A 55,981-nucleotide genomic window follows, 5' to 3' on the forward strand; every position below is an offset into this window, starting at 1 on the left:
AACCTTGCCGGCAAGGAAGCCACCTTTGACATCACCGTCAAGGAAGTTGCTGCTCCCGGCGCCGTCGAGATCAACGACGAACTGGCTTCCAAGCTTGGCATCGAATCCGCCGACCGCCTGAAGGAAGTCGTTCGCGGCCAGATCGAAAGCCAGTATTCGTCCGTCGCCCGCCAGAAGGTGAAGCGTCAGATCCTCGACCAGCTCGATGCCGTCTATCAGTTCGAAACCCCCGGCCGTCTGGTTGACGCCGAGTTCGACAACATCTGGCGCCAGATCAACACCGATCTCGCCCAGTCCGGCAAGACCTTCGAAGACGAAGACACGACCGAAGAAAAGGCACGCGAAGAATATCGCAAGCTGGCCGAACGCCGCGTTCGCCTCGGTCTCGTTCTCTCGGAAATCGGCGAAAAGGCCGGCATCCAGGTGAGCGACGAAGAAATGCAGCGCGCTCTCTATGAGCAGCTCCGCCAGTTCCCTGGCCAGGAAAAGGAAATCCTCGACTTCTTCCGCAAGACGCCGGGTGCTTCCGCTTCGCTGCGTGCGCCGCTGTTCGAAGAGAAGGTTGTTGACCACCTGCTCTCCGAAATCGACGTCACCGACAAGAAGGTAACGAAGGAAGAGCTGCTGGCCGACGACGAAGCCGAAGGCGCAGAAAAGGCCGACGAGAAGAAGGCCGCGCCGAAGAAGAAGGCTGCCAAGGCCGAGGCTGCAGAAGGCGAAGAAGCCGCTGCTCCGAAGAAGAAGGCCGCTTCCAAGAAGAAGGCCGACGACAGCGCTGAATAATCGGGTTTGGAGCGCCATCGTTTGGTGGCGTCTCCGTTCCAACGATCAACCCCGCCACTGGCGGGGTTTTTTGTGCGCAAAAGAAAACGGCCGGATCGCAAGATCCGGCCGTCTCTTTATCAACTTTGCGGAATGCTTATTTCTTGACGGCTTCGACGTCGATATCGAGGGTGATGTCCGGGCCGAGGCCGAAATCGGCCATCTTAGTGATGCCAAAATCGACGCCGCTGAACGAGCCGGTAGCGGAGAATCCGGTCTTGATGGTGTTGGCATCCCACGGCAGCGGCGATTCGTTGTGCCAGGTCACGTCCAGCGTCACCGGTTTGGTGGTGCCCAGCAGCGTCAGGTCGCCGGTAACCTTGCCGGTCTTGTCGCCGGTCTTTTCGATGGCCGTGCTCTTGAAGGTGATCTGCGGGAATTCTTCGGCGTTGAGGAAGTCCGGGCTCTTGAGGTGCGTGTCGCGCTTTTCGTCGTTGGTGTCGACGCTGGCGGCATCGATGGTGATCTCGACGCTGCTCTTCGTCACGTCGTCCTTGTCGAAGGAAATGCTGCCGGAGACGGTGTTGAAGGCGCCATGCGCCAACGACCAGCCGGCATGGTTGGTCTTGAAGCCAACCCAGGCATGGGTCGGGTCGATGTCATAAGCATCGGCGGCCAGAGCCGAACCAGCCATGAGAACGCCCGCGAGAGCGGCAAAAAAGCCCGAAAGTTTCATCAGTCTCTCCTATTATATGCCCGTTGGGGCTGTGGTTGCCGGGAAAACCCGGACGAGGGGCGGCCTCATGCCTGGAGCATGGCCGCGATCAGAATGGCGCAAATGGCCGGAATAGCTGTGATGACGCCGGAAGCCAGCGGCCGAAGGAAGCGGGGCTGGCCGACAAAACCGATGCCCCGGGCCTGTAGCGCATAAGCAACGGCCAACGGCAGGGCTGCAAGAATGAGCGCGGCCGGTGCGGCGCTCGGGGCAAAAAGCACTGTCATCGCCAGCGATACTGCCGCCGTCCAGATCGCTGCGAAGGCCGCGATACCGGTAAGAGCGAAGGCATCGTCGGAACCGCGCATGTAAGAGACGTAGCGCACCAGCAGCCAGCCGCCGAAGAGGGCCGCTAGGCCGCCGTTCATCTGGGCCATGCCGATGTAACCGCCGAAAATGGCCGCCAGTGCCGAGGCGATCGCCGTCCACAGGAGTGCTGCCGGAAGAGCGGCAGGAGCGGATTGCCGCGTCTGGCCGTCGCGGTTTGCAGAAAACAGCGCCAGCAGCACTGCCAGGATCACCAGCACAATCGCCAGCGTCGTCGCCTTGGTGGGATTGGCGGCAAGCACGTTGCGGCCAAGCCACCAGGCCGGGATGGCAAGCGAAATAGCGGCAAGGATGATTGCCGACAGCCTGCCCAGGCCTTGCTTCAGCACGAAGGAAAGGATTGCGAAGACGAGGCCGGCGCCGATCAAAAGCAGCGGAAATTTTTGTTTTGCGGCCACGGGCGGCAGCGGCGGCAGGCCTTCTATCGCCATGCTGACGACGGCCGCAGCCACCGGTATAGCAAAGGCCGCGATGGCAAGGCGGGCCGAGGAACTGCCGTTGCCGGCAATCGAAATCAGGACACCGAGAACGAGGGGAAGGACGATGGTCGTCAGAAGTATCTGTTGCAGCATGGTTTTCGTTCGCTCGGCCGGGTTGCTTTGGACCGGACGCTAACGAAGGAGTATGACCGAAACAATCGGCCGCCGATAACATGGCGTAACGAGTGCGTGAGAAGCGCAGTTGACAAACCGTTCAATAAAAGTGAACGGTCAAAACTACTTCGTCAACCTTATTATAAACAACGACACGTGGTTCGTGGCCGTAGAGCCGAGCCGTGCCGGAAAATCCGGCACGGTAAAATGGGAATGGTTCGGCAATCTTTGCAAAAGCCGGGCAAGAACCTGGCCCGGCTAAACCGGTCATTCCTCGTGCTTGATCTCGCCCATGCGGTTCCACGCATCGAGGCCGGCGATCTTGTAGGCCTCGGCCAGCGTCGGATAGTTGAAGGTGTTCTCGACGAAATATTCGACCGTGCCTTTGAGGTTCAGCACAGCCTGGCCGATATGCACCAGCTCCGTCGCACCTTCGCCGACGATATGCACGCCCAGAAGACGGCGGGTCTTGAGCGAGAAGATCAGCTTCAAGAGGCCGGTATCGAGACCCATGATGTGGCCGCGCGAGGTTTCGCGGAAGCGGGCGACGCCGCATTCGTAGCCGATGCCACGCTGCTTGACCTCTTCTTCGGTCAGGCCGCAGGTGGAGATTTCCGGCACGGCATAGATGCCGTAGGGGAAATATTTCTGCGGCTCCTTGGCGATGGCGCCGACGGCGACGCGGGCGGCGATACGGCCCTGTTCCATCGAGGTCGAGGCGAGGCTCGGGAAACCGACGACGTCGCCGGCAGCAAAGATGTGCGGCACGGAGGTCTGGAACGTTTCCGGATTGACGGAAAGGCGTCCGCGGCTGTCGGCTTCCAGGCCGGCGGCTGCGAGGTTCAGCGTATCGGTGGCGCCCATGCGTCCGGCGGCGAAAAGCAGCATGTCGCTGACGATCTTCCGGCCGCTGTCGAGCGTCACCGACACCTTGCCGTCGGGCAGCCGCTCGACCTTTTCGGCTTTCTGGCCGAGATGCAGCTTCATGTTGCGATCGCGCAACTGATAGGCGAAGTCTTCAACGATTTCCTTGTCGATGAAATCGAGCATCGTCGATTTCGGGTCGATCAGCGTCACTTGCGTATCGAGGGCGCTGAAGATCGTCGCATATTCGATGCCGATGACGCCGGCGCCGATGACCACCATCGAGCGTGGCAGTTCTTCGATTTCCAGCAGTTCGTCGCTGTCGAGAACGGTCTTGCCGTCGAACGGCATGTAGTCCGGCCGGAAAGGTTTCGTGCCGACGGCGAGCAGGATGCTCGTGCCGAGGACGTGCACGACTTCGCCATCATCCTTCTCGATCGACAGCGTGTCCGGGGTGACGAACTTGGCCTTGCCGCGGATGCTCTGCACCCGGTTGCGGGCGAACTGGTGCTCCAGCACCTCGACTTCATGATCCAGGGTGATCAGCAGGCGACGGCGCAGGTCTTCGGCGCTGATCTCCTGCTTGACGCGATAGGCGCGGCCGTAAAAGCCGCGTTCGCGCCAGCCGGAAAGGTTGAGTGCGGTTTCACGCAGCGTCTTGGACGGGATCGTGCCGGTGTGGACGGATACGCCGCCAACCCGCTTGCCCTGCTCAACGACAAGCACCTTCTTGCCCAGTTTTGCTGCCTGGATCGCGGCCCGGCGCCCTGCCGGTCCGCTGCCGACGACGATGAGATCGTATTGAATCATGAAAAGCCCCGGAAAAGGAATCATATTGCACTGCACCAAGCGTGCGCCGAACATGCTTAACAGATCAATATAACTGTTTCGTTAGCGACCGTTTCCGGCGTTTGCGGGCAAAAACTTGCAGGCGCCTGCCGCCGGATCAGATCAGCCTCAGCCCCTTGAGGCTGGCATGGCCGTCCTTGCCGATGATGATGTGGTCGTGCACGGTGATGCCGAGCGGCTTGGCCGTCGAGATGATCAACTGGGTCATGTCGATGTCGGCCCGCGAGGGAGTCGGGTCCCCGGAAGGGTGATTGTGCACTAAAATCAAGGCCGTAGCCGAGAGTTCCAGCGCGCGCTTCACCACCTCGCGCGGATAGACCGGCGTGTGGTCGACGGTACCCTTGCCCTGGATTTCATCGGCGATCAGGGTGTTGCGCTTGTCGAGGAACAGGATGCGGAATTGTTCGCGCGGCTCGTGCGCCATCGCCGCGTGGCAATAGTCGATGACCGATGACCAGGAGGACAGCACCTGCCGCCCGCGCAGGTCGCTCTTCAGCGTGCGGTGGGCGACGGCGGAAACGAGCTTCAGGTCGAGCGCCACGGCTTCCCCGACGCCTTTGACTTCCTGCAGCAACGTTGCCGGTGCGCCAAAAACGCCGGCAAGCGTGCCGAACCGGTCGATCAGCGCCTTGGCTATCGGCTTGGTGTCGCGCCGGGGGATGAGCCGGAAGAGCAGGAGTTCGAGCACTTCGTAATCGGCAAGGGCGGTATCGCCCTGTTCGCGGAAACGGGTGCGCAGTCGTTCCCGGTGGCCATGATAGTGGGCCTCCTTGTCGGTATCCGGCAGCTTCGACGCCTTGCCGAGCATCGGCGGCTTGGCCGCCTGCTCTGCGAAGAAGGCACGTTCATCCATGCTGCTGCCGTCGTCGGTCGCGCCTTTGAAAAGGTCGGTGGCAAAAGCGGAGTTTTCTTCTGTCGAACCGGCCGGGCGCTTTGTCATGGGTTTACCGTGGTGGCAGGCCGGGCCGGTCAAGGCCGGCGGGCGACAGGGTGAAGATCTCGCAGCCCGTCGCGGTAACGCCGACAGCGTGTTCGTATTGCGCCGAAAGCGACCGGTCGCGGGTGACCGCCGTCCAGCCGTCCGAAAGCACTTTGACGTGCGGGCGGCCGAGATTTATCATCGGTTCGATGGTGAAGATCATGCCTTCGCGCAATTCCGGGCCTTCGTTGGCGCGGCCGTAATGCAGGATGTTCGGCGAATCGTGAAACAGCCGGCCGATGCCGTGGCCGCAGAAGTCGCGCACCACCGAGCAGCGCTCGGCCTCGGCATAAGCCTGGATCGCCTCGCCGATGGCGCCGGTGCGGGCGCCGGGCCTGACGGCGGCAATGCCGCGCATCAGGCATTCGTGGGTGACTTCGAGCAGGCGCTCGGCCGAACGCTTGATTTCGCCGACCGGATACATGCGGCTGGAATCACCATGCCAGCCATCGACCACGAAGGTGACGTCGATGTTGACGATGTCGCCTTCTTTGAGCGGCTTGTTGTCGGGAATGCCATGACAGACGACATGGTTGATCGAGGTGCAGGAGGATTTCGTGTAACCGCGATAATTCAGCGTCGCGGGCAGGGCGCCATGGTCGAGGCCGAACTGCAGCACGAAGCGATCGATGGCATCGGTCGTCACTCCTGGCCTGACGATATCCACCAGTGCATCGAGGCAACGCGCCGTCAGCTGGCTCGCCTTGCGCATGCCGTCGAAGCCATCCTGCCCGTAGAGGCGGATCGCGCCGGTATTTTTCATCGGCGCGGAAAACGCCTCGATATAGGTTACCATCATACTGCTTTCGGAAATCCTGTTACCCGTCGTTCATAATGCAGCTATGCCGGGTTCGTCTATCGGGATCAATCCGGATGGGCGAATTTCGAAGCGCGTCACCTCGCATCTGACCGCAAAGGCCTCGACGCCACGCTCGACGGCACGGCGGAAGGCAAGCGCATAGACGGGGTCGAGATCGGCGCAGATGCGGAACCGCTCGCAATCCTGTCGCTGCACCAGATAGAGCATCACCGCCCGATGGCCGGCCTCCACCATGTCGCCCAGTTCTTCCAGATGTTTGGTGCCGCGCTTGGTGGCCGTGTCAGGAAATTCGGCAAGTTTTGGCGTGCGGGAAAAATGGACATTCTTGACCTCCACATAGGCCAAAGGGCGTCCTGGCGAAGACAGAAGGAGGTCGATGCGGGAGCCACGGCCATAATTCTTTTCGCGCGCGATCTCGTCATAGCTGCCGAGATCTCCCACCAGGCCGGCGCGGATGGCTTCTTCCGCCAGCCGGTTCGGCAGGCCGGTATTGATGCCGACGGGCACGTCACCGACCTCGATCATCTCGAACATGTGGCGGTATTTGCGTGTCTTGCTCTCGTGCTCCGACATCCAGATCCGCGAGCCGGGCGTCGTCAGCCCGCGCATCGAGCCGGTGTTCGGGCAGGAGCCGGTGATCGCCTCGCCGGTGTCGAGGATGGCGTCGAAGAGAAAACGCTTGTAGCGCTGCACCAGCGTGGCGGGGAGGAGAGGAGGATCGAAGATCATGGGGTGGAACGATCAGGACCGTTCCAGCACGAAAGAGCCGGGCGCGCTTTCGATGGCGTTGAGCGCTGTTCCGCCCGGCTTGCGAGCCGGCACGCGCTTGTCGTTGTGCGCCTCGATCCAGCCGTGCCAGTGTGGCCACCAGGAGCCGGAGGTTTCCTCGGCGTCCTTCGTCCAGTCCTCGTATTCGCCCTTCGGCTTGGCGCCCGTCCAGAACTGGTATTTGTGCTTGTCGGGCGGATTGACGACGCCAGCGATGTGGCCGGAGCCGGACAGCACGAAATCCACCGGCCCGCCGAACAGCTGGCTGCCCAAAAATACCGATTTCGGCGGAGCGATATGGTCCTCGCGGGTGGCGAGGTTGTAGATCGGGATCTTGACGTCCTTCAGCGACAGGGCCTCGCCGTCGAGAACCATCTCGCCCTTGGCGAGCGCATTGTTGAGATAGCAGTTGCGCAGATAGAAAGAGTGGTTTGCGGCCGCCATGCGGGTGGAATCGGAGTTCCAGTAGAGCAGGTCGAAGGGCATCGGCGCCTGGCCCTTGAGATAGTTGTTGACCATGTAGGGCCAGATCAGCTCCGAGGCGCGCAGCATGTTGAAGGCCGTCGCCATCTTCGAGCCCTTGAGATAGCCGGTCGCCTGCATCTGCTCTTCGAGCGCTGCCAACTGTTCCTCGTCGACGAAGACCTTCAGGTCGCCGGCATGGGTAAAATCCACCTGGGTGGTGAACAGCGTCGCCGTCTTGATGCGTTTGTTCTTTTCCTTGGCATGCAAGGCCAGCGTTGCGGCAAGCAGCGTACCGCCGACGCAATAGCCGATGGCGTTGACCTCCTTCTCGCCGGTCGCCTTCTCGATCGTGTCGAGGGCGAAATCGATGCCTTCGCGGGCATAGGACGACCAGTCCTTGTCGCGGTGGCGCTCGTCGGGATTGACCCAGGAAATCACGAACACCGTATGGCCCTGCTCGACGCACCACTTGATGAAGGATTTTTGCGGGTTGAGGTCGAGGATGTAGAACTTGTTGATCCACGGCGGGCAGATCAAAAGCGGCCGCTTCAGCACCGTGTCGGTGGTGGCATCGTACTGGATGATCTGGCAGACATCGTCCTGGGCGATCACCTTGCCCGGCGTCAGCGCCATGTTGGTGCCGACGGCAAATTTCGTCGCGTCGGTCTGGCGCAGCTTCAGGTCGCCGCCGCCGGCCTTGATGTCTTCCGCCAGCATCGCCATGCCCTTGACGAGATTGGCGCCGCTGCTTGCCACGGTTTCACGGTAGAGTTCCGGATTGGTGGCGATGAAATTGGCCGGCGACAGCGCCGCCGTGATCTGTTTCGTATAGAAGGCCGCCTTGTGGCGGGTGTGCGGATCGAGACCCTCGGCCTCCGCCACCATCTTTTCGGCCCAGCCGGCGGTGACGAAATAGGCCTGCCGCAGGAAATCGAAGAAGGGATTGCGCTGCCAGTCCTGGTCGGCGAAGCGTCTTTCCTTCTTGATCGCTTCATCCTCCGGCGGCACGGCCTCGCCATTCATCTTGCTCAGCGTGCGCGACCAGATGCCGAAATAGCTGGAGAGAAGCTGGGTCTGCGCCTCGAATGTCCGGCGCGGGTCGGAAAGCCAGTATTCCGTCACCTTCGACATGGTCTTGACCATGTCGGCCATCGGATCGCTCGCCGGGTCCTGGATCTCGCCGCGTTCGCGCGGCTCAAGCCAGGCGGAGGCGGCCTTGCCGAGGTTTTCCAGCGTCCGGGCGAAATTCAACGCCATCGCCTCGGGATCCTTGACGATGTAGGGTTTTACGGTTTCCGGATCGAAGCCCGCAAAGGCGCCGTTGTCTTTGGACTGCTGGGTGTCGTCGGTCACGCATTTTCCTCCGGCGCACTCTTTATTGTTTTCTTTTGTACATTCTGCATGAAATTCAATACAAGAGCCAGCGAAGCGAATTCATGTGGCTTGCATTGGAGCGGCAGTAAAATTAACTGTCCGCGTCGATGCGGCAGCATTTGGTGATTTTCGAGGCGAGCACATGGTGATTATCCGGCAAACGGCACGAACGGCGATTCTTGGCGCGATCATCGCGGCTGCCGCCACGGCGGCCGGTTGCTCGACACAGCCGCTGCCGCCGACCCAGGCCCAGCCGGTCGTGACCGTCACCGCGGATGGCGCCTCGTTGCAGCGCGAGACCGCCCCGCGCAACACCGGTGTCTATCCGAGCTTTTCCGACCCGCTCACGGCCGCGAATGCGCAGATGAGCGACGACGAGGCGACGAAGATGCAGGGCAGGCTGGCGTCTCTGGCGCATGCACGGCGCTCGGGCGCCATCAGCGAAGCCGAGTACCAGCGCCGCGTTGCCGAAATGCGCAAGCTTGCAGCGGAACACGGTGCCGAGGCACAGGCCGAAATCACCAATTAACGCTTGCCTTTCGGCCGTTTTGGACGCAAAGCCTTTTCGCAAGGGGCGGGTCGGTTTCACCGGTCGATTGGCGGCAGAAAACCGCCGCCAGACGCCAAAGAAATACCGCAACTTCATAGCATTCATGTCTTGCCGGCACACTGGAGTTCGTGGCCGGAGCTTCGTAACAGGATGAACTCGCGCGCAGGGCAAAAACTGCGCTTTCCATGGGGTGAAAGATGGAAGAATTCCATAAAGTCCGGCGTCTGCCGCCATACGTCTTCGAACAGGTCAACCGTTTGAAGGCGAGCGCGCGAGCGGGCGGGGCCGATATCATCGATCTCGGCATGGGTAATCCGGATCTTCCGACCCCCAAGGCGATCGTCGACAAGCTGTGCGAAGTGGTGCAGGATCCGCGCACCCACCGCTATTCGTCCTCCAAGGGCATTCCCGGCCTGCGCCGCGCGCAGGCGGCCTATTATGCCCGTCGTTTCGGCGTAAAGCTCAACCCGGAGACCCAGGTCGTCGCCACGCTCGGCTCGAAGGAAGGTTTCGCCAACATGGCGCAGGCGATCACCGCGCCCGGCGACGTCATCCTCTGCCCGAACCCGACCTATCCGATCCACGCCTTCGGCTTCCTGATGGCGGGCGGCGTCATCCGTTCCATGTCGGTCGAGCCGGACGAGAGCTTCTTCCCGCCGCTCGAACGCGCCGTAAAACACTCGATCCCGAAGCCGCTGGCGCTGATCCTCAACTACCCGTCCAACCCGACGGCCTTCGTGGCCAGTGTGGATTTTTACAAGGACGTCATCGCCTTCGCAAAGAAGCACGACATCATCGTGCTCTCCGACCTTGCTTACTCCGAAATCTATTTCGACGACGACGCGCCGCCGCCGTCGGTGCTGGAAGTGCCTGGAGCCATGGATGTCGCCGTCGAGTTCACCTCGATGTCGAAGACCTTCTCGATGCCGGGCTGGCGCATGGGTTTTGCCGTGGGCAACGAACGGCTGATCGCCGCGCTGACGCGGGTGAAATCCTATCTCGACTACGGCGCCTTCACGCCGATCCAGGTGGCCGCGACCCACGCTCTCAATGGTGACGGTTCCGATATCGCCGAGGTTCGTAGCGTTTATCGCCGCCGCCGCGACGTGCTTGTCGATGCCTTCGGCAAGGCTGGCTTCGACGTGCCGCCGCCGGCTGCGACCATGTTCGCCTGGGCAAAGATCCCGGAAAAATTCCGCCATCTCGGTTCGCTGGAGTTCTCCAAGCTGTTAGTCGAGAAGGCAGACATCGCGGTGGCACCGGGCATCGGCTTCGGCGAGCAGGGCGACGAATATGTTCGGATCGCGCTGGTCGAGAACGAACACCGCATCCGCCAGGCGGCGCGCAATCTCAAGCGCTTCCTCTCGACGGCCGAGAATACGATGCACAACGTCATTTCGCTGAACGCGCATCGTTGACCAAGGCGGCCGCAGGCGCGGCCGCTTCTTCCATCCAAGCAAATCAGGAAAAAATTTATGTCAGATGCCCTTAAAATCGGCATTGCGGGCCTGGGCACCGTTGGTGCTTCTCTGGCGCGCATCCTTCAGGATCGCAGCGAAAAGCTGGCTGTTACCTGCGGCCGGCCGATTACGATCACGGCCGTCAGCGCCCGTGACCGCACGCGGGACCGAGGCATCGATCTGACAGGCATTACCTGGTACGAGGACCCGATCGAACTGGCCGCCAAGGCCGATATCGATGTCTTCGTCGAACTGATGGGCGGCGCCGGCGACCCGGCCGACAGCGCGGTCCGCGCGGCCCTTTCGCGCGGCTTGCACGTGGTGACCGCCAACAAGGCACTGCTTGCCCGCCATGGCGTGGCGCTTGCGAAGATTGCCGAAGAAAAAGGCGCGCTTTTGAATTTCGAAGCGGCCGTCGCCGGTGGCATTCCGGTCATCAAGGCGCTGCGTGAATCGCTGACGGGCAACACCGTCTCGCGCATCTACGGCATCATGAACGGCACCTGCAATTACATCCTCACCAAGATGGAAAAGGAAGGCCTGTCCTTTGCCGATTGCCTCAAGGAAGCGCAGCGCCTGGGGTATGCCGAAGCCGACCCGGCCTTCGATATCGAGGGCAACGACACCGCCCACAAGCTCGCCATCCTGACGACGCTCGCCTTCGGCAACGAGATTGCCGCCGATGACATCTATCTCGAAGGCATCACCAATATCTCCATCGAGGACATCCATGCGGCTGCCGACCTCGGTTACCGCATCAAGCTGCTCGGCGTTGCCCAGCGCACCGAAAGCGGCATCGAGCAGCGTGTCCATCCGACGATGGTACCGCTCGATTCGGTCATCGCCCAGGTCGACGGCGTCACCAATGCGGTGGCGATCGAGGCCGATATCCTCGGCGAACTCTTGATGGTCGGCCCCGGCGCCGGCGGCAATGCCACGGCGTCTGCCGTGCTCGGCGACATCGCCGACATCGCCAAGAGCCGCCCGGGCGCCCAGCAGGTGCCGGCGCTCGGCCGTCCTGCCGCAAAACTCGCGCCTTACCAGCGAGCCCAGATCCAGAGCCACGAAGGCGGCTATTTCATCCGCATGACGGTGGAAGACCGCGCCGGCGTTTTCGCCAGCATCGCCGCCCGCATGGCCGAAAACCGCATCTCGCTGGAATCGATCGTGCAGCGGCCGAAGCACCATGTCGAGGCCGCCGAGCCGAAGACGATCATCCTCGTCACCCATGCGACGATGGAGGATGCGGTCCGCAAGGCCGTCGCCGCCATCAAGGGAGAGGGGTATCTGATCGGCGAACCGCAGGTCATCCGCATCGAGCGGCCGAAGACGGCCTGAATGCCTGCCGGCAAGGACGGTTCATTCGGGTAACGCCTGATGACGGCGGGATGACACCAAACGAGGAGCCATGATGGCCGATCTTTCGCCCGATCCCGTCCCACGCGCCTTTCTCGGCGTCGAACGCTCGGTCTCCGGCCAGCGCTGGGTGTCCCGCCTCGACCAGGCGGGGCAGAACCGGGCGCTGGCGATCGCGCAGGTGCATGGATTGCCGGACCTGACGGCGCGGGTGCTTGCCGGCCGCGGCGTCGGTGTCGATGAGGCCATGGCCTTCCTCGACCCGACCATCCGCACCCTGATGCCCGACCCGATGAAGCTGACGGATTGCGCCAAGGCCGCGGAGCGTTTGGCGCGAGCAGTCAGGTCTGCCGAAAAGGTGGCAATCTTCGGCGATTACGACGTCGACGGGGCGGCCTCATCCGCGCTGATGTGGCGTTTCCTCAGCCATTTCGGCGTCGACGCGACCATCTATATTCCCGACCGAATTTTCGAAGGCTACGGTCCCAATCCCGCCGCCATCGATCACCTGATCGACGAGGGCGCCGAACTGATCGTCACCGTCGATTGCGGTTCCACCAGCAACGAGGCGCTGGCCGCCGCGGCCAGACGCAGCATCGATGTCGTCGTCATCGATCATCACCAGATGGCGCACGACATGCCGGCCTGCCATGCGCTGGTCAATCCGAATCGCGAGGACGATTTGTCCGGGCAGGGACATCTCTGCGCTGCGGGCGTCGTCTTCCTCGTTCTCGTCGCCACCGCGAAGCTTTTGCGCGAAAGCGGCGATCCGCGGGCCCGCACCCTGGACTTGCTCGCCTGGCTCGACCTGGTGGCATTGGCGACCATCTGCGACGTCGTGCCGCTGAAGGAACTGAACCGCGCCTATGTCGTCAAGGGCCTGCTGGCGGCGCGGCATATGGGCAATGCCGGCCTGGCCGCGCTGTTCCGCAAGGCGGGGCTGGGTGGGCCGGTGACGCCGTATCACCTCGGTTTCCTCATTGGCCCGCGCATCAATGCCGGCGGGCGAATCGGCAATGCCGCGCTCGGCAGCCGGTTGCTGACGCTCGACGACAATTCCGAGGCGGAAACCATTGCCGCGCAGCTGGACGAACTCAACCGCGAGCGCCAGGCGATGGAGGCGGCAATGCTGGCAGAGGCGGAAGCCGAAGCCGCTGCCGAATATTGTGACGGTTCCGCCGCCTCGGTCATCGTCACTGCGCGCGAAGGTTGGCATCCCGGTATCGTCGGCCTTTTGGCGGCGCGGCTGAAGGAGAAATTCCGCCGTCCGGCCTTCGCCATCGCCTTCGACCCGTCGGGTAAGGGCACGGGTTCCGGCCGCTCGATCAGCGGATTCGATCTCGGCAAGATGGTGCGCGGGGCGCTGGACGAGGGATTGCTGGTCAAGGGCGGCGGCCACGCCATGGCGGCCGGATTGACGGTCGAGCGCGGCAATCTCGGCCGGCTGCGGACCTATTTCGATGAGCGGGCGCAGAAAGGCGTGGCCTCGCTCGTCTCCAACCAGTCGCTGAAGATCGACGGCGCGCTGGGTGCCTCGGGCGCCACATTGGATTTGATCGACCAGCTGGAAACCGCCGGTCCCTACGGCTCCGGTCACCCGCAGCCGATTTTTGCCGTCCCCATGCACAGGCTGCAGGACGCCCGGATGGTCGGAGCGTCGCATATCAAGGTGACGCTGGAAGCGGCGGATCGGGCACGGCTGGAAGGCATCGCATTCCGGGCAGCGGGAACCGCCCTGGGCGACATGCTCTTAAATTCCCGCGGCCGGCAGATCCATGTTGCCGGTACGCTCAGCGCCGATTTCTGGCAGGGAACGAGACGGGTGCAGATCCGCGTTCTCGATGCCGCGCTCGCCATCTGAGGCCGGCGCAAACGACATCGCAAAACACTTGAAGTGTTCTTTCGAGGGTCTTGTTTTCGAAGGGGAAAGTGGCACGCCCTAGGGGAGTCGAACCCCTCTTTTCAGAATGAAAATCTGACGTCCTAACCGATAGACGAAGGGCGCGTGCTGCTGTGGCGCCCTTATAGTCAGGACCGGGCTGAGCCGCAAGCGGGGTAAACGGAAAAAATGCAAATTCGGCAGATTTTTTCGCAGCTTGTGGATGAAGGCGGAAACGGCCCTTGATCGGCCGGCATGTCCGAAAGCCGGCGTCCGGCAATTGTCGGCTGAAAACGCGATGCCGTTTCTTGCAATGCTTCACGCCCAAAGGGTTTTCCGCTATGTTTTGCGGAATTGCTTGGTTGGGCTTCCGGCGCATTGGAAGCCGTGAGTTTTCGTTTCATTGCAGCTTTTCCATCGTGTAACACTGCGACAACGGCGCGGGGGGGCGTCATGACGCCGGGCGAATCACGAAACCATTTCCTCGGGGTCGGCCTCGACGATGTTGTCGCCGGGCCGGATCATGCCGATTATGACCGGTTGCGGCGGGTGTGGAACGGCATTGCCGATCGCCGGCCGGCGGCGATCGTCCGTGCCAGGAATGCGGACGATGTCGCCCGCACCGTCGCCCTGGCGGCCGAACGCGCGCTGCCGCTGGCGGTGCGTTGTGGCGGTCACAGCCTGCCGGGTCTTTCGACCTGCGATGGCGGAATCGTTCTCGATCTCTCGGGCATGAAGCGGGTCAGTGTAGATCCGGTGCAGTGTATTGCCGAGGTGGACGGTGGCGCCTTGCTGGGCGATCTCGACAGGGCCGGTGCCGATTTCGGGCTGGTGACACCGGCGGGCGTGATTTCGCACACCGGTGTCGGCGGACTGACCTTGGGCGGCGGGATGGGCTGGCTCAGCCGCCGGTTCGGATTGACGATCGACAACCTGCTTTCCGCCGAGATGGTGACGGCCGATTCGCGCCTCGTGCATGCCAACCCGGAGGCCGACCCGGAGCTTTTCTGGGGAATTCGAGGCGGCGGCGGTAATTTCGGCGTGGTGACGAAATTCCGGTTTCGCATGCATTCCCTCGGGGATGTCCTGATCGGGCGGTGGAGTTATCCCTCTTATTCCGCGGCCACCGCCTTGCAAGCCTACAATGAGATTGCCCTCGAAGCGCCGCGCCAGCTGACGGCCACCTTCACCGTGACCGCGGATACGCTTTCGGTCGCGGCCTTGTGGTCCGGTGATGTCGGTGCGGCGGAGCCGGTGCTCCGGCGTTACGGCAGGCTGGCGCGAGCCGAATCGGAAGTGTTCGGCAGTGACACCTATCTCGATCTCCAGAGCCGCAACGACACGCATTTTGCCTGGGGCAGGCGCTACTGCGCCAAAGGCGGATTTCTCGATGCCATCGATGGGGCGGTGATCGACTGCATGCTGGAAGGCGTAGCCTGCGCGCCGACAGCCGATTGCGAATTCTATGTGATGCAGCTCGGCGGCGCGATCGCCGACATTGCCGAAGACGCCACCGCCTATTCCGGGCGAAAGGCAAATTTCTACTGGCTCGTCGAGCCGGTCTGGGATCTGCCCGCCGATGACGAACGGTGCCTGGCGTGGGCGCGGCATTGGGCAAAACGCCTGGCCGCCCTGTCGCAAGAGGGCAATTACGTCAACGAGCAGGGTGATATCGGCCGGCAGGTGTCATTCGATGCCTATGGTGCCGAAAAATACCAGCGTCTTGCCCGTCTGAAGGGGCGAGTCGATCCGGAAAACCTGTTTCGCCTCAACCAGAACATCGAGCCGATTCCCTGACATGCGAAAAGTTCCACGCGAAGGGATCAATCCCGGTGGTCATCGACATTTCAAATGGGGGAGGACAGTGGCACGCCCTAGGGGAGTCGAACCCCTCTTTTCAGAATGAAAATCTGACGTCCTAACCGATAGACGAAGGGCGCGTGCTGTGGCGCCCTTATAGTCAGGACATAAAAAACGCGCAAGCGGGAAAATCGATTTTTTTCAAAAAAATGACAGTCGCGGGCGCATTTGAAAAATCTGTTGATAAAGGCTTAAAAACAAGGGCTTATCCACGGGAGAAATTGACGGGCCGATACATTTTCCGACGGCGATTGCGGGTCGAGATGTGTCGACCCTCGGCAATTGGTACGTGAGGTCTTCATGGCAAAACGGCCCGCTATGTGCAGGCCGTTTTCGGAAAGGGAGTAAGGATTGCCTGCTGGCGTCAGGCTTCCCGCCGGCCGCAGCGCCAGTTCCAGTCGCGGGTCCTGCCAGTGTCGATATGGACGGATGCGGTGTGGCAGTAGGTGCCGACGCCGCCGCGACCGGGCTGCGAGCGCAGGAAGGCGGCAAGATCCCACTTCGACACGCCGTCGATCTGCATGTCGGCGGCATTGCAGCTCAGATGCATGGAGCCTTCCACGCCGCCGACGCGGCGATTGTGGGCGACATCGCGGTAGCCGGAGGTCACCACGGCCTTGCGGCCGAAATGCCGTTCCGCGGCCTTGATGATTCCCACAAGTTCAGGCTTGAAGCAGCCGACCTTGACGCCGGCATTCTGGATCTTCAGCCCGTGGGCCGCCGCACGCGCCAGGCCGGAGAGCGAGGCAAGCTTCATCAGGCCGGCCGGCTTGTCGTCGTTGTCGTCGCCCGGCGTATAAAGATCCTTGGAGGCGTAGAAGCTGGCAGCCATGGACAGCGGCAGGTCGTCGGCGCCGATATAGTCGTTGTTGCGGAAGGCAAGCGCGTTGATCGGCTTGTCGCCGGCAGCCATTTTTTCCTTCTTGCCCTTGTTGCGGGCATCGGAAACCTTGTCCGAGGTTTCGGCCGTCGGCTGCGTATCCGTTTCCGGTGTCGTAGAGCGGCTGTAGACGCTGTTGAAGGCGGGATTCAATCCGGATGTCGGCGCGTAGGCGGGCACGTCAGACATTGTTTCGGTGGTATCTACAGGCTGTGCCGTGCGCGTCGAGAAAATGCTGGAGCGGCTGGCGTTGATTCCCGTCGATTGCATCGTCAGGCCGCCGATATCGGCGGGCGTTTGCGTTGCCTGATCGGCCTGCATGTCCGCGGAGGGCGAATCGAGGGCGACTGCGGCGGCATCGGAATCGATCGGCGGCAGTGCCGTCTCCGTGGTCGCGGTTTCGGTCGGTTGCGTCGTACGCGGCTTCTGCTTTCTCAGCGTCTGCCCGTTTGTCTTGGTGCTGTTGGTGACCAGATCGTCGCTATCGGCCTTCAGCGAGCCGGAGGGAGATGAAACACAGCCCGCCAGCGACAAAGCGAATACGGAGACCATCAGCGCCGGGCCGAAGCCAAGGCGTTTCCGCGGCAATTCCTGCTTCATGCGCAAAAACAAGACATATTTCCTTCGTTCGCGCGGTCGGCCCACAATCATGTGGATGCGACCGTACCGGAATGGCGCAGAAACTTGCCGGCACCCGGTATTGCCAAAATCGAAGGACTTAAAGCATGCGTGACTTGCGCTAAGCTTTCACGCGGCAAGCGGATGCCTGCCGCGTGGATGCTTTTCTTACCAGCTGCCGGTGTTCTGCATCGAAGCCCAGGGCTCCGCCGGCGCCAGGTTCGCGCCCTTCTGCAGGATTTCGATGGAAATGCCGTCCGGCGAGCGGACAAAGGCCATATGGCCATCGCGCGGCGGGCGGTTAATCGTCACGCCATTGTCCATGAGATGCTGGCAGAAACCGTAGATATCGTCGACTTCATAGGCCAGATGACCGAAATTGCGGCCGCCGGTGTAGTCCTCCGTGTCCCAGTTATAGGTGAGTTCGACACAGGGGGCGAGATTGGCGCGGGCGGCTTCCAGATCGTCGCTGGCGGCCAGGAAAACCAGGGTGAATCGGCCCTTTTCGTTCTCGATACGGCGGATTTCCGTAAGGCCGAAGAGCTTGGTATAGAAATGCAGCGAGGCTTCGAGATCTTTCACTCGTACCATCGTGTGAAGGTAGCGCATCCGACTATTCTCCTTTTGTCATTGCGGCCAGATATTTGGCTTGAAATCAGCTTCAAGCAAGCCTTCGCCGCTATAAATCGATTTGGGTAAAATCAAAACTAGGACTTGCGCTGATGCATCGCCACGATGTTAATCTGTTCGTCAAGAATCAGTTAACCGTAACGAAGTGACGCGTGTTCGAGGGGCTGGCAGAATATGGTGGACAAGATTTCGTCGAAAGGCATCGCATTTTTCGAAGAGCTTTCGAGCGAACCTGTTGAGCTGATCGAAGTGACGGGAGTCGTGAAGTGGTTTGACGTTGCCAAAGGGTTTGGCTTCATCATTCCCGACAACGGCATGCAGGACGTTCTCCTGCATGTGACCTGCCTGCGCCGGGACGGTTATCAGACGATTTTGGAGGGTACCCGCATCGTTGCTCTGGTTCAGAAGCGCGACCGCGGTTTCCAGGCATTCCGGATCCTTTCGATGGATCAGTCGACGGCGGTGCATCCGTCGCAGATGCCGCCGGTGCGCACGCATGTGCAGGTAACGCCGACGAGCGGCCTCGAACGGGCGCTGGTGAAGTGGTTCAACCGCACCAAGGGTTTTGGCTTCCTGACGCGCGGCGAGGGCACCGAGGACATTTTCGTCCACATGGAAACCCTGCGTCGTTTTGGCTTGACGGAGCTTCGTCCCGGACAGACGGTTCTTGTGCGGTTCGGCGATGGCGACAAGGGCTTGATGGCGGCGGAAATCCATCCCGATATGCCCAATCCCTCCACGCGCTCGCACTGAAGCCGATGGCCAGTTTTTCCGGATATCTGAAAAGCGCCGCGCTGGCGCTTTTTTTGTTGTTCACCGCCTTCGCCTCGTCTTTTGCCGAGGAGGTCAAGTTTTCGTCGGAACTTCTGACGATTACCTCGACCGGCGGCAGCAAGCATCAGTTCACCGTGGATCTCGCGGTGACGCCGGCCCAGCGTGAGCAGGGCCTGATGTTTCGCAAGAGCATGGGGCGGGATGCCGGCATGCTCTTTGATTTCGGCGAAAGCCGGCCGGTCATGATGTGGATGAAGAACACCGACCTGGCGCTCGATATGCTGTTCATTGGCAAGAACGGCGCAATCCACCGTATCCATCGCAATGCCGTGCCTTATTCGGAGGACATCATCTCCTCCAACGGTTCCGTGATGTATGTGCTGGAGTTGAACGGCGGCACTGCTGCTGCACTGGGCATCCACGAAGGAGACCGGGTCTCCAGCCGCCAGATTGGCAACGTCAACTGATTGATCGCTTGGGGAGTGGCGACCCCTGCAGGACTCGAACCTGCGACAACCTGCTTAGAAGGCAGGTGCTCTATCCAGCTGAGCTAAGGGGCCGAATCGGCTTTCGGCAGTCTGATCGTAGTCGCGGAGGATGACCAAAACATCATCTTCCGCGTTGTGCGTCGGCGGCCTCAGTGAGTCCAGGGCTGCGTGCGGTTGAACTTGAAGTTGTCCGAGTAGGAAACGGCCTTGCGCGTTGCGTCCTTGGGGAGGATCACGCGATATTCAATGCCGTTGCGCTGGGCATAGGCTTCCGCCTGTTCCTGCGATTCGAATGTCAGCTTCACCTGCTGGCGCATGTCGCCGGAAGAGGTGTAGCCCATGATCGGATCGATCTTCCGCGGCTGGTCCTGATCGAATTCCAGCACCCAGAGATGCGTCTTGGCCTTGCCGGACTGCATTGCAGTTTTTGCAGGACGATAAATCTTTGCAGGCATTGGCACCATGCTCCACAGTCAGGTCAATGTAATTCCGCTTACGAGCGACCGTTGGCGCAAGCCAAACATTGCCGAAGCGGGGAGATTCTCAATTCCGGCCGTGCAGCCCCAAGTCGAATCCCAAGGGCACAATTAACGGCGTCAACGGAGTTTAGCAATCCACCATCGCCGGAACAAGTTAAGAACGCCTCAAGATTTCCCGGACTGTTTCCGGGCGATGGCCCGCGCGCGCCGTGTCATTGTTCGCCGGTCGCGTCCTGCAGCGTTTTTATCGCGTCGTCACCGGCAACGAAGGCGCTTGCACCTGCGTCCCAGTGATAGGTCGTGGATACCTTATTATCGAATGGTTCCGGTACCGGCTGGTCGTCGCACGGTTCGCCGGTCGTTTCCCGTCGGTCGTCGATGGTCACGACAATCGCGTAGTAGGGTGTTGCCTGTTTCTCCGCTGTGCCGGCAAAGGAGACTGTCTGCGAAGTTCGCGTGGCGCAAAGCTGCAACCCGTAGGTAGAGACAGCATCGACCAGCCGCAGCTTGCCCTCGTGGAGGAAGGTGAGTGCCGTGGCGCCGAAGACCTCGCCAGCGTTGAAATGCTCGCTGTAGATGGCTAGTGCCTCGCTGTTATCGCCGATGCCGAGCTTCGGCACCTGTGCGAAACCGGTGAAGCGGTCCATGCCGACATCCACGGCATCGAGGAATTTAGGCGTCTCGCTCATGTCGAAAACGGCCAGCATCGCCGGTTGCTCCGCCACGCCTTCGGCTTGGCCGACCCCGGCCATGATTGCAAGCAGCGGTTTGCCTTCGGCCCGAAACGGCAGCGCCTGCACGCCCGACAGGACGACGGCATCGCCGAGCACGCCTCCAAACCCTTCGATGAGATGCCGGAGCGGGGCCTTGAGGTGTCCCTTCGTCTCCTTGTCCTGGCTGGCAAGATCGGGAATGACTTGCCGCAACAGGTCGGCATAGGACAGGTCGGCATGACCGGAGACCGGATCGCCCAATTCGACCGACTGCACGACCTCGTTGGCGGCCATCGCCGGCGCGGCCAACAACAGCGTCAAAAGACTGAAGACGGCTGCATGGACCCTAGTCGAGACACCCATGTTGGATATTCCTGCTTCTTAAGAAAACTGAGATGATCGTTACATTCTCAGATCGGCTGATGAGGAAAGTCAAGAATTCGTTGCCAATCTCACATCGAAGGACGGCCGTCTAACCGGAGAAATTCTTGAATTTTCTGATTGTGTAAGTAAAAAACTCGGTTTCAACACATAGATCTATATATCTACCGTCTTCCGCATTTTTCATCGAGCACCCGTCCGCGCATTGGAGGCGGAAGGCTGTTTCATTCATCTATAGAAAATTGAATTTGGAAAATTAGTAAGTCTCTCAATGTATTGTGAGTGTTCATGGCTATGAATTGGAATTATTCGTAGGAAATTGTTCACGCGCTATCGCTATATTGAAAAATATTGGAATTTCCACTACGATAAAGGCAGGATTTATATCGTCATGACGACTGTTCAGGGTGCTTATGTTGCATTGCTTGGCCGCCCCGCTGACCCGGAAGGCTTGGCGTATTTTAACGAACTCACCAATAACGGCACTGACCTTTCCGGTCTGGCATCTCTGACCAGCAGCGAAGAATATCAGAGCCGCTTTGCCGGCATGAGCAACGAGGAAATCGTCTCTTCGATCTACGAAAGCTTGCTTGGTCGTGTGCCTGACGCCGAAGGGCTGGAATACTGGGTCGATCAGTTGGAATCCGGTACTCTGGATATCAGCACCATTGCGCTGAACATCCAGGATGGCGCCCAGGGCGCAGATCAAGCCGTCGTCGCTGCCAAGGTCGCCGCTGCCGATCTGTTCACCGGACAACTCGATACGCCGGAAGAAATTGCAGCCTACGCCGGGGATCTCGCTGCACTGTTTGGTCGCGCGTTCCAGTCGAGTATGCAGTCGAATTCAGGCATACAGCCGGAAATGCGGATAGACGTTGACCCTACCGAGGTGCCAAACCCGCAGCGCGACCTGGATTCGATCATAGCCAGCCTTCAGAAGAGCGTTGAACGCCTGCTGGAGGGTTTGGATGCAGAGTGGGACAACGAGCCATCTGAAATATGGGCAAGCTACAAGAGTAAGATCATCGATGCGATCAAGGAGCATTATCCGGATATCGAGATAACGGGCGCTCAAACCTCGACGGTTGACTTTCTCATCGCCTAAAACCTGCCATGTGCCGTCATCGTCCGTGCTGATGGCGCATGTCCTGTTTCCGCAAGCCGATTCCCTCGAGGATGTCGAGTTCACGCAATTCTGTGGTTAAACGCTCGCGCATAGCCGCTTTCCATCGTGCCGGCTCTCAGATGGACAGTTTGCCCGATTTTTTTGAAATTGTTTCAACCCCGGAACGGGAAACAAGCAGTTTTCCATCAAGGGAAAATCGCGAAGATTCTGAATCGGTGATTTTATTGCCCTATCAACCACTTAAAGTGGTCGGAGTGGAGAGATTCGAACTCCCGACCCTCTGGTCCCAAACCAGATGCGCTACCAGACTGCGCTACACTCCGTACCGGCAATAACGGGGGGAATACACGGTTCCCCCCGGCATCGCAACTGCTAAAATCATGTTTGCGCACCCCTTTGTCACATCCTGCCCGGATATATCGAGGGGGCTTCGGTTGCCTAGTGCAGGATCTGGCTCAGGAAGAGCTTGGTGCGCTCGTGCTGCGGGTTGTCGAAGAATTCGGCCGGCGAATTCTGTTCGACGATCTGGCCCTGGTCCATGAAGATGACCCGGTTGGCGACCTGGCGGGCAAAACCCATTTCGTGCGTGACGCACAGCATGGTCATGCCTTCTTCGGCGAGGCTCACCATGGTGTCGAGCACTTCCTTGACCATTTCCGGGTCGAGCGCCGAGGTCGGCTCGTCGAAAAGCATGATCTTCGGCTTCATGCACAGCGAACGGGCGATCGCCACGCGCTGCTGCTGGCCGCCGGACAGCTGGCCCGGATACTTGTTGGCCTGTTCCGGGATCTTGACGCGCTTCAGATAGTGCATCGCCACCTCTTCGGCTTCCTTCTTCGGCATCTTGCGAACCCAGATCGGCGCCAGCGTGCAGTTTTCCAGGATCGTCAGGTGCGGGAAGAGGTTGAAGTGCTGGAAAACCATGCCGACTTCGCGGCGGACTTCGTCGATCTTCTTCAGGTCGTTGGTGAGTTCGATGCCGTCGACGACGATGTTGCCGGACTGGTGCTCCTCCAGGCGGTTGATGCAGCGGATCATCGTCGACTTGCCCGAGCCGGACGGGCCGGCGATGACGATGCGTTCGCCTTTCATGACCTTGAGGTCGATATCGCGCAGCACGTGGAAATCGCCGTACCACTTGTTCATGTTGCTGATCTGGACAGCGACGTCAGTCGCGGAAACCGTCAGTTTTTTGGTGAGTGCCTCAGCCATTAAATCTGTACCCCTTGAGAATTTCTTATCGTTTGTGACTGGTGTCGAGACGTCGTTCCACGAAACTTGAATAGCGGGACATTCCGAAGCAGAAAAGCCAGAAAACGAAGCCTGCGAAAACAAGTCCGGTCATCGGCGTCACGGAGGAGGCCCATGTGGGGTCCGAGAAGCTTTTGCGAACGTTGCCAAGAAGATCGTACATGCTGATGATCGACACAAGGGACGTGTCCTTGAACATGCCGATGAAAGTGTTGACGATACCCGGGATGACCAGCTTGATCGCCTGCGGCATCACCACCAGCCGCATCTTCTGCCAATAGCTGAGGCCGAGCGAATCGGCGCCTTCGTATTGCCCCTTGGGAACGGCTTGCAGACCGCCGCGGATGACTTCCGCCATGTAGGCGGAGGCGAAGATCGACACGCCGACCAGGGCGCGCAAAAGCTTGTCCACCGTCCAGCCGGCCGGCAGGAACAGCGGCAGCATGACGCTGGCCATGAACAGCACCGTGATCAGCGGCACGCCGCGGATCAGCTCGATGAAGGCGATGCAGAGCATCTTGATGACCGGCATCTGCGATCTGCGCCCGAGTGCCAGAAGGATGCCGAGCGGCAACGACACGCCGATGCCGACGAAGGAGATGATCAGCGTTACCATGAGCCCGCCCCAGCTGGCGGTCTCGACATGCTCCAGCCCGAAGACGCCGCCGAGCAGAAGCACGGCCGCGACGATCGGGAAGATCACGAACAGCGCCAGCGCGTTCCAGCCCTTGTGGGGAACCCTGGGGATGAGCAGCGGCGTCAGCAGTGCGACGAAGAGAATGCCCACCAGCGTCGGCCGCCAGCGCAGGTCGATGGGGTAGGTGCCGAACATGAACTGCTTGAAGTAGGCGCCGACATAGGCCCAGCAGGCGCCGCTCCATTCGTCGGGCTGTATACCGCCCTGTGCCAGCGTGGCGCAGACGGAGCGATCGCTGCCCAGCCAGACGGCGTTGACGAACAGCCAGTCGATAATCGGCGGAACCAGCAGCACCAGAATGATGACGCCGAAAGCCGTGAGGATGGTGTCGGTGACCGAACCGAACAGATTGCGGCGAAGCCAGCCGATGATGCCTGTCGTCTTCAGCGGTGCGCGTTCGGGACCGAGCATCTGGCCGCGGACGAAGGTGGAATGGGTGGTGAATGTGTCTGCCATCGGCTCAGCGCTCCACAAGTGCCATTCTGGCGTTGAACCAGTTCATGAAGACCGACGTCAGCAGGCTGATCGTCACGTAGACGACCATCCAGATGGCGACGATTTCGATCGAATGGCCGGTCTGGTTCAGGATCGTTCCGCCAACGGCGACCAGATCCGCATAACCGATGGCGACGGCCAGCGACGAGTTCTTGATGAGGTTGAGGTACTGGCTCGTCAGCGGTGGAATGATGATTCGAAGCGCTTGCGGCAGGATGATCAGCCGTGTCGTCAGGCCCGGACGAACGCCGAGCGCATGCGCCGCCTCGCTTTGTCCGTGGGCGACGCCCTTGATGCCGGCGCGGACGATTTCGGCGATGAAGGAGGCCGTGTAGAAAGACAAGGCCAGAAGCAGCGACATGAATTCCGGGCCGATCGTCCCGCCGCCGGTCAGGTTGAATTTACCGGCGGTCGGTACGTCGAAGCTGAGCGGCCGGCCCTGCAGGTCGAAGGCGACCAGCGGCAGCAATATCAGCAGGACCAGCACGACGGGAAGAACTGGAAAACGCTTGCCTGTGGCCATCTGCCGGGCGGAAACCCAGCGGGCGTGCATCACGGACAACACGATCGCCACGACGAGCGCCAGAACGACAAGCAGGAAGCCATCGCCGAAGATGGGCTTGGGGAAGAAGATCCCGCGGTTGTTCAGGAAGACATCGAACGGCAGTTCGATCGAGGCGCGAACCTGCGGCAGGATGTTGATGACGCCGACATACCAGAAGAAGATCACCAGGAGTGGCGGTATGTTGCGAAACAGTTCGACATAGACCGTACACAGCTTGGCGATCAGCCAGTTGCTGGAAAGGCGGCCGATGCCGACGATCAACCCGACCACGGTTGCGAGGATGATGCCGACGAAAGCGACCAGAAGCGTGTTGAGAAATCCGACCTCCAGCGCCCGCAGGTAGCTGTGATCGCTGGAATATTCGATCAGCGACTGACCGAGGTCGAAGCCGGCGCGCCCTTGCAGGAAGCCGAAGCCCGACGAGATGTTGGCACGCCTGAGATTGTCGACCGTATTGCTGTAGATGACGTAGAAAAAGGCTACGAGGCCGATGACTGTCAGTGCCTGATAGAAGACACCGCGCACTTTCGGGTCGTAGAGAGGTGAAGCCGCCGGCGCTCGCGAATGCGCGAGCTTGTCCTGCATCATTGCCATGTTTTCCCCTGGTGCTGTTTTCGCCCTTGTTTTTGGGCGTTTTCTTTTATCAGCGGAGGGGAGGCGGCGAACCGCCTCCCCGAGGTCGAGGAATTAGCGGATCGGCGGCGAGTACTGCAGGCCGTCCTTGGTCCAAAGCGCATTGAGACCACGTTCGATCTTCAGCGGGCTGCCGGCACCGACATTGCGCTCGAAGGATTCGCCGTAGTTACCGACCTGTTTGACGATGTTGTAGGCCCAGGCGTTGTCCAGACCGAGGTCCTTGCCGATCGTCGAGCCTTCTTCCTGGCCGAGGAAGCGCTTGATGTCGGGGTTTTCAGAGGCCTTCATCTCGTCGACATTTGCCTGGGTGATGCCGAATTCTTCGGCGCTCACCATCGCATAGTGAGCCCAGCTGACGATGTCGAACCACTGGTCGTCACCCTGGCGAACGGCCGGGCCGAGCGGCTCCTTGGAGATGATTTCCGGCAGGATCATGTGATCGTCCGGCTTCGACAGCGTCAGGCGGATTGCATAGAGGCCGGACTGGTCGGTGGTGTAGACGTCGCACTTGCCGGCGTCATAGGCCTGGTCGACTTCTTCCTGCTTTTCGAAGACGGTCAGCTTGTATTCCATCTTGTTGGCTTTGAAGTAGTCGGCAAGGTTGAGTTCGGTGGTCGTACCGCTTTGGACGCAGACCGATGCGCCGGAAAGCTCGAGCGCCGATTTCACGCCGAGTTCCTTGCGGGCCATGAAGCCCTGGCCGTCATAGTAGTTGACGGTGCGGAAGTTGAAGCCGAGCTGCGTATCGCGGCTGATCGTCCAGGTGGTGTTGCGGGCGAGAAGGTCGATTTCGCCGGACTGCAGGGCCGGGAAGCGATCCTTGGCCGAGAGGGGCGTGTACTTAACCTTGGTCGCATCACCGAAAACAGCGGCCGCCACGGCCTTGCAGTAGTCGATATCGAGGCCCGACCAGTTGCCGCTGCTATCCTGCGACGCAAAGCCGAGAAGACCGGCGCCGTTCACGCCGCACTGGACGAATCCCTTCGCCTTGACGTCATCGAGTTTGGCTGCGGACGCGCCCGAAGCGCTTAGAGCCACCACCGCTGCGCCAATTGCCGCCGACAGAAGCTTGTAATTCATTTTTCCCAACCTTTTTTCTGTTGTTTTTGTCATCGTGAAAGCATGCGCGGACGAGCCGACTTTCGATGCCTCACATTTCTCGCTGACCTCCCGGTGCGAGTGCTGCTATCACAGTCGTAAATAGCCCTAGGGTCAAGTCTCGCGTTCGAAATTCAATTTTGAAACCTCATTTTTACCGATAAGGGCCGGAAAAACAGGCAAACGCGCCCAATTCGAGCAGCCGGCTGCATAAATTTCTACCGTTGCGGCTGGCGCAACAACCATGGTGTCCGGAATGAAACGGTGGCGATTGTGGGTTGACCATCGTCGCCGGCTTGGCGAAGACTGGCGGCTTCATTCCGTATCACAAGCAGATTCATCCATGACACGACACGATAATTCCAAAGACGAAGCCGGCATGAACACGCGGCTTGCCCATCTCGGCCCGTCGCCGCACGATTACCACGGTTTCGTCAATCCTCCCGTCGTCCACGCTTCCACAGTGCTGTTCCCGAACGCCCGTACGATGGAAACGCGGAGCCAGAAGTACACCTATGGCACCCGCGGCACGCCGACCACCGACGCGCTTTGCGATGCGATCAACGAGCTGGAGGGTTCTGCGGGAACGATACTCGTGCCGTCCGGGCTGACGGCCGTCACCGTGCCGTTCCTTGCCTTCCTGTCTGCCGGGGATCACGCGCTGATCGTCGATTCGGTGTATTTTCCGACGCGGCATTTCTGCGATACCATGCTGAAACGCCTAGGGGTTTCCGTCGACTATTACGATCCGGCGATCGGCGCGAACATCGAGACGCTGATCAAGCCGAACACCAAACTGGTGCATACAGAAGCCCCCGGCTCGAACACGTTCGAGATGCAGGATATTGCCGCGATCTCGGCGGTGGCGCACCGGCACGGCGCGGTCGTGACGATGGACAATACCTGGGCAACGCCGATCTATTTCAAGCCGCTGGATTTCGGCGTCGACGTCTCCATCCATGCCGCGACGAAATATCCGGCCGGCCATTCCGATGTCCTGCTCGGAACCGTGTCGGCCAATGCCGCCACCTGGCCGCAACTTCTGGAAACGCACGGCACGTTGGGCATCTGCGGATCGCCGGATGATTCCTACCAGGTGCTGCGCGGCTTGCGGACGATGGGCGTCCGGCTTGCCCGGCATCAGGAAAGCGCGCTTTCGGTGGCATCGTGGCTTGAGGGCAGGGAGGATGTCGCCCGCGTGCTGCATCCGGCCTTGCCGAGTTTTCCGGGGCACGATCTCTGGAAACGCGATTTCAAGGGTTCCAGCGGCATTTTTTCCTTCGTGCTGGCAGCGGATAACCCGGAAAAATTCAAGCCGAAGGCGCATGCCTTTCTCGATGCGTTGCGTTATTTCGGCCTCGGTTATTCCTGGGGCGGATATGAAAGCCTTGCCGTGCATGTCGGCCTTGGCGATCGCCGCATCTGCAAGGCGCCGGCGGAAGGTCCGGTTCTGCGGTTGCAGATCGGCCTCGAAGACGTCGCCGATCTCAAGAAGGATCTCGAAGCCGGTTTTGCCGCAGCCGCGGCTGTCTGATCAATCTTCGGCGCGATAGCCGTAGATCCAGTCCAGATCCGCCGCAAGCGCTTGCGGCGGCCGCATGCCGAGCACGATGTCGCGAGCGAGCCGCACCGGACCGCGCGCATGGTAGGCGAACTTGTTGAAGGCGCCGCGCCTGCGCACCTGCTCCACGCGCTGGCGGCGGTGGGCTTCGAAATCCGCAAGGGCTGCGCCCAACGGCATCCGGGCCACACGTCCCACCAGTTCGAAAGCATCCTCGATCGCCATCGCCGCACCCTGGGCCGCAAACGGCATCATCGCATGGGCGGCGTCGCCGATCAGCACGGTCCTGGCGCCGTCCTGCCAGCTGCCGGATCCGACTTCGTAGAGCGGCCAGAATGTCGGCGCCGGGGCTTGGGCGAGAAGGCGTTCGATGGAGGGATGCCAGCGGCGGAAAGCATCCCTCAACGCGCGCTCGTCACCCACGGAAACCGGATCAGCCTTGGAGGCGATAGCGACGAGGTTGATGCAGCCGGCATCCCGCAAAGGATAGCAGACGAGATGCGAGGAGGGGCCGAGGAAGGCGGTGACGTTTTTTCGGTCGATGAAATCCGGCGCCTGTGCGTCCGGAACGGTGATGCGCCAGGCGACGTTGCCGGAGAATCGTGCCTGCGGCGCTCCGGGCACCAGAGCACGGACAACGGAGCGCACGCCATCTGCGCCGACGACAAGATCCGGTTCCATGCCGGCGATGTTCGTTATTGCCTGCCTGTCGGCGACATCCAGCCTCTGTCCGAGCACGAGGCGGCAGAGAGGATGAACCTGCGTGGCCGAAAGCAGCGCCTGTTGCAGGCTCGATCGATGCAGCACGCCGTAAGGTGCGTCCCAGCGTTGCCGCGCGCTCCGGCCGCTGGGAACGGCTGTCAGCCGGCGCAGGCTGGTGCCGGACCGCAATTCGATGGATTCGGGCTCCATCCAGATCGCTTCGAGGGAAGCGAGCACGCCCAGTTCGGCAAGAATCCGCGAAGCATTCGGCGACACTTGCAGGCCGGCGCCGACTTCCGTCAGTTCCGCTGCCTGCTCGATCACGGTCGAGGAAATGCCCTTGCGGGCGAAACACAGAGCCGCCGTCAAGCCGGCGATGCCGGCCCCGACGATTGCGACGCTACGGACGGGCATGATTGCCGGCCGTCACGCGGCCTTGACGTGGAAGGTGCATCCCGGCGGGTTGGTTTCGCTCGCCTTCAGCGACGGATTGTAGCGAAAAAGCGTCGAGCAGTAGGAACAGACCTTTTCCGTCTCGTCGCCCATGTCGATGAAGATGTGCGGGTGATCGTAGGGAATGGAAGCGCCCGTGCACATGAATTCCTTGACGCCGATCTCGATCATCCGATGTCCGCCGTCGTTCTGAAAATGCGGGATTGAGTGTCCGGCTGCCATGTCATTCTCCAATGCGTCTGTTTGCGGCGGACATTATATGCCTTCGTTTCAAATGTGTAGATGCGAAGTGTCGCGGAAAACACAGAAGTTTCGGCAAGGCAGGGTTCACCACGGCGCGCCGATCTCTTATGGTCGCGGCAAAAAGGACCTGTCGATGAATCTCGATCCCCCGGATTTTTCCTATTTCATGCATGACGGCTTGCGGCTGGCCTATTTCGATGAGGGCGATGCCGCCGGCGAACCGGTGCTGCTGATCCATGGTTTTGCTTCCAGCGCCAGCGTCAACTGGGTCTATCCGGGCTGGCTCAAGACGCTGGGAGACGCCGGATTCCGGGTGATCGCCATTGATAATCGCGGCCACGGCACGAGCGACAAACCGCATGATCCGGCGGCCTATCATGTGCCGCTGATGGCTGGAGACGCGGCGGCGCTGCTCGATCATCTCGGCCTGCCGGACGCCCATGTCATGGGATATTCGATGGGCGCGCGGATTTCGGCTTTCCTGGCGCTGGGGCATCCGCATCGCGTCCGCTCGCTGATCTTCGGCGGACTGGGCATCGGCATGATCGACGGCGTCGGTGACTGGGATCCGATCGCAGACGCCCTCCTGGCCACGTCCATAGACGACGTCACGCATGAGCGCGGAAAAATGTTCCGCGCCTTTGCCGACCAGACAAAAAGCGACCGTCTGGCACTGGCCGCCTGCATCCGCACCTCGCGGGACGCGATCACCGCCGAGGAGATCGGCCGCATCGATGTTCCGGCCCTGATTGCCGTCGGCACCAAGGACGATATCGCCGGCTCGCCGCAGGAACTGGCGGCGCTGATGCGCGATGCGCGGGCCCTGGACATCCCCAATCGCGATCACATGCTGGCGGTCGGCGACCGGGTGTTCAAGAAGGCGGCGCTGGATTTTTATGCTGAAATCGCGGCTGCCTGAGGCAGTGGATTTCTTCCGTGGACAGCCATCTGGTTTTGTTTGCCATTTGTCGTATATAATGGCGAACGACGGGTAATGAGGAGACCGAATATGGTCGCGAAAACTGACGTTCGCCTGAGCGAACACGTCAAGACGATGGATCCCATCTGGGACAGCCTGCGCCAGGAAGCGCGCAGCGCCGCCGAACAGGATCCGATCCTTGCCGCTTTCTTCTATTCGACCGTATTGAACCATCGCTCGCTCGAAGACTGTGTCATCTATCGCATCTGCGAGCGCCTCGGCAATTCCGAGGTCCAGGCGAGCCTTCTGCGCCAGGCTTTCGAAGAGATGCTGGCCGACTGGCCGGAATGGGGCAACATCCTGCGCGTCGATATCCAGGCGGTCTACGACCGTGACCCCGCCTGCCTGCGCTTCATGGAGCCGGTCCTCTATTTCAAGGGTTTTCATGCCATCCAGACGCATCGGCTGGCGCATTGGCTGGTGAACCACGGCCGGCGTGACTTTGCGCTCTACCTGCAGAGCCGGTCCTCCAGCGTCTTCCAGACGGATATCAATCCGGCAGCGCGTATCGGCAAGGGTATCTTCCTCGACCATGCGACCGGCCTGGTGGTCGGCGAGACGGCCGTGATCGGCGACAACGTGTCGATTCTTCACGGCGTCACGCTCGGCGGCACCGGCAAGGAAGGCAGCGACCGCCATCCGAAGATCGCCAACGGCGTGCTGATCGGCGCCGGCGCCAAGATTCTTGGCAACATCGAGATCGGCCATTGCTCGCGGGTCGCGGCCGGTTCGGTGGTGTTGAAAGCCGTTCCGCCGAAGACCACGGTCGCCGGCGTGCCGGCGCGTGTCGTCGGGGAGGCGGGGTGTTCCGAGCCGTCCCGCGCCATGGACCAGTTGATCAGCGCGATCGACTGATCGCTGCCCGCCAATGGTCTCCGTTGGGTGACAGGCATGCTACGGAACGGGCGTGGTATAATCCCGTTTAAGATCGACTGAGCATTGTTGCCGGGCCTTTACACTGCGTCTTTTCCCATGCAACAAGCGGCGCAACCCGATAAACGCTGACGGAGACAATTGTGAAGCCGGACGAAATCAAGAAACTCGACGCTTATTTCAAGCGCACGCTCAACCCCGCCATCGTCGTCAAGGCGCGGCCGCGCAAGAACGATTCCGCTGAGGTCTATATCGGCGACGAGTTTCTCGGCGTGATCTTCCGTGACGATGAGGACGGCGATCTCTCCTACAGCTTCTCGATGGCTATTCTCGAAGACGATCTTTGAGTGACGAAATCCAAGCCGGCGGGCCTTGCCACGCCGGCTTTGCCGTCTATTCCGGCTACACGCTTAGGACTAGACTGCGGTCGGCCAACCTTCGGCCCGCCATCAACCGCCCGTTTGCGGAAGCCACGCGAAAGTGGCCAGACTTCTCTTCGTAAAACGTTGAAAACCATCGCGATAGGATCGCACCGTTCGTCGCTGCGAGTGCGAGATAAAGCAGCATCTAGTGCACTGGAATCGTTTACCTGCGGTTGTGTATCGGGCTCGGCGCGAATTGGGAAAATTCGGGTTTTCCGCGATGACTTATTTTGCCAAATGACAAGAATGTTTCCCTGTCGATAGGAAATTGAGCGTTTTTTGGCGCAGAATTCTTTTAAATTTAAAAAATGGAAGCGCAATTTTTTAAAAACATCGAGAAACGCTTCGGGGAACGAAAAAACCTTCCATCGGCTCCTTCATCGGTTCGTTACAATCTATGATTTCCTTGCGGCGCACAAAATTCTTGACTTACCTTGTGCGCTGCACGTATGTTTTGCGAACCAACCAACCAAAAGGGACGGGCTATGTTCAACTTTGATGAAGCCAGCAAGAAGAGCAAGGAAGCCGCAGACACCGTGCTGAAGGGCTATTCGGAAGTTGCAAAGGGTTTCCAGGCAATCGCTGCGGAATCCGCCGAATACACCAAGAAGTCGTTCCAGGACACCGTTGCCCACGTCGAGGCCTTGGCCGGCGTAAAGAGCATCGAGGCCGCCTTCGAGCTGCAGACCAACTTCGTCAAGGCCGCTTACGAAGGTTTTGTTGCCGAAGCCACCAAGCTCAACGAAATGTATGTCGACCTCGCCAAGACCGCCTACAAGCCTTACGAGGCGCCGCTTTCGCGCGTTTCGACTGCGTTGACGCCGGCTGCCTGATAAGACCGGGCTGGACAATCGAGATCAATGGGCCGGTCGCCTGAAAGGGCGGCCGGCCTTTTTCGTCGCGAAAGCCCGGCACCCGTTTGGCATGTCAGAAATATGAAGATTACTGCGAGGGGGAAGGCGAATTCCCGTTGCAGTGTTGGACAGGGGGCTTAAAATCCCCAAACAAAGACCTAAATTATGGTCACGGATGTTTGGCTTGCCGCTGCCCCAGAAGCGTGAGCCGCCACGTTTTGGGAATGATGAAAGATGATCGCTAAGCCGATCCGGATGCAACAGGATTCAGACAAGGACGGGGATAACGCAAACCGCGGCACCTCCGTTATTACGCGTACCAAACCGAAAACGAAGAAACCGAACCTGTACCGCGTTCTACTTCTGAACGACGATTACACGCCCATGGAATTTGTCATTCATATCCTTGAGCGTTTTTTTCAGAAAGACCTGGAAGCCGCGACCCGCATCATGCTTCATGTTCATAACCACGGCGTGGGCGAATGTGGCGTCTTTACCTACGAAGTGGCTGAAACGAAGGTGAGCCAGGTTATGGACTTCGCCCGACAGCATCAGCATCCGCTGCAATGTGTTATGGAAAAGAAGTGAGGATCTGATCGTGCCAACATTTTCGCCTAGTCTTGAGAAGGCGCTGCACCAGGCACTGACTTATGCCAACGAGCGGCATCACGAATATGCAACGCTCGAGCACCTGCTCCTGGCGCTGATCGACGACGGTGATGCCGCCGCGGTCATGGGTGCGTGCAATGTCAATCTCGATACGCTTCGCAAGACCGTCACCGACTACGTCGACAATGAGTTGTCGAACCTGGTGACCGGTTACGACGAAGATTCCAAGCCGACCTCCGGCTTCCAGCGGGTCATCCAGCGCGCGGTGATCCATGTGCAATCCTCCGGACGCGAGGAAGTGACCGGCGCCAACGTGCTGGTCGCCATCTTCGCCGAACGGGAAAGCCATGCCGCCTATTTCCTGCAGGAGCAGGAAATGACGCGCTACGACGCCGTCAATTTCATCTCCCATGGAATTGGCAAGCGCCCCGGCGCCAGCCAGCCGCGTGCCCCGCGTGGGGTCGAGGAAGGCGAGGCCGAAAGCAAGCAGACCCGCGGCGAGCAGGAGGATGGCAGCCCCAAGAAGCAGCAGGATGCCTTGAAGGCCTACTGCGTCAACCTCAACGAGAAGGCCAAGAACGGCAAGATCGATCCGCTGATCGGACGTCACGCCGAGGTCAACCGCACCATCCAGGTGCTGTGCCGCCGCTCGAAGAACAATCCGCTCTATGTCGGCGACCCCGGCGTCGGCAAGACGGCCATCGCCGAAGGCCTCGCCAAGCGCATCGTCGAGAAGAAGGTGCCGGAAGCGTTGCAGGACGCGACGATCTTCTCGCTCGACATGGGCACGCTGCTCGCCGGCACCCGCTATCGCGGTGATTTCGAAGAGCGCCTGAAACAGGTCGTCAAGGAGCTGGAGGAATATCCCGGCGCCGTTCTGTTCATCGACGAAATCCACACCGTCATCGGTGCGGGTGCTACGTCGGGCGGCGCCATGGATGCCTCGAACCTCTTGAAGCCTGCCCTGTCGTCCGGTGCGATCCGTTGCATCGGTTCAACCACCTACAAGGAATACCGGCAGTTCTTCGAAAAGGACCGGGCTCTCGTCCGCCGCTTCCAGAAGATCGACGTCAACGAGCCGACGGTCGAGGATGCCATCGAGATCATGAAGGGCCTGAAACCCTATTTCGAGGAATACCACAAGCTGCGATACTCGAACGAGGCGATCAAGTCGGCCGTCGAGCTCTCGGCCCGCTACATCTCCGACCGCAAGCTGCCGGACAAGGCGATCGACGTGATCGACGAGACCGGTGCGGCGCAGATGCTGCTGCCGATCTCCAAGCGCCGCAAGCTGATCACCGAGAAGGAAATCGAGGCGACCATCGCGACGATGGCGCGCATTCCGCCGAAAACTGTGTCCAAGGACGACGAGATGGTTCTCGCCAACCTGGAGAAGGACCTGCGCTCGGTGGTCTACGGCCAGGATGCCGCCATCGAGGCGCTTGCGACCTCGATCAAGCTCGCCCGTGCCGGTTTGCGCGAACCGAACAAGCCGATCGGCTGCTACGTCTTCTCCGGCCCCACGGGCGTCGGCAAGACGGAAGTCGCCAAGCAGCTTGCCGCTTCGCTCGGCGTTGAACTGCAGCGCTTCGACATGTCGGAATACATGGAACGCCATACCGTCTCGCGGCTACTCGGCGCACCTCCCGGCTATGTCGGCTTTGACCAGGGCGGCCTGTTGACGGACGGCGTCGACCAGCATCCGCACAGCGTCGTGCTGCTCGACGAAATCGAGAAGGCGCATCCGGATATCTTCAACATCCTGCTGCAGGTCATGGACCACGGCTCCTTGACCGACCACAACGGCAAGAAGATCGACTTCCGTAACGTCATCCTGATCATGACGACCAATGCCGGCGCGTCCGAAATGGCCAAGGCCGCCATCGGCTTCGGTTCTTCGAAGCGGACGGGTGAGGACACCGAGGCGCTGAACAAGCTGTTCACGCCGGAGTTCCGCAACCGTCTCGATGCGACCATTGCTTTTGCGCCGCTGCCGACCAAGGTCATCCACCAGGTCGTGCAGAAGTTCATCATGCAGCTGGAATCGCAGCTTTCCGAACGTAACGTCACCTTCGACGTGCACGAGGATGCGATTTCCTGGCTTGCCGAACGCGGTTACGACGAGAGGATGGGAGCACGGCCTTTGGCCCGCGTCATCCAGGAGCATATCAAAAAGCCGCTCGCCAATGAGATCCTGTTCGGCAAGCTGCGCAAGGGTGGCGTCGTCAAGGTGACCATCGGCACGCTGGAGGATGGCAAGACGGGCCTGGTGCTCGACTCCATTCCCGACAGCCAGCCGGTCAAGCCGAAGCCGGAAGCCGAAGTGCTCGAGACCGATGGTGATGAAGCGGAGGCGCCGAAGGCGAAGGTTTCCAAGCCCCGGACGAAGGGCGGCGGGCCTGCTGCAACGGCGGTTGCCAAATCGGCCGACGTCACGTCCGATGCGGTCGCCGAACTGGAGCGTGAACCGAGGGAAGAAAGCCGCCGCAAGGGCAGCACGGTTCCGAAGGTTCCCAAGAAGAAGTAAGCTGCCCCTCTGGCAGCCACGATGCCGGGCCGAACACGCGCCCGGCATTTTTTTGTTTTCAGGGCATTTCCGCTTTTCCTCGAATCGCCAAAACGCTCTATCCCTTTGTTTTCGCAATTCCGGGCGCAGAAGCTCCGAGAAGCTTTGCTGGAATTGCTTTATCGGTCGCGCACATGGTGTCAGATAAATCGCGGACGCGTCTTTACTGGTTTCTCGCCGGCATGCGCGGCCTTTTCTCCCTTCCGTCGCTCATTCTCATGACCTCCTTCGTAGGCTTCAGCGCCTTTGCGGTGGAATCGGGTATTCCGCGCGGCGAGGCGGTTTTCATGACCTTCATGGTCTGGGCGCTGCCGGCGAAAATGATTCTCATCGGCATGATGACCGGCGGCGCCAGCCTTGCCGCCTGCTTTCTGGCGGTGACATTGTCTTCGGTGCGGATGATGCCGATGGTCGCCTCGATCATTCCCGAAATGCGCAGCAAGGGCACGCCGGTCTGGCTGCTGCTGCTGGTCTCGCATTTCATCGCCATCACGGCATGGGTTTTCACCAACCAGAATATCCACCAGGTGCCACGCCCGGCGCGGGTAGCCTATTTCGCCGGCTTCGGCATGACGCTGGCGCTGGTCAACACGCTGATCGTCTTCGTTTCCTACGGCGCGGTTTCCGCCTTTCCGCCGCTGGTCGCGGGTGTGCTGTTCTTCTTGACGCCGGTCTATTTCATCGCCTCGATCTGGGCGACGGCGCGGCATTCCGTGGTGCGTATCGCCTTTGTCGTCGGCATCGTCGGCGGACCCTTGTGTGCGCTGATCGAACCGGAATTCGATATTCTCTACGCCGGGATCGGCGGCGGCACGCTGGCCTATCTCTTCGACCGTTATGTCGTGAGGCGCAAGCGTAACGCGCAAGCAGAAGAGAGCAAAGCGTGATGCAGGATCTCTGGCCGTTTGTTTTCATCGCCATTGCCGGCTGGCTTGCCACCGACCTGTGGCGCTGGCTCGGCGTGCTGGCGGGTAACCGCCTGCGTGAGGATTCCGAAGCCTTTTATTGGGTGCGCGCCGTGGCGACGGCGCTGGTCATGGCGGTGACCGCCAAGCTGGTCGTCTTCCCCACCGGTGCGCTGGAGGCGTCGCCGTTGTGGATGCGGCTCGGCGCCGCCGGTCTTGGCTTTGCGGCCTTCCTCGTATCCGGGCAGCGGGTGGCGGTCGGTGTCGCCGTTTCGCTGATTCTTCTGGCCGCCGGGCTTTACGCGATCGGCATTTGATAGCCGATCGCCTCTTCCAGCCGGACTTTAATCACAAAGCCTGACGGATCTTCTCTGCATTGGCCGCCAGCACGGCCGGATCTTCCATTTTGCCGGAATGCGGCTTCAGCGGGCTGCTTTCGTGCCGGGGAATGACATGGAAATGCAGATGGAAAACCGTCTGGCCGGCTGCCGGCTCGTTGAACTGCGCAACGTAGACGCCATCGGCCGCGAACGCCTCTTTCACCGCAACCGCAATTTTCTGCACCACCGGGATGGTTTTGGCGAGGACCGTCGGATCGGCGTCGAGAATATTGCGCGAGCCGGCTTTCGGGATGACCAGCACGTGGCCCGGCGCCTGCGGCATGACATCCATGAAGGCAACCGTATCGTCATCCTCGTAGACCCGCGTCGACGGAATTTCGCCGCGCAGGATTTTTGCGAAGATATTGTTGGTGTCGTAAGCGCTCATGAAATCCTCTCCTTGAATTTTTCTCTGTCTCAATCCTGCTGCCGTTCGCCTTTGCGGAAGGGGGCGTGTTCCGACAGCATGTCGCCGATTGCCTCGACCTCGCGGCGTTCCCGCTGCAGAAAATCGTCGATTGCCCGGCGTAGGCCCGGATGGGCAATGTGATGCATGGAATGCGTCGTCACCGGCAGGTAGCCGCGGGCGAGCTTATGCTCGCCCTGCGCGCCGGCCTCGACGCGGGCCAGCTTCTTCTCCAGCGCAAAATCGATGGCCTGGTGATAACAGACCTCGAAATGCAGGAAGGGATGGTCCTCGATGCATCCCCAGTGGCGACCATAGAGCGTGTCGGCGCCGATGAAATTGATGGCGCCGGCGATGTATTTGCCATTGCGTTTGGCCATCACCAGCAGGATGTCGTCTGCCATCCGCTCGCCGATCAGCGAATAGAACAGCCGGTTGAGATAGGGCCGGCCCCATTTGCGGCTGCCGGTATCCATGTAGAAGGCAAAGAACTGGTCCCAGATGTCTTCCGTCAGATCCTTCCCGGTCAGCCAGTCGATGGAGATGCCGCCGTCGAGCGCCGCGCGCCGCTCCTTGCGCAGGTCCTTGCGCTTGCGGGAGGATAGCGTTTCCAGGAAGGCTTCGTGATTGGCATAACCGTCATTGATGAAGTGAAACTGCTGGTCGGTGCGGTGCAGGTAGCCTTCGTCTTCGAAGAAGGGAAGGTCCGCTTCGGCCACGAAGGTGACATGGGCGGAAGAGACGCCGAGCTGCCGCGTCACTTCTTTCAGTCCGCCGGCAAGGCCCGCCTTGATCATTGCCTCATCCTCGCCGCCGGCGACCAGCAGGCGCGGCCCGGTGGCGGGGGTGAAAGGGATGGAGGCCTGGAGTTTTGGATAATAATTGCCACCGGCCCGTTCGAAGGCATCGGCCCAGCCGTGGTCGAAGACATATTCGCCCTGGCTGTGGTTTTTCAGATAACAGGGCACCGCGCCGATCAGCGCGCCGTCTTCGCTTTCCAGCAGAAGATGGTGCCCCATCCAGCCGCTCTTGGCGTTGGCGGAGCCGGATTCTTCCAGCGAAGACAGGAAGGCGTGCGACAGAAACGGATTGTACGACCTGTCCGCCGAAAGCGTGCCGGAGAGCCTGGACCAGCGCTCCGGCAGGATGGATTTGAACGAGTTTTCGATACGGATCGTATAGGCGGTCTTCATGCGGTCAGGGCAGGGCTCTCGCGTGGGTCGAAGCCTTCGAAGGTCATCTGGTCGGCGTAGCGGAAGGTGCGTTTTACGGCATCCTCGTCACGCACCGTCCAGGTGATGACCGGAATACCACGCTGCCTTTGCGCCGTAATGAAGGCATTCGGCAGATGGTCGTGCGCATAAGAGATGAAATCAAGCCCGAGATGCATCGCTTCTTCGTGAACGAAGAATTGTTCCGGGTCGTTGCCCCAGGCGGTCAGGCCGATGGGGTAGGGGCATTTCAGCGCCTTCAGCTCCTTCAGGAACCAATGGTCGAAGCTCATCAGCGCCACCTTGCCCTGGTAACCTTCGAGAATCTCCAGCACGCTTTCGGCAAAACCCTCGTCGTCGCCCTCGCGGCCCTTGAGCTCGATGATCAGCGGAACCTTGCCCTGGCAGAGGTCGAGCAGTTTCTGCAGCGTCGGGATCCGGTCCTTGGTGCCGCCGACGGTCATCAGGCCGAGCTCGCCGCTGGTGCGGGCACGGACGTCGCCCTTGATGTTGCAGAGGCGTTCCATATCGTCGTCATGGAAGACCACCGGAACGCCGTCGGAGACATATTGCAGGTCGCATTCGATGGCAAAACCTGCCTCGATGGCGCGGGAAAAGGCCGAAAGCGTATTTTCCCATACCTTATGGTTCATGTCGTGATAGCCGCGGTGGGCCACCGGTCGTTCGGTGATCCAGGAAGCCTTGCTCATGGTGCGATCTCGATGACGGCGTCGATCTCGACGGCGGCATTCAGCGGCAGGGCCGCCATGCCGACGGCGGCGCGGGCATGCTTGCCGGCATCGCCGAGTACGTTGGCAAGCAGGTTCGATGCGCCGTTGATGACGAGGTGCTGTTCGGTGAAGGTCGGCACGGAGGCGACGAAGCCGTTGAGCTTGAGGATGCGGACGATACGGCCGAGGTCGCCGCCGAGCGCTGCCTTGGCCTGCGACAGAATATTGATGGCGCAGAGTTCCGCGGCGCGGCTGCCGGCGGCGACATCGACATCCTGCCCCAACAGGCCGGTGACGGCGATCTTGCCACCCTCGATCGGCAGCTGGCCAGACAGATACAGCAGGTTGCCGCTGATCGTGTAAGGCACGTAGTTGGCGGCGGGCGCGGCGGCTTGCGGCAGGGTGATGCCGAGTTCCTTCAGGCGGCTTTCAATGGCGTCCGACAATTTCATCTCCCGTTTTGTTGTAAAATCGCTAAAAATCCTGCATGCAAGGCTGGAATGCCTCGTTTCGGTCGAAAGCGTTCTTATATCATCGCTGCCGAGTCCAACAGGAGATAATGTATGTTCCGGACGAGCTTTGCCGCTGTCGCCATCGCCGCTTTCGGCACCCTGGGCGCAACGGCCGCCAGCGCAGAGGCCGCCGCCGGCAGCCTTATCCCGCATCGCGCCGTCTACGACCTGCAGCTCAAGGACGCGTCGGAGCGATCTGGAATTTCCGGCATGTATGGCCGCATGGTCTACGAATTCCTCGGCTCGGAATGCGCCGGCTACACCACGAATTTCCGCTTCGTGACCTCGATCGACACAGGCGACGCCACCCGGCTTACCGACCAGCAGACGACGACCTTCGAGGACCTGAAGGGCGGAAAGTTCCGGTTCGAAACCAAGACCTATACCGACGAACAACTCGACAAGCAGGTCAGCGGCGCGGCCGAAGATGAAAACGACAAGCTCAAGGTTGAACTGAACCAGCCGGACAAGCGAGAAGTCGAACTGGCCGACGGCCGCTTCCCGACCGCCCACATGCTGGACGTGATCGAAAACGCCAAGAAAGGCCCGGCCTTCTTCGAGGCCCGCGTCTTCGATGGCAGCGATAATGGCGACAAGACGCTGCTGACGACCACGGTGGTCGGCAAGCAGGGGACACCGAAGGCCGACGATGCCGATGCCGACCAGGCCGGCGAATTCGCCAAGTCGCCTTTCTGGCCGGTGACCATTGCCTATTTCAACGATACCAGCGCCGGCGACGCCCTGCCGATCTACCGTATGTCCTTCAAGCTTTACGAGAATGGCATTACCCGAGACCTCACCATGGATTATGGTGATTTCGTCCTGACCGGACGGCTGTCGAAGCTGGAGCTGCTCGGTCCGGCGGAGTGCCACTAGGCCTGCTGGGACTGTGGTCCCTGACATAGAGAGAAGTCTCTCCTTGCACATGGTTTTTTACGCATAACCCTTGCATTTCACCGGAATCGCCTGTAAGGGCACCCGCATTCCACACGTGGGGCATGGGATCGTCCGGGAGAAATCCGGGCTTTTCCGCCGGTGGCTTCTTCGAAGAAGAGGCTGTTCGCCCCGCGGAGGTTCAACCGGAAAAGGAGAAAAAGGCATGGCATTGCCTGATTTCAGCATGCGCCAGCTTCTGGAAGCTGGTGTTCACTTCGGCCACCAGACTCATCGCTGGAACCCGAAGATGAAGCCGTACATCTTCGGCGATCGTAACAACATCCACATCATCGACCTGGCTCAGACCGTCCCGATGCTGTCGCGCGCCCTGCAGGTCGTCAGCGACACCGTTGCCCGTGGCGGCCGCGTCCTGTTCGTCGGCACCAAGCGCCAGGCATCCGAGATCATCGCCGATGCTGCCAAGCGTTCGGCCCAGTACTACGTCAACTCCCGCTGGCTCGGCGGCATGATGACCAACTGGAAGACCATCTCGAACTCGATCGCCCGTCTGCGCAAGCTCGACGAGATCCTGAACACGGAAGGCTCCGGCTATTCCAAGAAGGAGCGCCTGACGCTCGAGCGCGAACGCGAGAAGCTTGAAAAGGCTCTCGGCGGTATCCGCGACATGGGCGGCGTTCCGGACCTGATGTTCATCATCGACACCAACAAGGAAAAGATCGCCATCGACGAAGCCAAGCGTCTTGGCATTCCGGTCGTTGCGATCATCGACTCGAACTGCGATCCGGACCTGATCGACTACGCAATCCCGGGCAACGACGACGCTTCGCGCGCCATTGCTCTGTACTGCGACCTGATCTCCCGCGCTGCGATCGACGGCATTGCCCGTCAGCAGGGCGCATCCGGTCGTGACATCGGCGCTGGCGCCGAGGCTCCGATCGAGCCGACGCTGGAAGAAGAAGCCGGCGCCTGATCAGGCGGGAAGGCGAGGCCGCAAGGCGTCGCCCCTTCCGGGAACATATCAGGACAAGGCCGTTTGTGACCGATGGTACGAGCGGCCTTGCCCGTTTTCCGGGCATGGAATTTTCGCCTTCGAATGGCGATCCGACCCCCGGGACTGCCCGTGATGCGTATTCATCACGCTGTCATAGTTCCGGGTACATTTCGTTTCCCAAACCGGGTGCTGCTTCCTTTGATTCAAAATGAATGCGGCGTCCGAACGAACCGACAAAGAGGCTAAGAATGAGCAACGTAACTGCAGCAATGGTGAAGGACCTGCGCGAAAAGACCGGCGCAGGCATGATGGACTGCAAGAAGGCGCTGGCTGAAACCAATGGCGACATCGAAGCCGCCATCGACTGGCTGCGCGCCAAGGGCATTGCCAAGGCCGACAAGAAGTCCGGCCGCACCGCAGCCGAAGGTCTGGTCAGCATTGCCGGCAACGGCACCAAGGCCGTCGTCGTCGAAGTCAACTCCGAAACCGACTTCGTTGCCCGCAACGATGCCTTCCAGGACCTCGTCCGTGGCGTCGCCCAGGTTGCGCTCACCACCGACGGTACCGTCGAAGCCGTTTCCGCTGCCACCTATCCGGCCAGCGGCAAGTCGGTTTCTGACACGATCAAGGATGCTGTTGCCACCATCGGTGAAAACATGGCTCTCCGCCGTTCGGTCGCCCTGTCGGTCGAAGACGGCGTCGTCGCCACCTACATCCACAACTCGGTTGCCGACGGCCTCGGCAAGCTCGGCGTTCTCGTCGCGCTGAAGTCGACCGGCGACAAGGAAGCCCTGAACGCCATCGGCCGCCAGGTTGCCATGCACATCGCTGCGACCAACCCGCTCGCCCTGCGTCCGGAAGATGTCGATGCGGCTGTTGCCGAGCGCGAGCGCAACGTCTTCATCGAGCAGTCCCGCGCTTCGGGCAAGCCGGACAACATCATCGAGAAGATGGTTGACGGCCGTATGCGCAAGTTCTTCGAAGAAGTCGCCCTTCTGTCGCAGTCCTTCGTCATCAACCCCGACCTGACGGTTGCTGCTGCCGTCAAGGAAGCCGAGAAGGCTGTCGGCGCGCCGATCGAAGTCACCGGCATGGCTCGCCTGCTGCTCGGCGAAGGCGTCGAGAAGGAAGAAACCGACTTCGCCGCCGAAGTGGCTGCTGCAGCCAAGGGCTGATATCGCTTCCTTATTCGATGAAAAGCTTGGGGCATCGCGTGACAACGCGGTGCCCTTCGTGTATCCGGCATCAGAAATAGACAAAATGCCTTTCGAGGAGCCCAAGATGACACCCCAGCCGTTGTACAAGCGCGTTCTTCTCAAAGCGTCGGGTGAGGCCCTCATGGGAAGCCAGGGCTTCGGTATCGATGTCGCCGTGGCGGATCGTATTGCCGGTGACATCGCCGCAGCCCGCGAGATGGGCGTCGAGGTCGGTGTCGTTGTCGGCGGCGGCAACATCTTTCGCGGCGTCGCTGTGGCGTCGAAGGGCGGCGATCGCGTCACCGGCGACCACATGGGCATGCTGGCAACCGTCATCAACGCGCTGGCGCTGGCGACCTCGCTGCGCAAGCTGAACATCGATACCGTGGTGCTGTCGGCCATCGCCATGCCGGAAATCTGCGAAAGTTTTTCCCAGCGTGCCACGCTGCATCACCTCGGCCTCGGCCGCGTGGTGATTTTTGCCGGCGGCACGGGCAATCCCTTCTTCACCACCGATTCCGCCGCAGCGCTGCGTGCAGCGGAAATGGGCGCGGAAGCCATCTTCAAGGGAACGCAGGTGGACGGCATCTATTCGGCCGATCCCAAGAAGGACCCGACCGCGACGCGATTCGACCACCTGACCCATAGCGAAGTGCTTTCGCGAGGCCTTGCGGTCATGGATGTGGCTGCGGTGGCGCTGGCGCGGGAAAATTCCATTCCGATCATCGTGTTCTCCATCCATGAAAAGGGTGGGTTCGCGGAAATCTTGACTGGCGGCGGTCGCAAGACCATCGTCAAGGACAATTGAGAGAGCCGGGGCCGGCCTTTTTTGCCGGCGGCCAGGACTGAAGACGGGAGTTAGAAAATGAGTGCAGGTGTTGACCTCAAGGAACTGAAGCGTCGCATGGACGGCGCAATCGCCGCGTTCAAGAGCGATATTGCGTCGTTGCGCACGGGCCGGGCTTCCGCCAACGTCCTCGATCCGGTGACGGTGGAAGCCTATGGTTCGCGGGTGCCGCTGAACCAGGTCGCCAACATTACCGTTCCGGAACCGCGTATGCTCGGCGTTTCCATCTGGGACAAGTCGATGGTCGGTGCCGTCGACCGGGCGATTCGTGAAGCCAACCTCGGCCTCAACCCGATCATCGACGGCCAGAACCTGCGTATTCCGCTGCCGGAACTCAACGAAGAGCGTCGCCGCTCGCTGGTGAAGGTTGCCCACGACTATGCCGAAAAGGCCAAGGTCGCGATTCGCAATGTGCGTCGCGACGGCATGGACACCTTGAAAAAGTCGGAAAAGGACGGCGTGATCGGCCAGGACGAAAGCAGGTCGCTTTCCGAAAAGGTGCAGAAAATGACCGACGAGACGATTTCCGAAGTCGACCGCTTGCTCGCCGACAAGGAAAAGGAAATCATGCAGGTCTAAGTCTGCCTGCCTGCTCCTACCGTTGCGAGAAACCGGACCATCGATGTCAGATCATCACCTTTCGGCCGTGCCCGAACACGTTGCTATCATTATGGACGGGAACGGCCGCTGGGCGAAGAAACGCGGCTTGCCGCGGACCATGGGACACCGCAAGGGCGTCGAATCGGTTCGCGATATCGTTCGGGCGGCAGGCGACGTGCAGATCAAGTATCTGACGCTGTTTGCTTTCTCGTCCGAAAACTGGCGTCGCCCGGAAAGCGAGATCACCGACCTGATGGGGCTTTTGCGCACCTTCATCCGTCGGGACCTCGCCGATCTCCATCGCGAGAACGTGCGCATCCGCATCATCGGCGACCGGGAAAACCTGCGCGGCGATCTCTTGCCGCTGCTGCTGGAGGCGGAGGAGACGACGCGCGGTAACACGGCCCTGACGCTGGTCATTGCCTTCAACTACGGCTCCCGCGACGAGATCGCCCGCGTTGCCGCCAGGCTGGCCGCCGAAGTGGCGGCGGGACGAATGCGTCCGGAAGATATTGACGCGGACGCGATCAACACCCGCCTGGATACGGCCGGCATTCCTGATCCCGACCTGATCATCCGCACCAGCGGCGAGGAGCGGCTGTCGAACTTCCTTTTGTGGCAGGCGGCCTATTCGGAGCTGATGTTCGTTCCTGAATACTGGCCTGATTTCAACCGCGACCTGTTCTTCAAGGCTTTGGAAAAATACGCCGCCCGTGACCGGCGATTCGGTGGGCTGTCGAAGACCCTCGTGGCAGGTTCCTGATGAGCCGGGAACTGCGACTGCGCATTATTTCCGGTATCGTTCTCGCCATCGTCGTCCTTGCCGCCACCTGGTACGGCGGGCTGGCGTTTCGCGCGCTTTCGGCACTGATCGCGCTGTTGATCTATTCGGAATGGTCGACGATCACCCGCCTGCCGTCGCAGGATTTTCGCGGAAACGCCTTCGGTTGGCTGGCCGTCGCTTCGATTGCCGCCAACATCCTGTTTGGCGCTGAAGATTACGCGATTCCCTTGCTCGGCGGCTTTACCATCACCGCTATGCTGTTCGCCGGGCCGCGCAAGGTCGGCACCTGGTGGTTGCCAGGGGGCGTGTTTTACGCCGGGCTTTCCGGTATTTCTCTTGCCGCCATCCGCGCTGACGATGCCGTCGGCCTGGTGGCGATGCTGTTTGTCTTCGCCGTCGTCTGGGCGACGGATATCCTCGCCTATTTTGTCGGCCGCGCCCTCAAGGGGCCGAAGCTGGCGCCACGCATCTCCCCCGGCAAGACCTGGTCCGGTGCCATTGGCGGCACGGTGTCGGGCGTCGCAGCCGGCACTGCGGTCGCTTTCGCGCATTTTCCGGGCACCGGCCTCTGGATCGTGCTTGTGGCGTTTCTTCTCTCGGTCTCGAGCCAGATCGGCGATCTGTTCGAATCCTTCATCAAGCGTCGATTCGGCGTGAAGGACTCAGGCAAGATCATCCCCGGCCATGGCGGTGTTATGGATCGGGTGGATGGACTTGTTTTCGCTTGTTTTGCCGCGTTTCTGCTGGCCGTATGGCATTCGATGCTCAACAATGGCATCCTGACATCGGTGGGCGCCTTTCTTTTGGGATTGGAACTGTGAAGCGCTGGCCGGATCGGAAGGAAATTGAATGACGGGATTTTTTGCGTTCCTGATCGTCTACATCGTGCCGTTCATCCTCGTTTTGTCGCTTCTCGTCTTCGTGCATGAGATGGGCCACTATCTCGTCGGCCGCTGGTCCGGGATCGGCGTGGTTGCCTTTTCCGTCGGCTTCGGTCCGGAATTGCTGGGCTTTACTGATTCCCGCGGCACCCGCTGGAAGATTTCCGCGATTCCCCTCGGTGGCTACGTCAAGTTTTTCGGCGACGAGGATGCGTCAAGCAAACCCGACCTGCAGCGTCTGGCGATGATGAGCGAAGTCGATCGCGCTCGAGCCTTTCCCGCCGCCAAGCTGTGGAAGCGGGCGGCGACGGTTGCGGCCGGACCGATCGCAAACTTCCTTCTGGCAATCGCCATTTTCGCCGTTCTCTTCAGTGTTTATGGTAAGCAGGTCGCCGATCCGGTCGTTGCCGAGGTCAAGGAAAAGAGTGCTGCCGCGGAAGCCGGCGTTCAGCCGGGCGACCTTCTCGTCGCCATCGACGGCACGCACGTGACCACGTTCGATGACGTGCGCCGTTATGTCGGCGTGCGGCCGGAAACCCCGATCGTCGTCACCGTCGAACGCGCCGGCACGCGTCTCGATCTTCCCATGACGCCGAAGCGCACGGAAATCACCGACCAGTTCGGCAACAAGATCGAGCTCGGAATCATCGGCATCGTCACCAATCAGGAGACGGGCAATTTCCGCACCCAGACCTTCACGCCGCTGGAGGCGGTGGGCGAGGGCGCGCTGCAAAGCTGGCATATTGTCACGGGAACGTTCGATTATCTCGGTAATCTGTTGACGGGGCGCATGAATGCCGATCAGCTCGGCGGTCCGATCCGTGTGGCGCAAGCTTCCGGCCAGATGGCGACGATAGGTTTTTCTGCGGTCCTTCAGTTGGCGGCGGTTCTGTCCGTTTCTATTGGACTGTTGAATTTGATGCCGGTTCCGGTACTTGATGGCGGCCATCTGATGTTTTATGCGGTAGAGGCGGTGAGGGGAAAACCGGTCGGTGCGATGGCCCAGGAGATTGCCTTCCGCATTGGTCTGGCCATGGTTCTGACACTGATGGTCTTCGCCACTTGGAATGATATTAGCAATTTGATTGGTTAATGTTGTTCTGGACAACTATGGGAATTTACTGACTGTTTACGCTGTTTGCAGGCAACAGTGGCGATTGGGCCACGCTTCCAAATGAAGTAAATAGAAATTAACGCCCTCCCTTGCTTGTATGGGAAAAGCGGGTAAAACGACACACGTGGCCGGAGTCGGGTTAAACCGGTGAGGGACAACGGAAAAAGGGTAAGATGTGAAATGAAGGCTGGTTCAAGATTTTTGAACGCAGTGTCGGCGGTTGCGCTGTCTGCTGGTATGGTTGCGACGGGTACGGGCGTTCTGACCCTGGCTTCTGCAACGTCTGCCCACGCCGCTGTCGTTCAGCGTATCGATGTTCGTGGTGCGAGCCGTGTCGGTACCGACGCCGTTCGTTCCAACCTGACGATCCAGCCGGGTCAGAGTTTCTCGAATGCGGATATCGACGCATCGGTGAAGCAGCTTTACGGCACGGGTTATTTCTCCGACGTACGCATCAGCGTTTCCGGAGGTACCCTGGTCGTCAACGTTTCTGAAAACCAGCTGATCAACCAGGTGGTTTTCAACGGCAACCGCAAGCTCAAGGATGACAAGCTCGCGACGCTCGTCCAGACCCGCTCGCAGGGTCCGTACAGCGAAGGTCTCGTTGAGGCTGACATTCAGCAGATCAAGGCTGCCTATGCCGGTATCGGTCGTAGCGATATCGACGTCACGACCCAGGTGGTTCCGGTCGGTGATGGTCGCGTCAACCTTGCTTTCGTGATCAACGAAGGTGAGCGCACCAAGATTTCCGCCATCAATTTTGTCGGCAACCAGGCCTATAGCAATGGCCGTCTGGCTGCCGTCATCAACACCAAGCGTTCGAACTTCCTGTCGTTCCTGACGCGCAAGGACGTTTACAACGAGGACAAGCTGCGCGCCGACGAAGAGGCGCTGCGCCAGTTCTATTTCAACCACGGCTACGCCGACTTCCGCGTCATCTCTTCGGATGCGACGCTGGATGAGCAGACCAACGAATATGTGCTGACCTTCACGGTCGAAGAGGGTGCGCGCTACGACTTCGGTTCGGTCAGCGTCGAATCGACCGTCGATGGCGTCAACGGCGAAGACCTTCAGGGTCTGGTCGAATCGCGGAGCGGCGACACCTACAACGCGCGTGACGTCCAGAAGACGATGGAAGCGATTTCCAAGCGTGTTGCCAATGCCGGTTATCCGTTTGCCCGCGTCACGCCGCGCGGCAACCGCAATTTCGAAAACAACACGATCGGCGTCGATTATCTCGTCGACCAGGGCGAGCGCGCCTATGTCGAGCGTATCGAGATCCGCGGCAACACCCGCACGCGCGATTACGTTATCCGCCGCGAATTCGACATGAGCGAAGGCGACGCCTTCAACCAGGAAATGGTGTCTCGCGCCAAGCGTCGTCTCGATGCCCTGGGCTATTTCTCCGCCGTCAACATCTCGACGGCGCCGGGCAGCGCTTCCGACCGCGTCGTCATCATCGTTGACGTGCAGGACCAGCCGACGGGTGCCTTCGGCATCGGTGCCGGTTACGCAACCGGCAACGACGGCGGCTTCGTGCTCGAAGCGTCGGTGGAAGAAAAGAACTTCCTCGGCCGTGGCCAGTACATCCGCGTGGCGGCCGGTGGCGGCCAGGACGATGCACGTAACTACAGCGTTGCCTTCACCGAGCCCTACTTCCTCGGTTACCGCCTCGCTGCCGGTTTCGACATCTTCCGGAACTCCTCGTCGAGCGAAGATTATTACGACTACGCCGAAACGGGCTTCACGCTGCGCGTGACTGCGCCGATCACCGAAGACCTGTCGACGACCCTGCGCTACAACTACAAGCGCTTCGAGTATGACGGCGAAGGCGATTGGAACGTCGGCGACAACCTTTCCGCTCCGTACGAAGCGCTGATCAACGGCAGCCCGTGGACCCGCTCGTCGATCTCGCAGTCGCTGACCTACAACACGCTCGACGACATGACCCTTCCGCGCGAAGGTTTCTATGCGACGTTGACGCATGAATTTGCAGGTCTCGGCGGCGACTCCGAGTTCTACAAGATCTACGGTAAGGTTCGTTATTACACGACGCTCTCCGACGAAGCCGATGTCATCGGTTCGTTGTCCGTCGGCGGCGGTCACGTCATTGCAACGGGCGACAACCTGAACATCTTCGACCAGTTCATGCTGGGTGGTCGTGATGTCCGCGGCTTCGACAGCAGCGGTATCGGCCCGCGCATGGCCAACGGCGATCCGCTCGGCGGCACGACCTATTTCACGGCTTCGGCCGAAGCAAGCTTCCCGATGCCGGGTATCCCGCAGGATATCGGCGTTCGCGGTGCCTTCTTCGCAGACGCCGGCACGCTGTACGGCAACAAGGTCAATACGCTTGGCGAAGGCGTTGCCGGTACGGACTCGTCGCTGCGTGCATCGGTCGGCGCCAGCATCGTCTGGGCTTCGCCCTTCGGTCCGCTGCGCTTCGATTACGCCGTTCCTGTCCTCAAGGAAGACTACGACGAGGAACAGCGCTTCCGGTTTGGCATCTCCAACCAGTTCTGATATCAGCAGTCCAGAACTGCGAACAGAAACGTTCTGGAGCCTCGGCTGATGGAATTGAATGAATTTTTCCCGCCCCGGGAAGGCGTTACGCTTGCTGCGTTGGCCGAGTATCTTGGGGCGGAACTTACCGACGAGAGCGCGGGGAAACGGCTGATCCATGCCGTAGCCCCGGTTTCTCGTGCCCGCGAAGGCGAGTTGTGTTATATATTGTCCCGCAAGACCCGCGCCGAACTGGAGACGTGTAACGCGTCGGCCATTTTGTGCGACAAGGCTTTGCAATCGATCATTCCCGCTCATATTCCTGTTCTCCTGTCCTCGCGGTCGCATACGGCCTTCGCGATGGCGGGTGCGTTGCTGCATCCGTCCGCGATGCGGCCGCTGGCGACAGTGAGCGCCGAGCCCGATATCTCTCCCGCTGCTTTTGTTGATCCCTCGGCCCATCTTGAGCCTGGCGTTATCGTCGAGCCGATGGCCGTCGTCGGCGCCAATGCCTCGATCGGCACGGGCACGCGCATCGGCGCCGGCGCGATCATCGGACCCGGCGTCAAGATCGGTCGCAACTGTTCGATTGCCGCGGGCGCCAGCGTTCTCTGCGCCTATCTCGGCAACGAGGTGATCATCCACAACGGCGCGCGCATCGGCCAGGACGGTTTCGGTTATGCGCCGGGTCCGCGCGGCATGCTGAAGATCGTTCAGATCGGCCGCGTCATCATCCAGGATCACGTCGAGATCGGTGCCAACACGACCGTCGACCGTGGCACCATGGACGACACGGTCATCGGCGAGGGCACCAAGATCGACAATCTCGTGCAGATCGGACACAACGTCCGCATCGGGCGCCATTGCGGCATCGTCAGCCAGGTCGGCATCGCCGGCAGCACCCGCATCGGCGATGGTGTCATGATCGGCGGTGCGTCCGGCATCAATGGCCATGTTAACATCGGCAGTGGCGCGCAGATCGCGGCAATGAGCGGCGTCGTCGGCGATGTTCCGGCAGGCGAACGTTATGGTGGCGTGCCGGCACGGCCAATGAAAGACTTCCTGCGCGATATCGCTGAAATGACCGCACGCGCCAACAGCCGTTCGAAAAAGACTGGAGACACACAGTGACCGAGGAGAGCAAGGCGTCCCTTTCCAGCGCCGACATTCTTGAAATCATGGCTCTTTTGCCGCATCGCTACCCGTTTCTGCTGGTCGACCGGATCATCGAGATCAACGGTGACGATTCGGCGATCGGCATCAAGAACGTGACGGTCAACGAACCGCATTTCACGGGCCACTTCCCCGGTCAGCCGATCATGCCCGGCGTTCTCTTGATCGAAGGCATGGCCCAGACGGCCGGCGCCATCTGCGCTCGCAAGCAGGGCCAGGCCGGCAACCTCGTCTATTTCATGACCATCGACAACGCCCGCTTCCGCAAGCCGGTCGTGCCCGGTGACCGCGTCGAATTCCATGTGACCAAGCAGAAGCAGCGTGGCAACATCTGGAAGTTCCATTGCGATGCCAAGGTGGATGGAGCCCTCGTCGCCGAAGCGGATATCGGCGCCATGATGCGTAGGGATGCCGAATGAGCAAGATTGCCGCAAGCGCACGCGTTCATCCGCTTGCCGTAGTGGAAGACGGCGCCATCGTCGGCGAAAATGCCGTGATCGGCCCCTTCTGCCATGTCGGCCCCCATGTGATACTGGGTGACGATGTTGAACTGCTCAACAATGTTGTCGTTGCCGGCCGCACCACGATCGGCAAGGGGACCCGCATCTTTCCGTTTGCGGCAATCGGTGGCGATCCGCAGAGCGTGCATCATGGCGGCGAAGAGACGACGCTGTCGGTCGGCGAGCGCTGCACCATCCGCGAAGGCGTGACGATGAACACCGGTACATCCGGTGGCGGTGGCAAGACGGTTGTCGGCAACGACAATCTGTTTCTCGCCAATTCGCACGTGGCGCATGATTGCCAGCTCGGCAACAATATCATCCTGTCCAACAACGTCATGCTGGCCGGCCATGTGCACGTTGCGGACCGCGCCATTCTCGGCGGCGGCTGCGCCGTCCACCAGTTCACCCGCATCGGCCGCCAGGCCTTTATCGGTGGCCTGTCCGCTGTCAGCTACGACGTCATTCCTTATGGCATGCTGAACGGCAATCCCGGTATTCTCGGCGGCCTGAATGTCGTGGGCATGTCGCGGGCTGGCATCGAACGTTCGGTCATCCACACGGTGCGGCGCGCCTATAAACAGATCTTCGAGGGCGAAGGTTCTGTCCGGGCGAACGCTGCGGCCATCCGTGACGAATACGTCGATTGCCCGGAAGCCATGGAAATCCTCGATTTTATCGGCGCCGAAAGCGACCGTGCGCTGTCTTCGCCGAACAGGGGAAGCAAGGGCTGATCGGTGGCAAACGACAGCCGAAAGCCGAAGGGGCGCCTGGCCATCATCGCCGGCAGCGGAACGCTGCCGCTGCATGTGGCCGGCGCGGCGCGGCTTGCCGGCGAAGATCCGCTGATCATTCCCATCAAGAACGAATCCGATCTCGATTTTGAAGGTTTCGACCGCGCCGTCATCGGCGTGGGCGACATGAAAGGGCTGGACGCCGCAATGCGCAGCCACGGCGTCGATCGTGTCGTGCTTTCCGGCGCCATCTCCCGGCGGCCGGAATGGCGGGAAATCACGCCGACCTGGAAACATCTGCTCAAGGTGCCGTCCGTCATCCGGACATTGCTGTCGGGTGGCGACGATACGGTGCTGCAGATGGTCATCGGGCTGATCGAGACCGATGGACGCCATGTGATCGGTGCGCATGAAATCGCGCCTGACCTTCTGGCGCAGACCGGGCCTCTCGGCCAGCACCTGCCGGGTGAAGACGACTTGAAGGATATCGACAAGGCCGCCAGCGCCGCCATGGCGCTTGGCGCGCTGGACGTCGGCCAGGGGGCCGTCAGTGTCGGCGGGCGGGTCGTGGCTCTGGAAGGTGTCGAAGGCACGGATCGCATGCTGGAGCGTGTGGCGGCATTGCGGGCGGAAGGAAGAATTTCCTCCCGGCGCAAAGGTGTTTTGGTCAAGCTTTGCAAACCGCAACAGGACGTCCGTGCTGACTTGCCGTCGGTCGGCGTGTCCACGGTGGAAAACGCCCGCAAGGCCGGATTGGCCGGAATTGCGGTGGAAGCCGGGCGGGCGCTGGTGCTCGATCGCAAGGCGATGATCGCGGCGGCCGATGCGTCCGGCCTCTTCGTCTGCGGCATCGACCGCGGACTAACCGACGGATGGATGTGACATGGTCTTGAAGGTGGCTGTGATTGCGGGAGAAGTGTCCGGCGATCTTCTTGGTGGCGATCTGCTGGCTGCCTTGAAAAAGCTGACGCCCGAGGCGATCGAGATCGTCGGTGTCGGTGGCGATGCGATGGAAGCCCAAGGCCTGGAGTCGCTTTTCGATTTTTCCGAATTGTCGATCATGGGCCTGACCCAGGTCCTGGTGCGTCTGCCAAACCTCGTGCGCCGCATCGGGGAAACCGCCGAGGCCATCATCGAAGCCAAACCCGATGTGCTCATCATCATCGACAGTCCCGACTTCACCCATCGGGTTGCCCGGAAGGTGAGGCGCGCCTTGCCCGATCTGCCCGTCGTCAACTACGTCTGTCCGAGTGTCTGGGCGTGGAAGGAATATCGGGCAACGAAGATGCTGGCCTATGTCGATCACGTGCTGGCGCTGCTGCCGTTCGAACCGGATGTGATGAAACGGCTGGGTGGGCCGGCGACAAGTTTTGTCGGGCATCGTCTGACTGCCGATCCGGACCTGCTGCGCGTCCGGCAGGCAAGGGCCGTGCGGGCCGTTCCATCCGCTGGTGAAGGTCGGACCGTCCTGCTTCTGCCGGGATCGCGCAGCGGTGAAATACGCAGCCTGCTGCCGGTGTTCAAGCAGACCGTCGAGCTTTTGGCGGAGCGCAACAACGACCTGCATTTCCTGCTGCCCACCGTGCCACGCCAGGAGCTACTGGTTCGCGAGTTGACGGTGGAGTGGCCGGTGCAGCCGGAAATTCTCGTGGGGGCGGCGGACAAGTGGCGCGCCTTCAGCGTTGCCGATGCGGCGCTTGCGGCTTCCGGTACGGTGATACTCGAACTCGGCCTTGCCGGCGTTCCCGTCGTTTCCGTCTACAAGCTGGATTGGTTGATGCGCTTGATGACGCGTCGGATCAAGACCTGGAGTGCGGCGCTGCCCAATCTTGTCGCCGATTATCCGGTCGTGCCGGAATATGTCGATCACACCATCCGTCATGGCCGGCTGGCTCGCTGGATCGAGCGGCTCTCGACACCGACCCCCGAGCGGCAGGCCATGAGCCAGGGTTTCGAACGCGTCTGGAACAGGTTGCACACGCAGCGCTCCCCCGGCGAAGAAAGCGCCCGCATCGTCCTGCGGCTGCTCGAGGAGAAAGGGCGCGCCTGACCGCTTCCTGCCAGCGCCGGAAACGCTACGTCCAATGAAAAACCCCCGGACTTGCGTTCGGGGGGTTTGTCTGTCTGGGCGCGGTTTTACGCCGCAATCAGCGCTTGGAAACCGGGATGTAGTCGCGCTTCGGCTCGCCGATGTAGAGCTGGCGCGGACGGCCGATGCGCTGCTGCGGATCTTCGATCATTTCGTTCCACTGGGCAATCCAGCCGACGGTGCGCGCCAGCGCGAACAGCACGGTGAACATGGTGGTGGGGAAGCCCAGCGCCTTCAGCGTGATGCCGGAGTAGAAGTCGATGTTCGGGTAAAGCTTCTTCTCGACGAAGTAGCTGTCCGTCAGCGCGATCCGTTCCAGTTCCATCGCCACTTCGAGCAGCGGATCGTCCTTGATGCCGAGTTCGCCCAGCACTTCATGCGTCGTCTTCTGCATGATCTTGGCACGCGGGTCGTAGTTCTTGTAGACGCGGTGACCAAAGCCCATCAGGCGGAACGGGTCGTTCTTGTCCTTGGCGCGGGCGATGTATTCCGGAATACGGTCGACGGTGCCGATTTCGGTCAGCATGTTCAGCGCCGCTTCGTTGGCGCCGCCATGCGCCGGGCCCCAGAGGCAGGCGATACCGGCAGCGATGCAGGCGAAGGGATTGGCGCCGGAGGAGCCGGCAAGGCGAACGGTCGAGGTCGAGGCGTTCTGCTCGTGGTCGGCATGCAGGATGAAGATGCGGTCCATGGCGCGTGCCAGAACCGGGTTCACCACATAGTCTTCACACGGCACGGCAAAGCACATGCGCAGGAAGTTCGACGCGTAGTCGAGGTCGTTCTTCGGGTAAACGAAGGGCTGACCGATATGGTACTTGTAGGCCATCGCGGCGAGCGTCGGCATCTTGGCGATCATGCGCAGCGAAGCAACCATGCGCTGGTGCGGATCGGTGATGTCGGTGGAGTCGTGATAGAAGGCGGAGAGAGCGCCGACGCAGCCGCACATCACGGCCATCGGGTGCGCGTCGCGGCGGAAACCGGTGAAGAAGCGCGACATCTGCTCGTGCACCATGGTGTGGTGCGTGACGCGATGATCGAAGTCCTTCTTCTGGGCTGCGGTCGGCAAATCACCGTAAAGCAGCAGATAGCAGGCTTCCAGGAAGTCGCCATGTTCTGCAAGCTGTTCGATGGGGTAGCCGCGGTGCAGCAGGATGCCTTCGTCGCCGTCGATGTAGGTGATCTTCGATTCACAGGACGCGGTCGAGGTGAAGCCTGGGTCGTAGGTGAACGAGCCGGTGTTCTTGTAAAGCGCACCGATGTCGAGAACGCTTGGCCCGATGGTTCCGGTCTTGACCGGTAGTTCCACCGATTTTTCCCCGAGCGTCAATGCAGCGTTTTTATCCGTCATGCTGGTCCTCCGAACTGGCGGTGTGGCGCCTCAAAAGCGTCACATGTTTTAACGTCCATCACTGTAGCTATATGATACGGAAGTTAATGCCAAGCTATCCGATAGGCAATTTGTGCGCCGCATGATCAACTTTTGGGCGTTGCAGCATCGACTTTTTTTCAGCCCGCCGAAGGCGCTGGCGCGGTCTGCTCGCAACGCGATAAATTAATACGTTAAGCTTATTATCTGGGTTGCAAAAACCTATCTTCGGTTGCATGATGCCCGCCACCGAAACACCAGTTCTGGCAGTTCAATGCCACGCGCCGAATATGAAGACGGTGATTCTCTAAGGCAGGAGCGGCTTCGTGGGCCGGTGGTGGAATCCGCTGATTTTCCGGCGGTTTTCCGGGAAAATCGGAAGGAACGT

General features: G+C 60.6%; 54 protein-coding genes and 4 tRNA genes (1 of these 58 running past the window's edge). 32 read left to right on the top strand and 26 right to left on the bottom strand.

The genetic code is table 11. From position 1 onward, the window contains the following. Positions 1-783, top strand: the 3' portion of a protein-coding gene (gene tig / locus ACSQ3I_RS12910) for a trigger factor (RefSeq protein WP_435999421.1). 696 nt of this gene lie to the left of the window's left edge; only the last 783 of its 1,479 coding nucleotides appear in the window; the start codon falls outside the window, past its left edge; its stop codon occupies positions 781-783. A 136-nt stretch (positions 784-919) separates the two neighbouring features. On the opposite strand, the gene ACSQ3I_RS12915 is transcribed toward tig, so the two are convergent. The 7 genes from ACSQ3I_RS12915 to ACSQ3I_RS12945 all read right to left on the bottom strand — a co-directional run bounded on the left by ACSQ3I_RS12915 (position 920) and on the right by ACSQ3I_RS12945 (position 8,555). Next, a complete protein-coding gene (locus tag ACSQ3I_RS12915; protein ID WP_435999423.1) occupies positions 920-1,498 on the bottom strand; it encodes a YceI family protein in 579 nt (192 codons plus the stop codon). Positions 1,499-1,563: 65 nt separating this feature from the next. Continuing rightward, the gene (locus ACSQ3I_RS12920; protein WP_435999425.1) at positions 1,564-2,436 is read right to left on the bottom strand and encodes a hypothetical protein; all 873 of its coding nucleotides are present in this window, start codon (positions 2,434-2,436) and stop codon (positions 1,564-1,566) included. A gap of 288 nt (positions 2,437-2,724) precedes the next feature. Next, a complete protein-coding gene (gene sthA / locus ACSQ3I_RS12925; RefSeq protein WP_435999427.1) occupies positions 2,725-4,131 on the bottom strand; it encodes a Si-specific NAD(P)(+) transhydrogenase in 1,407 nt (468 codons plus the stop codon). 136 nt (positions 4,132-4,267) lie between these two features. Continuing rightward, positions 4,268-5,110: a RadC family protein gene (radC, locus tag ACSQ3I_RS12930; RefSeq protein ID WP_435999429.1), complete on the bottom strand. Its 843-nt coding sequence runs from the start codon at positions 5,108-5,110 to the stop codon at positions 4,268-4,270. Positions 5,111-5,114: 4 nt separating this feature from the next. After that, entirely contained in the window at positions 5,115-5,945 is an 831-nt protein-coding gene (gene map, locus ACSQ3I_RS12935) for a type I methionyl aminopeptidase (protein ID WP_435999670.1), read from the bottom strand. A 33-nt stretch (positions 5,946-5,978) separates the two neighbouring features. Further along, on the bottom strand, positions 5,979-6,698 hold the full coding sequence (gene sfsA, locus ACSQ3I_RS12940; protein WP_435999431.1) for a DNA/RNA nuclease SfsA: 720 nt from the start codon (positions 6,696-6,698) through the stop codon (positions 5,979-5,981). Positions 6,699-6,710: 12 nt separating this feature from the next. Continuing rightward, positions 6,711-8,555 carry a PHA/PHB synthase family protein gene (locus ACSQ3I_RS12945; protein WP_435999433.1) on the bottom strand — a complete coding sequence of 615 codons (1,845 nt, stop codon included), beginning with the start codon at positions 8,553-8,555 and terminating at the stop codon, positions 6,711-6,713. A gap of 163 nt (positions 8,556-8,718) precedes the next feature. Here ACSQ3I_RS12945 and ACSQ3I_RS12950 point away from each other — a divergent pair, with 163 nt between their 5' ends. From ACSQ3I_RS12950 to recJ, 4 genes are all read left to right on the top strand, one after another. After that, positions 8,719-9,105, top strand: a complete 387-nt coding sequence (locus ACSQ3I_RS12950) for a hypothetical protein (protein WP_435999435.1) — start codon at positions 8,719-8,721, stop codon at positions 9,103-9,105. A gap of 218 nt (positions 9,106-9,323) precedes the next feature. After that, positions 9,324-10,544, top strand: a complete 1,221-nt coding sequence (locus tag ACSQ3I_RS12955) for an LL-diaminopimelate aminotransferase (RefSeq protein WP_435999437.1) — start codon at positions 9,324-9,326, stop codon at positions 10,542-10,544. A gap of 57 nt (positions 10,545-10,601) precedes the next feature. Further along, on the top strand, positions 10,602-11,924 hold the full coding sequence (locus tag ACSQ3I_RS12960; RefSeq protein ID WP_435999439.1) for a homoserine dehydrogenase: 1,323 nt from the start codon (positions 10,602-10,604) through the stop codon (positions 11,922-11,924). Between the two features lie 73 nt (positions 11,925-11,997). Next, on the top strand, positions 11,998-13,803 hold the full coding sequence (gene recJ / locus ACSQ3I_RS12965; protein WP_435999672.1) for a single-stranded-DNA-specific exonuclease RecJ: 1,806 nt from the start codon (positions 11,998-12,000) through the stop codon (positions 13,801-13,803). 69 nt (positions 13,804-13,872) lie between these two features. Here the strand turns inward: recJ and ACSQ3I_RS12970 are convergent. After that, positions 13,873-13,947: transfer RNA gene (locus ACSQ3I_RS12970), tRNA-Glu, on the bottom strand. 327 nt (positions 13,948-14,274) lie between these two features. Between ACSQ3I_RS12970 and ACSQ3I_RS12975 the strand changes: the two genes are divergently transcribed. After that, positions 14,275-15,618, top strand: coding sequence for an FAD-binding oxidoreductase (locus ACSQ3I_RS12975; protein WP_435999441.1), 1,344 nt, complete (start codon positions 14,275-14,277; stop codon positions 15,616-15,618). Positions 15,619-15,686: 68 nt separating this feature from the next. Here ACSQ3I_RS12975 and ACSQ3I_RS12980 read toward each other — a convergent pair. From ACSQ3I_RS12980 to ACSQ3I_RS12990, 3 genes are all read right to left on the bottom strand, one after another. Then, positions 15,687-15,761: transfer RNA gene (locus ACSQ3I_RS12980), tRNA-Glu, on the bottom strand. A 284-nt stretch (positions 15,762-16,045) separates the two neighbouring features. After that, positions 16,046-17,173, bottom strand: a complete 1,128-nt coding sequence (locus ACSQ3I_RS12985; RefSeq protein WP_435999443.1) for a YcbK family protein — start codon at positions 17,171-17,173, stop codon at positions 16,046-16,048. A 174-nt stretch (positions 17,174-17,347) separates the two neighbouring features. Next, positions 17,348-17,788, bottom strand: coding sequence for a VOC family protein (locus ACSQ3I_RS12990; RefSeq protein WP_435999445.1), 441 nt, complete (start codon positions 17,786-17,788; stop codon positions 17,348-17,350). Positions 17,789-17,983: 195 nt separating this feature from the next. On the opposite strand from ACSQ3I_RS12990, the gene ACSQ3I_RS12995 reads away from it, so the two are divergent. Further along, entirely contained in the window at positions 17,984-18,562 is a 579-nt protein-coding gene (locus tag ACSQ3I_RS12995; protein WP_435999447.1) for a cold-shock protein, read from the top strand. A 5-nt stretch (positions 18,563-18,567) separates the two neighbouring features. Further along, complete coding sequence (locus ACSQ3I_RS13000; RefSeq protein ID WP_435999449.1) at positions 18,568-19,050, top strand: DUF192 domain-containing protein; 483 nt, start codon at positions 18,568-18,570, stop codon at positions 19,048-19,050. Positions 19,051-19,066: 16 nt separating this feature from the next. Here ACSQ3I_RS13000 and ACSQ3I_RS13005 read toward each other — a convergent pair. The 3 genes from ACSQ3I_RS13005 to ACSQ3I_RS13015 form a co-directional block, all read right to left on the bottom strand. After that, positions 19,067-19,143, bottom strand: a tRNA-Arg gene (locus ACSQ3I_RS13005). A 77-nt stretch (positions 19,144-19,220) separates the two neighbouring features. Beyond that, entirely contained in the window at positions 19,221-19,526 is a 306-nt protein-coding gene (locus tag ACSQ3I_RS13010) for an ETC complex I subunit (protein WP_435999451.1), read from the bottom strand. Positions 19,527-19,762: 236 nt separating this feature from the next. Then, a complete protein-coding gene (locus ACSQ3I_RS13015) occupies positions 19,763-20,626 on the bottom strand; it encodes a hypothetical protein (protein WP_435999453.1) in 864 nt (287 codons plus the stop codon). A 337-nt stretch (positions 20,627-20,963) separates the two neighbouring features. Between ACSQ3I_RS13015 and ACSQ3I_RS13020 the strand changes: the two genes are divergently transcribed. Further along, entirely contained in the window at positions 20,964-21,749 is a 786-nt protein-coding gene (locus ACSQ3I_RS13020; protein WP_435999455.1) for a DUF4214 domain-containing protein, read from the top strand. 267 nt (positions 21,750-22,016) lie between these two features. Here the strand turns inward: ACSQ3I_RS13020 and ACSQ3I_RS13025 are convergent. From ACSQ3I_RS13025 to ACSQ3I_RS13045, 5 genes are all read right to left on the bottom strand, one after another. After that, positions 22,017-22,093 (bottom strand) — tRNA-Pro (locus ACSQ3I_RS13025). A 115-nt stretch (positions 22,094-22,208) separates the two neighbouring features. Then, the gene (locus ACSQ3I_RS13030; RefSeq protein WP_109459079.1) at positions 22,209-22,982 is read right to left on the bottom strand and encodes an amino acid ABC transporter ATP-binding protein; all 774 of its coding nucleotides are present in this window, start codon (positions 22,980-22,982) and stop codon (positions 22,209-22,211) included. 25 nt (positions 22,983-23,007) lie between these two features. Continuing rightward, positions 23,008-24,174, bottom strand: a complete 1,167-nt coding sequence (locus ACSQ3I_RS13035) for an amino acid ABC transporter permease (RefSeq protein WP_435999457.1) — start codon at positions 24,172-24,174, stop codon at positions 23,008-23,010. A gap of 4 nt (positions 24,175-24,178) precedes the next feature. Continuing rightward, complete coding sequence (locus ACSQ3I_RS13040; protein ID WP_435999459.1) at positions 24,179-25,372, bottom strand: amino acid ABC transporter permease; 1,194 nt, start codon at positions 25,370-25,372, stop codon at positions 24,179-24,181. Between the two features lie 93 nt (positions 25,373-25,465). Beyond that, the gene (locus tag ACSQ3I_RS13045) at positions 25,466-26,494 is read right to left on the bottom strand and encodes an amino acid ABC transporter substrate-binding protein (RefSeq protein WP_435999462.1); all 1,029 of its coding nucleotides are present in this window, start codon (positions 26,492-26,494) and stop codon (positions 25,466-25,468) included. A gap of 361 nt (positions 26,495-26,855) precedes the next feature. Between ACSQ3I_RS13045 and ACSQ3I_RS13050 the strand changes: the two genes are divergently transcribed. Beyond that, positions 26,856-28,046, top strand: a complete 1,191-nt coding sequence (locus tag ACSQ3I_RS13050; protein ID WP_435999464.1) for a cystathionine beta-lyase — start codon at positions 26,856-26,858, stop codon at positions 28,044-28,046. On the opposite strand, the gene ACSQ3I_RS13055 is transcribed toward ACSQ3I_RS13050, so the two are convergent. Beyond that, a complete protein-coding gene (locus tag ACSQ3I_RS13055) occupies positions 28,047-29,189 on the bottom strand; it encodes an FAD-dependent oxidoreductase (protein ID WP_435999466.1) in 1,143 nt (380 codons plus the stop codon). Positions 29,190-29,201: 12 nt separating this feature from the next. Then, positions 29,202-29,450, bottom strand: coding sequence for a zinc-finger domain-containing protein (locus ACSQ3I_RS13060; RefSeq protein ID WP_435999468.1), 249 nt, complete (start codon positions 29,448-29,450; stop codon positions 29,202-29,204). Positions 29,451-29,604: 154 nt separating this feature from the next. Here ACSQ3I_RS13060 and ACSQ3I_RS13065 point away from each other — a divergent pair, with 154 nt between their 5' ends. The 8 genes from ACSQ3I_RS13065 to ACSQ3I_RS13100 all read left to right on the top strand — a co-directional run bounded on the left by ACSQ3I_RS13065 (position 29,605) and on the right by ACSQ3I_RS13100 (position 36,996). Beyond that, positions 29,605-30,390: an alpha/beta fold hydrolase gene (locus tag ACSQ3I_RS13065; protein ID WP_435999470.1), complete on the top strand. Its 786-nt coding sequence runs from the start codon at positions 29,605-29,607 to the stop codon at positions 30,388-30,390. A gap of 90 nt (positions 30,391-30,480) precedes the next feature. Next, positions 30,481-31,305: a serine O-acetyltransferase gene (gene cysE / locus ACSQ3I_RS13070; protein ID WP_435999472.1), complete on the top strand. Its 825-nt coding sequence runs from the start codon at positions 30,481-30,483 to the stop codon at positions 31,303-31,305. Between the two features lie 161 nt (positions 31,306-31,466). Beyond that, positions 31,467-31,670 (top strand): DUF3126 family protein, encoded by a 204-nt coding sequence (locus tag ACSQ3I_RS13075; RefSeq protein ID WP_109459070.1) that lies wholly within the window; start codon positions 31,467-31,469, stop codon positions 31,668-31,670. 560 nt (positions 31,671-32,230) lie between these two features. Then, positions 32,231-32,578 carry a phasin family protein gene (locus ACSQ3I_RS13080; protein WP_435999474.1) on the top strand — a complete coding sequence of 116 codons (348 nt, stop codon included), beginning with the start codon at positions 32,231-32,233 and terminating at the stop codon, positions 32,576-32,578. Positions 32,579-32,833: 255 nt separating this feature from the next. Beyond that, the gene (clpS, locus tag ACSQ3I_RS13085) at positions 32,834-33,187 is read left to right on the top strand and encodes an ATP-dependent Clp protease adapter ClpS (RefSeq protein WP_109459068.1); all 354 of its coding nucleotides are present in this window, start codon (positions 32,834-32,836) and stop codon (positions 33,185-33,187) included. Positions 33,188-33,197: 10 nt separating this feature from the next. After that, positions 33,198-35,735 (top strand): ATP-dependent Clp protease ATP-binding subunit ClpA, encoded by a 2,538-nt coding sequence (gene clpA, locus ACSQ3I_RS13090; RefSeq protein WP_435999477.1) that lies wholly within the window; start codon positions 33,198-33,200, stop codon positions 35,733-35,735. A 173-nt stretch (positions 35,736-35,908) separates the two neighbouring features. Continuing rightward, entirely contained in the window at positions 35,909-36,661 is a 753-nt protein-coding gene (locus ACSQ3I_RS13095) for an AzlC family ABC transporter permease (protein ID WP_435999479.1), read from the top strand. Then, positions 36,661-36,996, top strand: a complete 336-nt coding sequence (locus tag ACSQ3I_RS13100) for an AzlD domain-containing protein (RefSeq protein WP_435999673.1) — start codon at positions 36,661-36,663, stop codon at positions 36,994-36,996. The genes ACSQ3I_RS13095 and ACSQ3I_RS13100 overlap by 1 nt, the downstream gene beginning before the upstream one ends. Positions 36,997-37,027: 31 nt before the next feature. Here ACSQ3I_RS13100 and ACSQ3I_RS13105 read toward each other — a convergent pair whose 3' ends face one another. The 4 genes from ACSQ3I_RS13105 to ACSQ3I_RS13120 are packed head-to-tail and all read right to left on the bottom strand — an operon-like array spanning position 37,028 to position 39,853. After that, positions 37,028-37,447 carry an HIT family protein gene (locus ACSQ3I_RS13105; RefSeq protein WP_435999481.1) on the bottom strand — a complete coding sequence of 140 codons (420 nt, stop codon included), beginning with the start codon at positions 37,445-37,447 and terminating at the stop codon, positions 37,028-37,030. 29 nt (positions 37,448-37,476) lie between these two features. Next, positions 37,477-38,658, bottom strand: coding sequence for a GNAT family N-acetyltransferase (locus tag ACSQ3I_RS13110; protein ID WP_435999483.1), 1,182 nt, complete (start codon positions 38,656-38,658; stop codon positions 37,477-37,479). Continuing rightward, positions 38,655-39,386, bottom strand: a complete 732-nt coding sequence (locus ACSQ3I_RS13115) for a glycerophosphodiester phosphodiesterase (RefSeq protein WP_435999485.1) — start codon at positions 39,384-39,386, stop codon at positions 38,655-38,657. Before ACSQ3I_RS13115 ends, ACSQ3I_RS13110 begins: the two co-directional genes overlap by 4 nt. Further along, positions 39,383-39,853: a RidA family protein gene (locus tag ACSQ3I_RS13120; RefSeq protein ID WP_435999487.1), complete on the bottom strand. Its 471-nt coding sequence runs from the start codon at positions 39,851-39,853 to the stop codon at positions 39,383-39,385. The genes ACSQ3I_RS13115 and ACSQ3I_RS13120 overlap by 4 nt, the downstream gene beginning before the upstream one ends. 117 nt (positions 39,854-39,970) lie before the next feature. Here ACSQ3I_RS13120 and ACSQ3I_RS13125 point away from each other — a divergent pair, with 117 nt between their 5' ends. The 14 genes from ACSQ3I_RS13125 (at position 39,971) to lpxB (ending at position 54,188) form a co-directional block, all read left to right on the top strand. Beyond that, positions 39,971-40,795, top strand: a complete 825-nt coding sequence (locus ACSQ3I_RS13125; protein WP_435999489.1) for a cell envelope integrity EipB family protein — start codon at positions 39,971-39,973, stop codon at positions 40,793-40,795. 223 nt (positions 40,796-41,018) lie between these two features. Further along, entirely contained in the window at positions 41,019-41,786 is a 768-nt protein-coding gene (rpsB, locus tag ACSQ3I_RS13130; RefSeq protein WP_435999491.1) for a 30S ribosomal protein S2, read from the top strand. 269 nt (positions 41,787-42,055) lie between these two features. After that, positions 42,056-42,982, top strand: coding sequence for a translation elongation factor Ts (tsf, locus tag ACSQ3I_RS13135; RefSeq protein WP_435999493.1), 927 nt, complete (start codon positions 42,056-42,058; stop codon positions 42,980-42,982). Positions 42,983-43,088: 106 nt separating this feature from the next. Continuing rightward, on the top strand, positions 43,089-43,811 hold the full coding sequence (pyrH, locus tag ACSQ3I_RS13140; protein WP_435999495.1) for a UMP kinase: 723 nt from the start codon (positions 43,089-43,091) through the stop codon (positions 43,809-43,811). A gap of 57 nt (positions 43,812-43,868) precedes the next feature. Beyond that, positions 43,869-44,429 (top strand): ribosome recycling factor, encoded by a 561-nt coding sequence (frr, locus tag ACSQ3I_RS13145; RefSeq protein WP_435999497.1) that lies wholly within the window; start codon positions 43,869-43,871, stop codon positions 44,427-44,429. Between the two features lie 43 nt (positions 44,430-44,472). After that, complete coding sequence (locus tag ACSQ3I_RS13150; protein WP_435999499.1) at positions 44,473-45,213, top strand: isoprenyl transferase; 741 nt, start codon at positions 44,473-44,475, stop codon at positions 45,211-45,213. Next, positions 45,213-46,055, top strand: coding sequence for a phosphatidate cytidylyltransferase (locus ACSQ3I_RS13155; protein ID WP_435999501.1), 843 nt, complete (start codon positions 45,213-45,215; stop codon positions 46,053-46,055). The genes ACSQ3I_RS13150 and ACSQ3I_RS13155 overlap by 1 nt, the downstream gene beginning before the upstream one ends. A gap of 28 nt (positions 46,056-46,083) precedes the next feature. Then, positions 46,084-47,208, top strand: coding sequence for an RIP metalloprotease RseP (gene rseP / locus ACSQ3I_RS13160; protein WP_435999503.1), 1,125 nt, complete (start codon positions 46,084-46,086; stop codon positions 47,206-47,208). A gap of 201 nt (positions 47,209-47,409) precedes the next feature. Continuing rightward, a complete protein-coding gene (gene bamA, locus ACSQ3I_RS13165) occupies positions 47,410-49,752 on the top strand; it encodes an outer membrane protein assembly factor BamA (RefSeq protein ID WP_435999505.1) in 2,343 nt (780 codons plus the stop codon). Between the two features lie 48 nt (positions 49,753-49,800). Continuing rightward, positions 49,801-50,862: a UDP-3-O-(3-hydroxymyristoyl)glucosamine N-acyltransferase gene (gene lpxD, locus ACSQ3I_RS13170; protein WP_435999507.1), complete on the top strand. Its 1,062-nt coding sequence runs from the start codon at positions 49,801-49,803 to the stop codon at positions 50,860-50,862. Beyond that, the gene (gene fabZ / locus ACSQ3I_RS13175) at positions 50,859-51,323 is read left to right on the top strand and encodes a 3-hydroxyacyl-ACP dehydratase FabZ (RefSeq protein WP_435999509.1); all 465 of its coding nucleotides are present in this window, start codon (positions 50,859-50,861) and stop codon (positions 51,321-51,323) included. The genes lpxD and fabZ overlap by 4 nt, the downstream gene beginning before the upstream one ends. Continuing rightward, positions 51,320-52,138 (top strand): acyl-ACP--UDP-N-acetylglucosamine O-acyltransferase, encoded by an 819-nt coding sequence (lpxA, locus tag ACSQ3I_RS13180; protein WP_435999511.1) that lies wholly within the window; start codon positions 51,320-51,322, stop codon positions 52,136-52,138. The genes fabZ and lpxA overlap by 4 nt, the downstream gene beginning before the upstream one ends. 3 nt (positions 52,139-52,141) lie before the next feature. Then, positions 52,142-53,020, top strand: a complete 879-nt coding sequence (locus tag ACSQ3I_RS13185; protein ID WP_435999513.1) for an LpxI family protein — start codon at positions 52,142-52,144, stop codon at positions 53,018-53,020. 1 nt (position 53,021) lies between these two features. Then, entirely contained in the window at positions 53,022-54,188 is a 1,167-nt protein-coding gene (lpxB, locus tag ACSQ3I_RS13190) for a lipid-A-disaccharide synthase (protein WP_435999515.1), read from the top strand. Between the two features lie 97 nt (positions 54,189-54,285). Here lpxB and gltA read toward each other — a convergent pair whose 3' ends face one another. Continuing rightward, positions 54,286-55,575, bottom strand: coding sequence for a citrate synthase (gene gltA, locus ACSQ3I_RS13195; protein WP_109459046.1), 1,290 nt, complete (start codon positions 55,573-55,575; stop codon positions 54,286-54,288). Positions 55,576-55,981: the final 406 nt, after the last annotated feature.

Source organism: Rhizobium sp. LjRoot30 (genome assembly GCF_964253915.1).
Classification (GTDB): Bacteria; Pseudomonadota; Alphaproteobacteria; order Rhizobiales; family Rhizobiaceae; genus Metarhizobium.

Bases quoted from the DNA above. Each gene is read 5' to 3' on its own strand.
- ACSQ3I_RS13040 (WP_435999459.1), bottom strand. From the start codon at position 25,372: ATGGCAATGATGCAGGACAAGCTCGCGCATTCGCGAGCGCCGGCGGCT.
- ACSQ3I_RS13105 (WP_435999481.1), bottom strand. From the start codon at position 37,447: ATGAGCGCTTACGACACCAACAATATCTTCGCAAAAATCCTGCGCGGC.
- ACSQ3I_RS13045 (WP_435999462.1), bottom strand. From the start codon at position 26,494: ATGAATTACAAGCTTCTGTCGGCGGCAATTGGCGCAGCGGTGGTGGCT.
- lpxB (WP_435999515.1), top strand. From the start codon at position 53,022: ATGGTCTTGAAGGTGGCTGTGATTGCGGGAGAAGTGTCCGGCGATCTT.
- clpS (WP_109459068.1), top strand. From the start codon at position 32,834: ATGATCGCTAAGCCGATCCGGATGCAACAGGATTCAGACAAGGACGGG.
- ACSQ3I_RS12975 (WP_435999441.1), top strand. From the start codon at position 14,275: ATGACGCCGGGCGAATCACGAAACCATTTCCTCGGGGTCGGCCTCGAC.
- ACSQ3I_RS13030 (WP_109459079.1), bottom strand. From the start codon at position 22,982: ATGGCTGAGGCACTCACCAAAAAACTGACGGTTTCCGCGACTGACGTC.
- lpxA (WP_435999511.1), top strand. From the start codon at position 51,320: ATGAGCAAGATTGCCGCAAGCGCACGCGTTCATCCGCTTGCCGTAGTG.
- lpxD (WP_435999507.1), top strand. From the start codon at position 49,801: ATGGAATTGAATGAATTTTTCCCGCCCCGGGAAGGCGTTACGCTTGCT.
- map (WP_435999670.1), bottom strand. From the start codon at position 5,945: ATGGTAACCTATATCGAGGCGTTTTCCGCGCCGATGAAAAATACCGGC.
- ACSQ3I_RS12990 (WP_435999445.1), bottom strand. From the start codon at position 17,788: ATGCGCTACCTTCACACGATGGTACGAGTGAAAGATCTCGAAGCCTCG.
- radC (WP_435999429.1), bottom strand. From the start codon at position 5,110: ATGACAAAGCGCCCGGCCGGTTCGACAGAAGAAAACTCCGCTTTTGCC.
- ACSQ3I_RS13065 (WP_435999470.1), top strand. From the start codon at position 29,605: ATGAATCTCGATCCCCCGGATTTTTCCTATTTCATGCATGACGGCTTG.
- cysE (WP_435999472.1), top strand. From the start codon at position 30,481: ATGGTCGCGAAAACTGACGTTCGCCTGAGCGAACACGTCAAGACGATG.
- ACSQ3I_RS13000 (WP_435999449.1), top strand. From the start codon at position 18,568: ATGGCCAGTTTTTCCGGATATCTGAAAAGCGCCGCGCTGGCGCTTTTT.
- ACSQ3I_RS12950 (WP_435999435.1), top strand. From the start codon at position 8,719: ATGGTGATTATCCGGCAAACGGCACGAACGGCGATTCTTGGCGCGATC.
- ACSQ3I_RS13115 (WP_435999485.1), bottom strand. From the start codon at position 39,386: ATGAGCAAGGCTTCCTGGATCACCGAACGACCGGTGGCCCACCGCGGC.
- ACSQ3I_RS13095 (WP_435999479.1), top strand. From the start codon at position 35,909: ATGGTGTCAGATAAATCGCGGACGCGTCTTTACTGGTTTCTCGCCGGC.
- tsf (WP_435999493.1), top strand. From the start codon at position 42,056: ATGAGCAACGTAACTGCAGCAATGGTGAAGGACCTGCGCGAAAAGACC.
- ACSQ3I_RS13060 (WP_435999468.1), bottom strand. From the start codon at position 29,450: ATGGCAGCCGGACACTCAATCCCGCATTTTCAGAACGACGGCGGACAT.
- pyrH (WP_435999495.1), top strand. From the start codon at position 43,089: ATGACACCCCAGCCGTTGTACAAGCGCGTTCTTCTCAAAGCGTCGGGT.
- ACSQ3I_RS13055 (WP_435999466.1), bottom strand. From the start codon at position 29,189: ATGCCCGTCCGTAGCGTCGCAATCGTCGGGGCCGGCATCGCCGGCTTG.
- ACSQ3I_RS12995 (WP_435999447.1), top strand. From the start codon at position 17,984: ATGGTGGACAAGATTTCGTCGAAAGGCATCGCATTTTTCGAAGAGCTT.
- ACSQ3I_RS12915 (WP_435999423.1), bottom strand. From the start codon at position 1,498: ATGAAACTTTCGGGCTTTTTTGCCGCTCTCGCGGGCGTTCTCATGGCT.
- ACSQ3I_RS13100 (WP_435999673.1), top strand. From the start codon at position 36,661: ATGCAGGATCTCTGGCCGTTTGTTTTCATCGCCATTGCCGGCTGGCTT.
- ACSQ3I_RS13150 (WP_435999499.1), top strand. From the start codon at position 44,473: ATGTCAGATCATCACCTTTCGGCCGTGCCCGAACACGTTGCTATCATT.
- bamA (WP_435999505.1), top strand. From the start codon at position 47,410: ATGAAGGCTGGTTCAAGATTTTTGAACGCAGTGTCGGCGGTTGCGCTG.
- gltA (WP_109459046.1), bottom strand. From the start codon at position 55,575: ATGACGGATAAAAACGCTGCATTGACGCTCGGGGAAAAATCGGTGGAA.
- sfsA (WP_435999431.1), bottom strand. From the start codon at position 6,698: ATGATCTTCGATCCTCCTCTCCTCCCCGCCACGCTGGTGCAGCGCTAC.
- rpsB (WP_435999491.1), top strand. From the start codon at position 41,019: ATGGCATTGCCTGATTTCAGCATGCGCCAGCTTCTGGAAGCTGGTGTT.
- ACSQ3I_RS13125 (WP_435999489.1), top strand. From the start codon at position 39,971: ATGTTCCGGACGAGCTTTGCCGCTGTCGCCATCGCCGCTTTCGGCACC.
- ACSQ3I_RS13010 (WP_435999451.1), bottom strand. From the start codon at position 19,526: ATGCCTGCAAAGATTTATCGTCCTGCAAAAACTGCAATGCAGTCCGGC.
- ACSQ3I_RS13050 (WP_435999464.1), top strand. From the start codon at position 26,856: ATGACACGACACGATAATTCCAAAGACGAAGCCGGCATGAACACGCGG.
- recJ (WP_435999672.1), top strand. From the start codon at position 11,998: ATGGCCGATCTTTCGCCCGATCCCGTCCCACGCGCCTTTCTCGGCGTC.
- ACSQ3I_RS12955 (WP_435999437.1), top strand. From the start codon at position 9,324: ATGGAAGAATTCCATAAAGTCCGGCGTCTGCCGCCATACGTCTTCGAA.
- ACSQ3I_RS12960 (WP_435999439.1), top strand. From the start codon at position 10,602: ATGTCAGATGCCCTTAAAATCGGCATTGCGGGCCTGGGCACCGTTGGT.
- frr (WP_435999497.1), top strand. From the start codon at position 43,869: ATGAGTGCAGGTGTTGACCTCAAGGAACTGAAGCGTCGCATGGACGGC.
- ACSQ3I_RS13155 (WP_435999501.1), top strand. From the start codon at position 45,213: ATGAGCCGGGAACTGCGACTGCGCATTATTTCCGGTATCGTTCTCGCC.
- ACSQ3I_RS13110 (WP_435999483.1), bottom strand. From the start codon at position 38,658: ATGAAGACCGCCTATACGATCCGTATCGAAAACTCGTTCAAATCCATC.
- ACSQ3I_RS13080 (WP_435999474.1), top strand. From the start codon at position 32,231: ATGTTCAACTTTGATGAAGCCAGCAAGAAGAGCAAGGAAGCCGCAGAC.
- sthA (WP_435999427.1), bottom strand. From the start codon at position 4,131: ATGATTCAATACGATCTCATCGTCGTCGGCAGCGGACCGGCAGGGCGC.
- ACSQ3I_RS13015 (WP_435999453.1), bottom strand. From the start codon at position 20,626: ATGGGTGTCTCGACTAGGGTCCATGCAGCCGTCTTCAGTCTTTTGACG.
- ACSQ3I_RS13035 (WP_435999457.1), bottom strand. From the start codon at position 24,174: ATGGCAGACACATTCACCACCCATTCCACCTTCGTCCGCGGCCAGATG.
- ACSQ3I_RS12920 (WP_435999425.1), bottom strand. From the start codon at position 2,436: ATGCTGCAACAGATACTTCTGACGACCATCGTCCTTCCCCTCGTTCTC.
- rseP (WP_435999503.1), top strand. From the start codon at position 46,084: ATGACGGGATTTTTTGCGTTCCTGATCGTCTACATCGTGCCGTTCATC.